The 55271-nt window shown below is 69.8% G+C and carries 56 protein-coding genes and 1 tRNA gene (1 of these 57 running past the window's edge); 28 read left to right on the top strand and 29 right to left on the bottom strand.

Features of this window, described 5'->3' with window-relative positions:
* Positions 1-281, bottom strand: partial view of an acyltransferase family protein gene (locus tag ACFU7D_RS02730; protein WP_378862968.1) — the 5' end (the start) only. The gene continues 1765 nt to the left of window position 1, outside the view; the window shows 281 of its 2046 coding nt (coding positions 1-281); its start codon is at positions 279-281; its stop codon lies beyond the left edge, outside the window.
* 147 nt (positions 282-428) lie between these two features.
* Positions 429-1736, bottom strand: a complete 1308-nt coding sequence (locus tag ACFU7D_RS02725) for a D-arabinono-1,4-lactone oxidase (RefSeq protein WP_378862965.1) — start codon at positions 1734-1736, stop codon at positions 429-431.
* 135 nt (positions 1737-1871) lie between these two features.
* On the opposite strand from ACFU7D_RS02725, the gene ACFU7D_RS02720 reads away from it, so the two are divergent.
* Positions 1872-3080 carry an amino acid deaminase/aldolase gene (locus ACFU7D_RS02720; RefSeq protein WP_378862962.1) on the top strand — a complete coding sequence of 403 codons (1209 nt, stop codon included), beginning with the start codon at positions 1872-1874 and terminating at the stop codon, positions 3078-3080.
* 29 nt (positions 3081-3109) lie between these two features.
* Here ACFU7D_RS02720 and ACFU7D_RS02715 read toward each other — a convergent pair whose 3' ends face one another.
* Entirely contained in the window at positions 3110-3721 is a 612-nt protein-coding gene (locus tag ACFU7D_RS02715) for a TetR/AcrR family transcriptional regulator (RefSeq protein WP_378862959.1), read from the bottom strand.
* 98 nt (positions 3722-3819) lie between these two features.
* On the opposite strand from ACFU7D_RS02715, the gene ACFU7D_RS02710 reads away from it, so the two are divergent.
* Entirely contained in the window at positions 3820-5043 is a 1224-nt protein-coding gene (locus tag ACFU7D_RS02710) for an alanine racemase (protein ID WP_378862956.1), read from the top strand.
* 4 nt (positions 5044-5047) lie between these two features.
* On the opposite strand, the gene ACFU7D_RS02705 is transcribed toward ACFU7D_RS02710, so the two are convergent.
* The 3 genes from ACFU7D_RS02705 to ACFU7D_RS02695 all read right to left on the bottom strand — a co-directional run bounded on the left by ACFU7D_RS02705 (position 5048) and on the right by ACFU7D_RS02695 (position 7563).
* The gene (locus tag ACFU7D_RS02705; protein ID WP_378862953.1) at positions 5048-5950 is read right to left on the bottom strand and encodes an endonuclease/exonuclease/phosphatase family protein; all 903 of its coding nucleotides are present in this window, start codon (positions 5948-5950) and stop codon (positions 5048-5050) included.
* 85 nt (positions 5951-6035) lie between these two features.
* Positions 6036-7088 carry a serine hydrolase domain-containing protein gene (locus tag ACFU7D_RS02700; protein WP_378862950.1) on the bottom strand — a complete coding sequence of 351 codons (1053 nt, stop codon included), beginning with the start codon at positions 7086-7088 and terminating at the stop codon, positions 6036-6038.
* Between the two features lie 7 nt (positions 7089-7095).
* Complete coding sequence (locus ACFU7D_RS02695; protein ID WP_378862947.1) at positions 7096-7563, bottom strand: hypothetical protein; 468 nt, start codon at positions 7561-7563, stop codon at positions 7096-7098.
* Between the two features lie 571 nt (positions 7564-8134).
* Between ACFU7D_RS02695 and ACFU7D_RS02690 the strand changes: the two genes are divergently transcribed.
* A complete protein-coding gene (locus ACFU7D_RS02690; RefSeq protein ID WP_378862944.1) occupies positions 8135-8317 on the top strand; it encodes a hypothetical protein in 183 nt (60 codons plus the stop codon).
* Positions 8318-8400: 83 nt separating this feature from the next.
* Here the strand turns inward: ACFU7D_RS02690 and ACFU7D_RS02685 are convergent, their stop codons facing one another.
* Positions 8401-8853 carry a carboxymuconolactone decarboxylase family protein gene (locus tag ACFU7D_RS02685; RefSeq protein WP_378862941.1) on the bottom strand — a complete coding sequence of 151 codons (453 nt, stop codon included), beginning with the start codon at positions 8851-8853 and terminating at the stop codon, positions 8401-8403.
* Positions 8854-8993: 140 nt separating this feature from the next.
* On the opposite strand from ACFU7D_RS02685, the gene sigJ reads away from it, so the two are divergent.
* The gene (sigJ, locus tag ACFU7D_RS02680) at positions 8994-9875 is read left to right on the top strand and encodes an RNA polymerase sigma factor SigJ (protein ID WP_378862938.1); all 882 of its coding nucleotides are present in this window, start codon (positions 8994-8996) and stop codon (positions 9873-9875) included.
* 13 nt (positions 9876-9888) lie between these two features.
* On the opposite strand, the gene ACFU7D_RS02675 is transcribed toward sigJ, so the two are convergent.
* Genes ACFU7D_RS02675 through ACFU7D_RS02660 form a run of 4 tightly spaced genes read right to left on the bottom strand, consistent with a single transcriptional unit; the run spans position 9889 to position 13782 of the window.
* Positions 9889-11148, bottom strand: a complete 1260-nt coding sequence (locus tag ACFU7D_RS02675; protein WP_378862935.1) for an FAD-dependent oxidoreductase — start codon at positions 11146-11148, stop codon at positions 9889-9891.
* Positions 11139-11798, bottom strand: coding sequence for a maleylpyruvate isomerase family mycothiol-dependent enzyme (locus ACFU7D_RS02670; protein ID WP_378862932.1), 660 nt, complete (start codon positions 11796-11798; stop codon positions 11139-11141). The genes ACFU7D_RS02675 and ACFU7D_RS02670 overlap by 10 nt, the downstream gene beginning before the upstream one ends.
* 5 nt (positions 11799-11803) lie before the next feature.
* Positions 11804-12628 (bottom strand): fumarylacetoacetate hydrolase family protein, encoded by an 825-nt coding sequence (locus ACFU7D_RS02665; protein ID WP_378728146.1) that lies wholly within the window; start codon positions 12626-12628, stop codon positions 11804-11806.
* Positions 12628-13782: a cupin domain-containing protein gene (locus ACFU7D_RS02660; RefSeq protein WP_378862929.1), complete on the bottom strand. Its 1155-nt coding sequence runs from the start codon at positions 13780-13782 to the stop codon at positions 12628-12630. Before ACFU7D_RS02660 ends, ACFU7D_RS02665 begins: the two co-directional genes overlap by 1 nt.
* Before the next feature lie 127 nt (positions 13783-13909).
* Here ACFU7D_RS02660 and ACFU7D_RS02655 point away from each other — a divergent pair, with 127 nt between their 5' ends.
* Both ACFU7D_RS02655 and ACFU7D_RS02650 read left to right on the top strand, forming a co-directional pair.
* A complete protein-coding gene (locus ACFU7D_RS02655) occupies positions 13910-14683 on the top strand; it encodes an IclR family transcriptional regulator (protein ID WP_378728148.1) in 774 nt (257 codons plus the stop codon).
* A 52-nt stretch (positions 14684-14735) separates the two neighbouring features.
* Positions 14736-15530 carry a hypothetical protein gene (locus tag ACFU7D_RS02650; RefSeq protein WP_378862926.1) on the top strand — a complete coding sequence of 265 codons (795 nt, stop codon included), beginning with the start codon at positions 14736-14738 and terminating at the stop codon, positions 15528-15530.
* 31 nt (positions 15531-15561) lie between these two features.
* Here ACFU7D_RS02650 and ACFU7D_RS02645 read toward each other — a convergent pair whose 3' ends face one another.
* Positions 15562-16470, bottom strand: a complete 909-nt coding sequence (locus ACFU7D_RS02645; protein ID WP_378862923.1) for a hypothetical protein — start codon at positions 16468-16470, stop codon at positions 15562-15564.
* 383 nt (positions 16471-16853) lie between these two features.
* Here ACFU7D_RS02645 and ACFU7D_RS02640 point away from each other — a divergent pair, with 383 nt between their 5' ends.
* Together ACFU7D_RS02640 and ACFU7D_RS02635 are read left to right on the top strand one after the other, a co-directional pair.
* Positions 16854-17726, top strand: coding sequence for a S1 family peptidase (locus ACFU7D_RS02640; RefSeq protein ID WP_378728151.1), 873 nt, complete (start codon positions 16854-16856; stop codon positions 17724-17726).
* A 213-nt stretch (positions 17727-17939) separates the two neighbouring features.
* The gene (locus ACFU7D_RS02635) at positions 17940-18812 is read left to right on the top strand and encodes a S1 family peptidase (RefSeq protein ID WP_378862920.1); all 873 of its coding nucleotides are present in this window, start codon (positions 17940-17942) and stop codon (positions 18810-18812) included.
* Positions 18813-18865: 53 nt separating this feature from the next.
* On the opposite strand, the gene ACFU7D_RS02630 is transcribed toward ACFU7D_RS02635, so the two are convergent.
* On the bottom strand, positions 18866-20065 hold the full coding sequence (locus ACFU7D_RS02630) for a glycosyltransferase (protein WP_378728153.1): 1200 nt from the start codon (positions 20063-20065) through the stop codon (positions 18866-18868).
* A 350-nt stretch (positions 20066-20415) separates the two neighbouring features.
* On the opposite strand from ACFU7D_RS02630, the gene ACFU7D_RS02625 reads away from it, so the two are divergent.
* The gene (locus ACFU7D_RS02625) at positions 20416-21249 is read left to right on the top strand and encodes a hypothetical protein (RefSeq protein WP_378862918.1); all 834 of its coding nucleotides are present in this window, start codon (positions 20416-20418) and stop codon (positions 21247-21249) included.
* Positions 21250-21255: 6 nt separating this feature from the next.
* Here ACFU7D_RS02625 and ACFU7D_RS02620 read toward each other — a convergent pair whose 3' ends face one another.
* Positions 21256-22155 (bottom strand): class I SAM-dependent methyltransferase, encoded by a 900-nt coding sequence (locus tag ACFU7D_RS02620; protein WP_378862917.1) that lies wholly within the window; start codon positions 22153-22155, stop codon positions 21256-21258.
* A 34-nt stretch (positions 22156-22189) separates the two neighbouring features.
* Between ACFU7D_RS02620 and ACFU7D_RS02615 the strand changes: the two genes are divergently transcribed.
* Positions 22190-22921: an oxidoreductase gene (locus ACFU7D_RS02615; protein WP_378728156.1), complete on the top strand. Its 732-nt coding sequence runs from the start codon at positions 22190-22192 to the stop codon at positions 22919-22921.
* Between the two features lie 284 nt (positions 22922-23205).
* Here ACFU7D_RS02615 and ACFU7D_RS02610 read toward each other — a convergent pair whose 3' ends face one another.
* Complete coding sequence (locus ACFU7D_RS02610; RefSeq protein ID WP_378817543.1) at positions 23206-24000, bottom strand: HAD family hydrolase; 795 nt, start codon at positions 23998-24000, stop codon at positions 23206-23208.
* Positions 24001-24124: 124 nt separating this feature from the next.
* Here ACFU7D_RS02610 and ssd point away from each other — a divergent pair, with 124 nt between their 5' ends.
* The 7 genes from ssd to ACFU7D_RS02575 all read left to right on the top strand — a co-directional run bounded on the left by ssd (position 24125) and on the right by ACFU7D_RS02575 (position 29201).
* The gene (gene ssd, locus ACFU7D_RS02605; RefSeq protein ID WP_378728158.1) at positions 24125-25174 is read left to right on the top strand and encodes a septum site-determining protein Ssd; all 1050 of its coding nucleotides are present in this window, start codon (positions 24125-24127) and stop codon (positions 25172-25174) included.
* Complete coding sequence (locus ACFU7D_RS02600; protein ID WP_378862914.1) at positions 25171-26337, top strand: TadA family conjugal transfer-associated ATPase; 1167 nt, start codon at positions 25171-25173, stop codon at positions 26335-26337. Before ssd ends, ACFU7D_RS02600 begins: the two co-directional genes overlap by 4 nt.
* Positions 26334-27110 carry a type II secretion system F family protein gene (locus ACFU7D_RS02595; RefSeq protein ID WP_378862912.1) on the top strand — a complete coding sequence of 259 codons (777 nt, stop codon included), beginning with the start codon at positions 26334-26336 and terminating at the stop codon, positions 27108-27110. The genes ACFU7D_RS02600 and ACFU7D_RS02595 overlap by 4 nt, the downstream gene beginning before the upstream one ends.
* Entirely contained in the window at positions 27107-27832 is a 726-nt protein-coding gene (locus ACFU7D_RS02590; protein ID WP_378862910.1) for a type II secretion system F family protein, read from the top strand. Before ACFU7D_RS02595 ends, ACFU7D_RS02590 begins: the two co-directional genes overlap by 4 nt.
* 284 nt (positions 27833-28116) lie before the next feature.
* A complete protein-coding gene (locus ACFU7D_RS02585) occupies positions 28117-28293 on the top strand; it encodes a DUF4244 domain-containing protein (RefSeq protein WP_378862908.1) in 177 nt (58 codons plus the stop codon).
* Between the two features lie 3 nt (positions 28294-28296).
* Entirely contained in the window at positions 28297-28833 is a 537-nt protein-coding gene (locus ACFU7D_RS02580; protein WP_378862906.1) for a TadE family type IV pilus minor pilin, read from the top strand.
* Positions 28830-29201 carry an Rv3654c family TadE-like protein gene (locus tag ACFU7D_RS02575; protein ID WP_378862904.1) on the top strand — a complete coding sequence of 124 codons (372 nt, stop codon included), beginning with the start codon at positions 28830-28832 and terminating at the stop codon, positions 29199-29201. The genes ACFU7D_RS02580 and ACFU7D_RS02575 overlap by 4 nt, the downstream gene beginning before the upstream one ends.
* On the opposite strand, the gene ACFU7D_RS02570 is transcribed toward ACFU7D_RS02575, so the two are convergent.
* The gene (locus ACFU7D_RS02570) at positions 29198-29563 is read right to left on the bottom strand and encodes a hypothetical protein (protein WP_378862902.1); all 366 of its coding nucleotides are present in this window, start codon (positions 29561-29563) and stop codon (positions 29198-29200) included. The genes ACFU7D_RS02575 and ACFU7D_RS02570 overlap by 4 nt on opposite strands.
* A gap of 15 nt (positions 29564-29578) precedes the next feature.
* A complete protein-coding gene (locus tag ACFU7D_RS02565) occupies positions 29579-31891 on the bottom strand; it encodes a DEAD/DEAH box helicase (protein WP_378863011.1) in 2313 nt (770 codons plus the stop codon).
* A gap of 181 nt (positions 31892-32072) precedes the next feature.
* Here ACFU7D_RS02565 and ACFU7D_RS02560 point away from each other — a divergent pair, with 181 nt between their 5' ends.
* Together ACFU7D_RS02560 and ACFU7D_RS02555 are read left to right on the top strand one after the other, a co-directional pair.
* Positions 32073-32408, top strand: a complete 336-nt coding sequence (locus ACFU7D_RS02560) for an anti-sigma factor antagonist (RefSeq protein WP_091044749.1) — start codon at positions 32073-32075, stop codon at positions 32406-32408.
* A 25-nt stretch (positions 32409-32433) separates the two neighbouring features.
* A complete protein-coding gene (locus ACFU7D_RS02555; RefSeq protein WP_378862900.1) occupies positions 32434-33912 on the top strand; it encodes a methyltransferase in 1479 nt (492 codons plus the stop codon).
* Here the strand turns inward: ACFU7D_RS02555 and ACFU7D_RS02550 are convergent.
* A complete protein-coding gene (locus ACFU7D_RS02550; RefSeq protein WP_378862897.1) occupies positions 33860-34615 on the bottom strand; it encodes a hypothetical protein in 756 nt (251 codons plus the stop codon). The two genes, ACFU7D_RS02555 and ACFU7D_RS02550, sit on opposite strands and share 53 nt — an antisense overlap.
* 293 nt (positions 34616-34908) lie before the next feature.
* Here ACFU7D_RS02550 and topA point away from each other — a divergent pair, with 293 nt between their 5' ends.
* On the top strand, positions 34909-37602 hold the full coding sequence (gene topA, locus ACFU7D_RS02545) for a type I DNA topoisomerase (RefSeq protein ID WP_378862894.1): 2694 nt from the start codon (positions 34909-34911) through the stop codon (positions 37600-37602).
* Between the two features lie 154 nt (positions 37603-37756).
* On the opposite strand, the gene ACFU7D_RS02540 is transcribed toward topA, so the two are convergent.
* From ACFU7D_RS02540 to ACFU7D_RS02510, 7 genes are read right to left on the bottom strand one after another with little or no spacing between them, the layout of a single operon-like run.
* Positions 37757-38194, bottom strand: a complete 438-nt coding sequence (locus ACFU7D_RS02540; protein ID WP_378862891.1) for an HIT family protein — start codon at positions 38192-38194, stop codon at positions 37757-37759.
* Positions 38195-38209: 15 nt separating this feature from the next.
* A complete protein-coding gene (locus ACFU7D_RS02535) occupies positions 38210-39235 on the bottom strand; it encodes an ion channel (RefSeq protein WP_378862888.1) in 1026 nt (341 codons plus the stop codon).
* On the bottom strand, positions 39235-40806 hold the full coding sequence (locus tag ACFU7D_RS02530; RefSeq protein WP_378862885.1) for a polyamine aminopropyltransferase: 1572 nt from the start codon (positions 40804-40806) through the stop codon (positions 39235-39237). The genes ACFU7D_RS02535 and ACFU7D_RS02530 overlap by 1 nt, the downstream gene beginning before the upstream one ends.
* A complete protein-coding gene (locus ACFU7D_RS02525; RefSeq protein WP_378728172.1) occupies positions 40803-41225 on the bottom strand; it encodes a DUF350 domain-containing protein in 423 nt (140 codons plus the stop codon). Before ACFU7D_RS02525 ends, ACFU7D_RS02530 begins: the two co-directional genes overlap by 4 nt.
* A gap of 25 nt (positions 41226-41250) precedes the next feature.
* Positions 41251-41742, bottom strand: a complete 492-nt coding sequence (locus ACFU7D_RS02520) for a DUF4247 domain-containing protein (RefSeq protein WP_378728173.1) — start codon at positions 41740-41742, stop codon at positions 41251-41253.
* A complete protein-coding gene (locus ACFU7D_RS02515) occupies positions 41735-42253 on the bottom strand; it encodes a DUF2617 family protein (RefSeq protein ID WP_378862882.1) in 519 nt (172 codons plus the stop codon). Before ACFU7D_RS02515 ends, ACFU7D_RS02520 begins: the two co-directional genes overlap by 8 nt.
* A complete protein-coding gene (locus ACFU7D_RS02510) occupies positions 42250-42867 on the bottom strand; it encodes a DUF4178 domain-containing protein (protein WP_378728175.1) in 618 nt (205 codons plus the stop codon). The genes ACFU7D_RS02515 and ACFU7D_RS02510 overlap by 4 nt, the downstream gene beginning before the upstream one ends.
* 132 nt (positions 42868-42999) lie before the next feature.
* On the opposite strand from ACFU7D_RS02510, the gene tmk reads away from it, so the two are divergent.
* The 4 genes from tmk to ACFU7D_RS02490 all read left to right on the top strand — a co-directional run bounded on the left by tmk (position 43000) and on the right by ACFU7D_RS02490 (position 47706).
* The gene (gene tmk / locus ACFU7D_RS02505; protein WP_378862879.1) at positions 43000-43650 is read left to right on the top strand and encodes a dTMP kinase; all 651 of its coding nucleotides are present in this window, start codon (positions 43000-43002) and stop codon (positions 43648-43650) included.
* Positions 43647-44807, top strand: coding sequence for a DNA polymerase III subunit delta' (locus ACFU7D_RS02500; protein ID WP_378862876.1), 1161 nt, complete (start codon positions 43647-43649; stop codon positions 44805-44807). The genes tmk and ACFU7D_RS02500 overlap by 4 nt, the downstream gene beginning before the upstream one ends.
* Positions 44804-46324 (top strand): alpha/beta hydrolase, encoded by a 1521-nt coding sequence (locus tag ACFU7D_RS02495; RefSeq protein WP_378862873.1) that lies wholly within the window; start codon positions 44804-44806, stop codon positions 46322-46324. The genes ACFU7D_RS02500 and ACFU7D_RS02495 overlap by 4 nt, the downstream gene beginning before the upstream one ends.
* Positions 46325-46668: 344 nt before the next feature.
* Positions 46669-47706 carry an excalibur calcium-binding domain-containing protein gene (locus ACFU7D_RS02490; protein WP_378862870.1) on the top strand — a complete coding sequence of 346 codons (1038 nt, stop codon included), beginning with the start codon at positions 46669-46671 and terminating at the stop codon, positions 47704-47706.
* Positions 47707-47831: 125 nt separating this feature from the next.
* Here ACFU7D_RS02490 and ACFU7D_RS02485 read toward each other — a convergent pair whose 3' ends face one another.
* Positions 47832-48758, bottom strand: a complete 927-nt coding sequence (locus tag ACFU7D_RS02485; RefSeq protein WP_091044781.1) for a LysR family transcriptional regulator — start codon at positions 48756-48758, stop codon at positions 47832-47834.
* A gap of 300 nt (positions 48759-49058) precedes the next feature.
* Here ACFU7D_RS02485 and ACFU7D_RS02480 point away from each other — a divergent pair.
* A tRNA-Thr gene (locus tag ACFU7D_RS02480) sits at positions 49059-49131 on the top strand.
* A gap of 267 nt (positions 49132-49398) precedes the next feature.
* Here the strand turns inward: ACFU7D_RS02480 and ACFU7D_RS02475 are convergent.
* Positions 49399-49707, bottom strand: a complete 309-nt coding sequence (locus tag ACFU7D_RS02475; protein WP_378862867.1) for a hypothetical protein — start codon at positions 49705-49707, stop codon at positions 49399-49401.
* Positions 49708-49968: 261 nt separating this feature from the next.
* Here ACFU7D_RS02475 and ACFU7D_RS02470 point away from each other — a divergent pair, with 261 nt between their 5' ends.
* Entirely contained in the window at positions 49969-50199 is a 231-nt protein-coding gene (locus tag ACFU7D_RS02470; RefSeq protein ID WP_378862864.1) for a hypothetical protein, read from the top strand.
* A 423-nt stretch (positions 50200-50622) separates the two neighbouring features.
* On the opposite strand, the gene ACFU7D_RS02465 is transcribed toward ACFU7D_RS02470, so the two are convergent.
* Both ACFU7D_RS02465 and ACFU7D_RS02460 read right to left on the bottom strand, forming a co-directional pair.
* Entirely contained in the window at positions 50623-50793 is a 171-nt protein-coding gene (locus tag ACFU7D_RS02465; RefSeq protein WP_378862861.1) for a hypothetical protein, read from the bottom strand.
* A 242-nt stretch (positions 50794-51035) separates the two neighbouring features.
* Positions 51036-52337: an MFS transporter gene (locus ACFU7D_RS02460; protein WP_378862858.1), complete on the bottom strand. Its 1302-nt coding sequence runs from the start codon at positions 52335-52337 to the stop codon at positions 51036-51038.
* Between the two features lie 98 nt (positions 52338-52435).
* On the opposite strand from ACFU7D_RS02460, the gene ACFU7D_RS02455 reads away from it, so the two are divergent.
* Positions 52436-53041: a TetR/AcrR family transcriptional regulator gene (locus tag ACFU7D_RS02455; RefSeq protein ID WP_378862855.1), complete on the top strand. Its 606-nt coding sequence runs from the start codon at positions 52436-52438 to the stop codon at positions 53039-53041.
* Positions 53042-53179: 138 nt separating this feature from the next.
* The gene (locus ACFU7D_RS02450) at positions 53180-55231 is read left to right on the top strand and encodes a discoidin domain-containing protein (protein WP_378862852.1); all 2052 of its coding nucleotides are present in this window, start codon (positions 53180-53182) and stop codon (positions 55229-55231) included.
* Positions 55232-55271: the final 40 nt, after the last annotated feature.

Below are 55271 nucleotides of genomic sequence, written 5' to 3'. Positions count from 1 at the left end.
ACCGTCACCATCAGCACCGCCGTCCCGGCGAGCACGACCAGCGTGGGCGCCGAGAGCCGCAGGAACGTACGCCCGTAGTGGTCCGCCACGCGCAACTCGGAGGTCGCGACCCGGCGGACGAGCGATCGGGTCACCAGGAACCCGGTCAGCGCCAGGAAGACGTCGACGCCGCCGGAGACTCGGCCGTTGCCGAAGAGGTGGAAGACCACCACGAGCGCCAGTGCCAGCCCCCGCAGCCCGTGGATCTCGGCGATCCGCTGGGTGCTGCTGGCGCCTGGCATCGGGTCAGGCTAGGTCCGGCCGGTGACGCCCGGGAGACGCCCAGATGAAGCCGAGTCGGCGCATCCTGACCAAAAACCGTGTCGAGTCGGCTCGTTCTAACGAGCCGACTCGGCACGATTTTCGGTGAAGTTGCGCCGACTCGGCGGTCAGGAGCCGAGGATCTGCTCGAGGTGGGGGTTGCCGAAGGTGCGCGAGAGGTCGAGCTTGTCACGCAGCGCGACGAAGTCGCCGAACCGCGGATAGCGTTCGGCCAGGTCAGCGGCCGAGAGCGTGTGCATCTTGCCCCAGTGCGGCCGGCCGCCGACCTCGCCGGCGATGCGCTCGAAGGCCTCGAAATACGGCACCCGCCACGGCGAGGACGGCGCGGTGTGGATGGCGATGTAGACGTTCTCGCGCTCGAACCCCGTCGACAGCGGGATGTCGTCGGCGCCCGCGACCCGGACCTCGACCGGGAAGGAGATGTTCCACGACGAAGCCTCGACCGCACGCTGCAGCTCGGCGAGGACCTCCATGCCGACGGCACGCGGGACGGCGTACTCGCTCTCCACGAACCGCACCTTCCGCTGCGAGGTGAAGACGCGGTAGGAGATGTCGGTGAACTCGCGGGGCGAGAGGGCGGAGGCGGCGAAGCGGGCCAGCGGCTTCACCAGGCCGGGGACCCGGAGACCGAGTCCGACGGTCGCTCCGAACGCGGTGTTGGAGAGGAGCTCGTCGTCGAACCACCCGCGGGCCCGGCCCACCGGCGCCAACGGGGTCTCCGGCAGCGGCAGCCGGGTGTTGTGCTTGGTCAGCACGCGGGTCGTGTGCGGGAACCAGTAGAACTCGAAGTGGTCGGTCCCCGAGGCATGCTCCTCGAAGGCGTTCATCACGTCGGCGAGCTCACCGTTGCCCTCGCGCGCGTTGAGAGCGAACAGCGGCTCGGTCTGGAGCGTGACCTCGACGATGATCCCGAGCGCGCCCAGCCCGACGCGGGCGAGGTCGAAGGCCTCGGGGTTCTCCGACGCCGAGCAGGTGATCACGGAGCCGTCTGCGAGAAGCAGCCGGAGGCCGCGTACCTGGGTCGCCAGGCCGCCGAAGCGCGCTCCGGTGCCATGAGTGCCGGTCGAGATCGCGCCCGAGATCGACTGTTCCTCGATGTCGCCGAGGTTGGTCATCGAGAGCCCGAGCGCCTCCAGTGCGCGGTTGAGGACCTTGAGCCGGGTGCCGCCCCGCACGGTCACGAGGCCGGTCGTCGAGTCGGCCCGGACGATCCCGGAGAGACGGTCCAGGCTGACCTGGACGTCGACGGGCGACCCGATCGCGGTGAACGAGTGCCCCGCGCCGATCGGCCTGACCTTCCGCCCGGCCTCGGCCGCAGCCACGACGACGGCCGAGAGCTCCGCCTCGTCGCGCGGCGCCACGACCTCGATCGACCTCGTCTGCTGATTCCCCGCCCAGTTCTGCCACTCGCTCACGCGGAAAGGTTGGCTGGTCGAAGGCGTACGGTCAACGCCTGCGCCGATATCCGGGAGCCGACTTTCGCCGCGCGACGGCACAGTTGGTTACCTGCCGTTGACGTGAGCGCCTCCCGGGGCATAAACACTTGGGTCGTGGTCACGACTTCCCACCATCTCTCCGCCCAGCAGCACGAACGGCTCGACCGGGCGACCGCTCGTCTCGACGGACCCGTCGGGGCGGTGGACCTCGCGGCGTTCGACGCCAACGCCGACGATCTCGTGCGCCGTGCCGCCGGCACCCCGATCCGGGTCGCCAGCAAGTCCGTACGCTGCCGGGCGCTGATCGACCGGGTGCTCGCCCGCGAGGGATACGAGGGGATCCTGGCTTTCACGCTGTTCGAGGCGTTGTGGCTGGCCGAGACGCACTACGACGTCGTGGTCGGCTACCCGACCGTCGACCGAGCCGCGCTCGCCGCTCTCGCGAAGGACGAGGAGAAGCTCGCCCGGGTCACCCTGATGATCGACAGCGCCGAGGGGTTGTCGCTGGTCAAGGCCGCGATCGGCACGCCGGCCGCCCCCGTACGCGTGGCCATCGACCTCGACGCCGCGCTGGTCATCGCGCGCCGCATCTGGCTCGGCGCCCGCCGCTCCCCGGTCCGCACCCCCGAGGATGCCGTCGCCCTCGCCCGGATCGTCGCCGAGGACCCGGACTTCCAGCTGGTCGGACTGATGGCCTACGAGGGCCAGGTCGCCGGCACCGTCGACCGGCCGCTCGGCGGCAACCCGCCCGCGGCCGCCATCAGGAGGATGAAGAAGGCCTCGATCGCCGAGATCACCGAGCGCCGCGGGAAGATCGTCGCCGCCGTACGCTCCCTGACCGACCTCGAGTTCGTCAACGGCGGTGGCACCGGCTCGATCGAGTCCACCCACGCCGACCCCTCGGTGACCGAGATCGCGGCCGGGTCCGGCCTCTACGGCCCGACCCTCTTCGACCGCTACGACGGCTTCACTCCTCACCCCGCTGCCTACTTCGGGCTGAGCGTCGTCCGCCGCCCCGCGCCCGGCATCGTCACCGTCGCCGGTGGCGGCTGGATCGCGTCGGGCCCGCCCGGACTCGACCGCGTCCCGAGCCCGACCTACCCCTTCGGACTGGAGTACGTCGGCACCGAAGGCGCCGGGGAGGTCCAGACGCCGCTGCGTGGGCATGCCGCCGACGAGCTCGCGATCGGTGACAAGGTCTGGTTCCGGCACGCGAAGGCGGGTGAGGTCTGCGAGCGGCTCGACACGCTCCAGCTGATCGAGGGCGACTCGATCATCACGGTCGCGCCGACCTATCGGGGCGAGGGCCAGACGTTCCTGTGACCTGCTGGGTCAGGCCGGGTCAGGCTGGGTCAGGCTGACTCGCCCAGCAGCATGACCCAGCTCTCGGTGACCAGCTCGCACATGCGGTCGTGCTCGACACCCCAGAACCCGTCCGCCCAGCGCTGGAAGAGATAGTCGAGCTGGCCGACCGCCAGGGCGCCGCGCAGCCGCCGGCTGTCGGCATCGAACCGGTCCGCCTTGTCCAGGCCCGTGCTGACGTCCTCGATCGTCTCGTCCGTCCAGGCGTCGACGATGCGGGTGAGATCGGGATCGACGGCCTGGGCGGCCCGGGCGATCGTGACGATCGGGCGCACCTCCGGCCACCGGGCCACGGCCTGCCGGATCCAGGCACCGAGCTGCTCGCTGGTGCCGGCCGCCACCGCGTCGGCGAGGCCGCCGAGCGAGCTGCCCCGGGGGGAGCGGAGCTGGACAAGCTCGTCCTCGAGGCGCTCGGCGATCAGGGCCTTGATGACCTCGGACTTCGAGGGGAAGTAGGCATAGAACGTCACCCGGGTGGTGCCTGCCGCCGAGGCGATCTCGTCGATCGTCGTGGCCGCGTAGCCGCTCGCGACGAACCGATCCATCGCCGCGTCCAGCAGGAGCCGGCGAGTCATCGCCCTCTGAGCTGCACGGTTGGCCATGGCGTCACGATAAGCGACGCCGATACCTACCCGGGGATTTCCACGGTTTCTCGAAAACTCGATGTCTCGCAGCTGGGCCGTCGGTAGGTTCTGTCTCGATGGACGATCATGTGACTTGGGCGGACAAGGGCTTCTGGGAACCGGGGGAGGCCGTCGGTCTCGACGCGTACGCAGCCTCCGGCCGCAACCTCTTCGACGGCTCGTTCACCTGGCCGGCGATGGTGCTCAAGAAGGGCGCGCTGGAGCACAACATCGCGACCCTTGCGGGCTTCGCGGAGGAGCACGGTCTGCTGCTCGCTCCGCATGGCAAGACCACGATGGCGCCCTCGCTCTACCAGCGGCAGCTGGACGCCGGCGCGTGGGCGATCACCGTCGCCTCGCCCAGCCAGGCCCTGGTCGCTCGCCATGCCGGCGTACGCCGGGTCATGGTCGCCAACGAGATCCTCGACCACAGCGCTCTGAGCTGGGTGGCCTCCGAGCGTGCGGCCGACCCCGAGTTCCTCCACCTGCACTGGGTCGACTCGGTCGAGGGTGTCGAAGCGGCGGCCGAGGCGTCGGCACTGGTCGGTGTCGAGGACCGGCCCATGGCCGTGCTGATCGATCTGGGTTTCCCGGGCGGGCGCACGGGCTGTCGCACCGTCGAGGAGGCTGTCGAGCTCGCGCGGCTGGTCGACGCCACGTCGGGCGTGCTCCTGGCGGGGGTGGCCGGCTACGAGGGCGGGCTGCACACGGCGGAGGCGGTCGGTGACTACTTCGACCACCTCAAGGAGCTCGCCTCGACCCTTTTCACCAAGGGCCTGGTCGCCGCCGACGCCATCGTCTCCGCAGGTGGAAGCGCCTTCTTCGACGTCCTCGCCGAGCGCTGGTCCGCGGGCTGGCCGGACGGGATGACGCCTCGCCAGGTGCTGCGCAGCGGTGCGTACGTCTCCCACGACCACGGGCTCTACGCCGGCGAGACGCCCTACGGCCGCATCGAGGGCACCCTGGACCCGGCCATCGAGGTGTGGGCCCAGGTGATCTCAGCACCCGAGGAGGGGCTGGCCATCGTCGGCATGGGCAGGCGGGACGCGCCGTTCGATCACGGCCTTCCAATAGCGCTCGCGGTGCGGCGCAACGGCTTCGGTGGCGCTGATCCGCTCGAGGGCACCGTCGAGAAGCTGGCCGACCAGCACGCCTTCCTGCGCACCGACGCCGGACTGCGGCCGGGCGACCTGGTCAGCTTCGGGATCTCGCACCCGTGCACGGCGTTCGACAAGTGGCGGCTGATCCCGGTCGTCGATCTCGACTACACCGTGACCGACCTGGTCCGGACGTACTTCTGAGGGTTCAGGCGATGCCGGAGAGTCGCACCCTGACCTGGTAGAACGCGCCGTGGTCGGTGGCCCGGCGGGCCGACGGGCCGGAGTAGACCCGATAGCGGTCGGGCCGCAGCGACGGGCTGAGGAAGGCCTGGTCGATCGGCGCTCGGCGGGCGGTGGCGCACTTCTCGTGCGTCGCGAGCGGACTCGCCAGGCCGGTCCCGGGCGAGGTCAGGTCGCACAGGATGTCGTTGCGCTGGTTGAAGTCACCGGCCACGACCATCGGCACCTCGGCGCGCGCGACCACGTCCTTGACGATCCGCGCGTTCACGTCGCGCCACTGCTTCTGTCGAGGAGCCGACGGGATGCTTGCCGGGAAGTGCACGGGGAGGACTCCCACCCGCTGGCCCGAGGAACGCTCCTCCAGCACCACCACAGGTGCGGTGACGCGGGCTCCGTGGCGGTAGTACATGGTGACCGTGTCCTTGCTGACCAGCCGGAACACCGAGCGGCGGTAGAAGACCGCGTCGTCGGTGGCGTCGGGCGTGGAGACGAGCGCATACTCCCGGCCGTACGACTCGAAGGCCTCCCGCTGCCGCGCCTCCACCTCGGCGAGCACGCCGAAGTCGATGACCGTACGCCGCAGGTGGCCCACCACGATCCGCATCCGCGGCACGCCGTCGAGCCGTCCGGCGGCAGCACCCCCGGGCGCGGTGTGGTGGTCGGCCCAGGCGTTGAGCCAGGCGAAGCGCTGGAAGCCGGGCTGCACCGGCGCCGCCTGGGCGACCTTGACGGTCGGGCCGGCGGAGGCGGTCGTCGGGACGAGGAAGCTCAGGGCGACGCCGAGGACGCCGCAGAGCGCGACCGCGGGCGCGATCGCGCGCATCAGCTTGGCGCGATCCGGGCCCGAGGTGATCGGTGTGGGGGACACGCCTACCGACGGTATGAGTCCGCCGTGTGCGCCGAACCAAACGCTTTCGAATACTCGGAAACCTCGGGTGAACTCCGGCGACGGGTCAGGCCGGCGGCGCGATCTCGGTGGTCACCAGGTCGGCGAGGCGCTGCGCGGTGCTGAAGTCGGGGGTGAGGCGGTTCTTGGTGATCGCGAACGAGATCCCGGTGGCCGGGTCGGCGTAGGCATAGCTGCCTCCGCCGCCCGGCCAGCCGATGCGGCCCGCCGGGTAGCCCAGAGCCAGCTGGGCGGGGGTGCCGAAGACCTGGTCGGTGCCCTCGAAGGCCACCGCCGACAGCTCCTCGAGCTGCTCCGGGGAGATGAGCCTGCCGTCCAGCATCGCGGCGTACGCGGTCGTGATCCCTCGTGCCGTGAAGGTGCCCACCGACGGGACCTCGGCCCGGAGGAACCGCGGATCGTTGCCCATCGACGCCCTGGGTCGTCGCTCCCAGGGCGCCAGCACGCCATCCGGTTCCGCCGCTTCTGCTGGAGGTGGCTCGCCGTCCTCGAGCCGGGCGAGCCGGGCGAGGTCGCTCGGCGGGACGCCGAAGCGCAGTTCGCCGGTGACCTCCAGAGGAGCGGCGACCCAGTCCTCCAACAGCCGACCCATCGGCTTCCCGGTGATCCGGCGGGCGATCTCGCCGATCAGGAAGCCGAACGTGAACGAGTGGTAGCCCGTCCGGGTGCCTGGGGCCCACAGCGGCACCGCTTCGGCAAGCGCCGCGCAGACCCGGTTCCAGTCGGCCAGGTCGCCGGGGCCGAGCCCGCGGGGCATCGCGGGTACGCCGACCGTGTGGGTCAGGACATGGCGCAGCGTCGCGGACTCCTTGCCGTGCACCCCGAACTCCGGCCACACCTCCGCGACCGGCGTGTCGTAGCCGACCAGGCCTTTGCCGACCAGGAGATGGGCGACCAATGCCGCCATCCCCTTGCCGGTGGAGAAGCTGAAGAACAGCGTCTCCGCGGCGACCGGCCGCCCGGTCCCGCTGTCGGCGACGCCGGCCACGGCCTCCACGACCCGGCGGCCCCGGTGGTCGACGGCGACCTGCAGGCCGGTCTCGGCTCCGGTGGAGACGAGCTCGTCCAGGACGTACTGGACTCGGCGCTGGAGAGTCATCGCCGGCTTACAGGTCCATGAAGATCAGGGCGCCCGCGATGTCGGCGGTGCCGTAGTGGAGGTAGTCGTCGACGGTGTCCTCCGGGACGCCCTTCTGCGCGGTCACGAAGCCGACGACGACCGCCTTGGCGGAGTCCTTGGCGACCCACTTCCCGATCACGTCGTCCGCGACGAGGCTGCCGGTGGGCAGGTCGATGTCGGTCTCCTCGACCGACTCCGCGGCCGCCGTCGCCTCCGCCTCGCTGTCGAAGACGTAGATCACCCGGAGCATCCGCAGCTTGCCGCCCTCGGCGGCGTGGATCCCCATCGCGGCGTAGCGGCAGCCCTTCTTCTCCAGGGCCGCCGACGCGATCGGCCCGCAGTCCGGATAGTCCTGGGCGGCCACGTACGTCGCGTTCATGCTCACGTCGCCGAGCTTGAACCTCCAGTCGCCCTCGAAGAGCTCCGCGTCCAGCCACCCGGCCCCGCGCTTCACCCCCCCCCCCCCCCCCCCGCGCCCCGCGCCCCCCCCGCGGGGCGGGGGCGCCGCGCACGACGGGTCCGGCGAGGTGGTCGGCGTCGCGGTCACCGTCACCGGGCCGGGCCTGGTGGTCGGGTCCTCGTCGCCCTGGAGGACGACGATCGCCGCAGTGATGATCACGCCGATCACCAGCACCCCCGCGATCGCCGCGAGCCCGATCACGATCGGCCACGGGTTGTGCGGCTTCTCCGGCGGCGGTGGGCCTCCCGGGGCGAACGAATTTTCGTTCGCCTGCCAGCCGGCCTGGGCCCCGAGGTCCGGCGCAGGAGGCATCGCGCCGTACCCGTCCGGTTGCGACGGAGGCGGCGGTGGTGGTGTCGGTGTCGTCATCGGTCCCCTTGCCGAAGTGAAGATCCCGTTGGAGAAGCGTTCCCGCGGGGTTCCACAATTCTCGCGTACGTCCCCACCACCGCTGCTACTTTGCCGCGAGGCGCCGACGGCTGGGCGCCATCTCGACTCCCTGCATCAAGGATCCCCCATGCACTTTCGTCCTGTCATGCCCGCCGCCGACGAAATGAGTCAGTAGGTGGAGACCAAGTGGAAGGTCCTCATCGTCCTCGGCACCGTCGCGGTGATCTGGGTGGTCCTCGAGTTGCTCGGCTTCATGGCCGAGGTGATCTTCGGGCAGCTCCTGCAGAGCTATCCGGTGGCCCTGGCCATCGTCGCGCTGGCGGTCGGCTACCTGCTCGGCCGGGACAGCAACCGGTAGGTCCGAAAAGTAGTTCGGGACGTTCCGGCCCATCTACCCACGGGTAATGGGCCGAAACGTCCCGGACTAACTCGTTCACTCGGTCACGGTGCAACCGGGTAGTGGCTGGAGATCGCGATCCGGTTCCAGGCGTTGATCGCGATCGCGACCCAGGTGAGCGCGGCGATCTGCTTGGCGTCGAGGATGCTCTCGACGTCGACCTTGGGGGCGGCGGCGGTGTGCAGGTCGCCGATGCGGGTGATCTGCTCTGCGATGGTGAGGGCGGCCTGCTCCTCGGGCGTGAAGTATTGCGACTCCCACCAGGCGGCGACGACGGCGAGGCGGTCGGTCGTCTCACCGTTCTTGAGGGCGTCCTGGGTGTGCATCCGCAGGCAGAAGGCGCAGCCGTTGATCTGGGAGGCGCGGAGCTTGACGAGGTCGACGGCGAGCCGGTCGACGCCGGCGACGGTGATGGCCTCCTCGACCGCCTCCTCGACGGCCAGCTGGGCCTTGTACGCGGCGGGGAAGAGCTTGGTGACGTTGACGTTCGCGAGCATCGGGGTCCTTCGGGTCTGGCCCGCTACCGCGCGGGCACTCACCGGATTGACGAGGTGGCCGAGATGAATGTGAGGTCGCCACCTCACATTCGCGCTGTCTGCCTCGTCACAGTGAGCGAGCGCGAGAGAAAGGTGCCACGATGCCTGACATGGACGACCTGGGCGAGGTGATGGTCGAGCGCCGTCGCCTGATCGCGCTCGCCTACCGGCTTCTCGGCACGGTCGAGGAGGCCGAGGACGCCGTCCAGGAGACCTACCTGCGGTGGTATCGCCTCTCCGACGACGAACGGGCCGCGATCGACAACCCCGCCGGCTGGCTGAGCCGGGTCACCAGCAGGGTCTGCCTCGACGTACTCAAGTCGGCCCGCGCCCGCCGGGAGAGGTACGTCGGCCCGTGGCTGCCCGAGCCGGTCCGCCCGGGTTTCCTGGGGGCGCCCGAGGATCCCGCGGACCGGGCGACCCTCGACGACACGGTGAGCACCGCCCTGCTGGTGGTGCTCGACGCGATGACCCCGGCCGAGCGGGTCGCGTTCGTGCTCCACGACATCTTCGCCGTCCCGTTCGGCGACATCGCCGCGGTGGTCGGTCGCTCGCCGGCCGCGGTGCGGCAGCTCGCCGCGTCGGCGCGACGCCGGGTCGCCGAGCAGCGCGCCGACGTCGCCCCGCTGCCCGAGCACGACGACGTCGTCCGCGCCTTCGTCTCGGCGACCGCGGGTGGCGATCTCGGCCGGCTGGTGACGCTGCTGGACCCGTCGGTCGTCCTCCGGTCCGACGGTGGTGGCCGGGTCAGCGCGGCCCGCAACCCGATCAGCGGACCGGAGCGGGTCGGCCGGTTCCTGCTCGGCGTACTTGGGAAGCACCCGACCTGGACGATCAGCACCGAGCCCACCGCCGACGGCCTCGGGTTCACGCTCGTCGAGGACGGTGCTCACCGCGGGGTCGCCAACCTGCGGGTCGTCGACGGCCGGGTCACCGATGTCTGGATCGTGCTCAACCCGGAGAAGCTCGGCGCCTGGCGCTGACCTCGGACCGGGCTCAGACCAGAGACGCGTCCGCGGACTCGAGCGGGATCGGCCGGAACATCTCGGGCTCGTCCTCCGGCCACAGCGCCGTCGTGGAGTAGAGCCAGTCGATCATCGCGTAGTCGCCGGTCTCCCGTGCCCGGAGGAGCGCGTTGCGCTGCTCGCGGGGACGCCCGTCGAGATGCCAGAGCACACCCCACGCACGCGAGGTCTCCACGACGCGGCGGCAGTGCCCGGGACGTACGGCCTGGTAGGCGGCGAGGGCACGGTCCCAGTCGACCGAGCCGTCCTCGGCACGGAGGCGCCGGACGTGCTCGCCGAGCACCCAGCCGTCCTCGATGGCCATGATGGCGCCCTGGGCGATGTACTGCAGCGGGGGGTGCGCCGAGTCGCCCAGCAGAGCGACGCGGCCGTGGACCCACTGGTCGACCGGGTCGCGGTCGTACATCCGCCACCACTTGTCGCGCCACATGTGCGCCAGGCCGTCCTGGATGAACGGGGTGGTGGCGGCGAAGGCGGCGTCGAGCTCGTCGGGCGTGCCCCAGTCCTCCTCGCCCGCGAGCGCCTTGGGCGACTCGAAGACGGCGACCTGGTTGAGCAGCTCACCGCCGCGCAGGCCGTAGTGGACGAAGTGGCAGTCCGGGCCGATGTGCACGACGACCTCGGCGAGGTCGACCTCGGCCCCACGCCCGGAGTCGGTCGGCATGGTGCCGCGATAGGCGACGTACGCCGACGAGACCGGCTGGTCGCCGGCGAACTTGTAGCGGGCCGGGGAGTGCAGGCCGTCGGCCGCGATCACGAACGGCGCGGTCTGGGTCGAGCCGTCCTCGAGTTGGACGGTCGCCTCGTCCGAGCCGGCCGTGTAGTCGACGATCTTGGCGTTCGTGACGAGCTCGACGCCCGCGTGCGAGGCCGCCCGCAGGAACATCGCATGCAGGTCGGAGCGGTGGATCACCAGGTAGGGGTAGCCGTAACGCTCCTCCATGTCGCGCAGGTCGAGCCGGGTCAGCTCCTCGCCGGAGACCGCGTCGCGCATCACCATCGCGTCGGGGACGACACCGAGCGACCTGGCCTCCTCCAGCAGCCCGTAGTCGTCGAGGATGCGCGTGCAGTTGGGCGCGAGCTGGATGCCCGCCCCCACCTCGCCGAAGGCGGATGCCTGCTCCAGCACCCGGACCCGCAGGCCCTGACGGGCCAGGGAGTACGCCGCGGAGAGCCCGCCGATGCCACCCCCGACCACGATCACGTCGGTCCCTGAGTGCGTCACAGCCATGGTCCCAGCTCCGGTGCGTCGACGAGGCCGTGCGGCCGCCCGGCGAGCCAGGCGGCGACCTCGGGCAGCGAGCCCGTGACGCCGCGCAGGTCGTCGTCGGAGAGGCCCCGCTTCGTACGGATCTCGCCGGCGAGGGCGAGCAGGAAGTCGTCGGGCAGGTCCGCGAAAGTGATCCCGACCCCGAGGTCGACGGCGTGGACGAAGACCTCGCGGGCGCGCATCCACGGGACGTCGCTCGCCTGGCGGGTGACCAGCTGCGCGGTGATCACCTCGTGCTCCCACTGCTCGGGGGTCAGCCGGTCGATGGCCGCCTCGAGCTCCCCGACGCCGCGGAGATACCAGGCGCGCAGCTCGTCGGCCGGCCGGGTCGCGGCCGCCTCGATGTCGGCGTTGCGCTGCTCGGGGGAGGCGTACATCCGCTTCTCGACGCCGGTCTCGGCCCAGGAGAGGAGGTTGCCGAGGGCGTCGGCGTTGGCGGCGACGTGGCCGACCAGGTGCTTGCGGGTCCAGCCCGGCAGCTGGGAGTCGCCGTCGAAGTCGGCGACGGAGAGGCCGTCGATGCCGCCGGTCAGCAGCGCGGTGCCTTCGGTGACCCAGCGGCGGGCGTCGTCGAACGTACGCGTCGGGGTGGTGCCGATCAGGACGGACATCGCGATCAGCCCTTCACGATCGTGTTGGTGAGGGTGCCGATGCCCTCGACAGTGATCTCGACGGTCTCGCCGCCCCACAGGAACTCCTGCGGCGAGCGGGCGTGCCCGACCCCGCCGTTGGTGCCGGTGAGGATCAGGTCGCCGGGGCGCAGGGTGGTGATCGTGGAGACGTAGCGCACCAGCGCGACCGGGTCGAAGAGCAGGTCGGAGGTGTTCGCGCTCTGCTTCTCGACGCCGTCGACGGTCAGCCGCGTGGCCAGCTCCGGACGTACGCCGCCGGGCAGCTCGTCCGGGGTGACGACGTAGGGGCCGACGGGTGTGGTGGCCTCCCACATCTTGCCCTGCAGCCACTCGCGGGTGCGGAACTGCCAGTCGCGGACCGAATAGTCGTTGGCGGCGGTGAAGCCGGCGATCGCGGCGACGGCCTGCTCCTCGTCCGCATGGCGCACGGTGGAGCCGATGACGATGGTCAGCTCGCACTCCCAGTCGAGCTGCTCGGTCTCGGCCGGCTTGGTCACCGGGTCGTTCGCGCCGGTCAGCGTGTCGGCGAACTTCGCGAACAACACCGGGTATTCGGGCAGGTCACGGCCCATCTCCTCGATGTGGCTGCGGTAGTTGAGGCCGACGCAGACGACCTTGCTCGGGTTCGGAACCACGGGCGCGAAGTCCGCGCCCTCGACCGGGTAGTTGACCGATCCCAGAGGCAGGTCGGGCGAGCCGGCGGCCAGGTACGCGCCCACGTCGGGGTGGCCGAGGTCGACAAGCCGGTCGCCGTCGAGCCGGACCCCGCGGGTGCCGTCTGCAGTGCGGATGGTGGCGAGCTTGGGCATCAGGAGTCCTTCTGGGTGCGGTGGAGGTGGAGCGCCTCGAAGACGGGCGCGTCGGAGAAGCGGAAGAGGTCGAGTGCGCCGGAGTCCGAGTCTGTCGTGCCTGCCTCGGATCTGGCCGAGAACGGCTCCCACGAGGGAACCACGAACAGGTCGCCGCGAGCCACGGTCCAGGACTTCGTACCCACGGTGACGACGCCGGAGCCGTCGAAGACCTGGTAGACGCTGGACCCGGTCTCGCGCAGCGGCGCGGTCTCGGCGCCGGTGGCGATGCGGTGGAACTCGGCGCGCATCGTCGGCAGTACGTCCCCGCCGGTGGCCGGGTTGGTGTAGCGGACCGCGGCGTGGCCGGGCTCGACGGTGCCCCCGTAGCCCTCCTTCTCGAGCGTGAGCTGGTCGGCGAGCGCACGGTCGGTGAACTCCCACTTGTAGGAGAGCAGCGGGCTGCCGGGGGCGGTGTGCGTGACCGCGACGGGGGAGAGGCCGGGGTGGCCCCACAGCCGTTCGGAACGGGAGAGATCCGGGGTGACCCGCTCCGCCGAGGAGATCTCGTCGCGGCCGAACTCGAAGAACTGGGACTCGGTGGCGTACTGGAACGGGATGTCGAGCCCGTCGATCCAGGCCATCGGCTCGGAGGTCGCGTTGTGGTGGGCGTGCATGTTCCAGCCGGCCTGGGGGAGGAAGTCGCCGCGGTTCATCGCTACCGCATCGCCGCCGACGACCGTCCACACGCCCGAGCCCTCGACGACGAAGCGGAAGGCGTGCTGGGTGTGGCGGTGCTCGGGAGCGTCCTCGCCGGGCATGAGGTACTGGATCGCCGCCCACAGCGTCGGCGTCGCGAACGGGCGGCCGCCCAGGGAAGGGTTGGCGAGCGCGATCGCGCGGCGCTCGCCGCCGCGGCCGACGGGCACGATCTCGCCGGCCCGCCCGGCCAGGCGTAGGAGGTTCTCCCACTTCCACAGGTGGGGGACGGCGCGGCTGCGCGGGTGGGCAGGCATCAGGTCGCCGATCTCGGTCCACAGCGGGACCAGGAGCTCCTGCTCGAAGCCGCGATAGAGGGCTTCGAGCGCGGGCGAGACGGTGGGCTGGTCCTCGGCCTCGACGGCCTTCAGCCTCACCGGCGAGGCGGAGGTGGTGGGCGCGGGCGTGGTGTTCATGGTCACAGCCTGCTGGCTTCAGGCGTAACAGAACAAATAATTCTGCCCTAAAGAACATCTGGCTCGGTCAATCTCCTGCGGAGTCGAGCGATAGGTGCCAGGTTTGGTGTGATCAGGAAGAGGTGGGATGGACAAGCCGCTGAAGACACGGCCCCCGTACGCGATCACCAGCGTCGACCACGCACTCAAGCTGGCGGCGATCCTTCAGCTCGAAGGCCGCTTGACCGTCTCGGAGGCAGCGGCTCGGCTCGACGTGGCCCGCTCCACCGCCCACCGGCTGCTGGCGATGCTGGTCTACCGCGACTTCGCGGTCCAGGACGAGGACAAGGTCTACCGGGCCGGACCGGTGCTGGAGCTGGCCGCCCACTCCCGCTCGACAGCATCCCGGCTCCGCCAGGTCGCCCTGCCGCATCTGCAGCGCCTGGTCGACCTGCTGGGCGAGTCCGCCAACGTCGCCGTGCGCACCGGCGACACCTGCCGCTTCATCGCCTCGGTCGAGTCGCCCCAGTCGCTCAAGGTCGGCTCCCGCGAGGGCATGGTCTTCCCCGCCCACCGCACCACCGCGGGTCTCCTGCTCCTGGCCCAGATCTCCGGGGACGAGCTCGCCTCGATCTACTCCCGGGAGAGGTACGCCGACCACCTGGCCGACCGCCCGGACATCGAGGCGCTGCGTACCGAGCTCGAGCGCGTACGCCGCAACGGCTTCGCCTTCAACGACGGCCGCTCCGAGCGTGGCGTGGTCGCGGTCGGAGTCCCCGTCCGTGGTTCCGGGGGCGACGTCGTCGCCGGGATGTCGATCTCCATGCCCAGCGTCCGCTACGACAAGGAGTCCCTGCCGAGCGTCGTCGCCACCCTGATGTCCGGCGCAGCGGCTCTGGAGCGTGACCTGAGCCAGGGGTGATCTCCGTCAACTTGGTGCCGGTAGCGTCGGTTCGCGAGTTAATCTGGGCCCAATGAGCGACACCCCGCCCTCCAACGACACCCGAGGAACGAAACCGGCCCGCATCGACTGGCTCGCGACCGCCGCGGGTGCCCTCGCTGCCGTCACCTCCGCCGTGCTGCTCTCCACGCTCGGTGCCGTCGGCACCCTCGTCGGGGCGGCGCTCGGCAGTGTCGCGGCGACGGTTGGCGCCAACCTCTACTCCCAGTGGCTCGCGAAGGGCCACGAGAAGGTGGTCAGCGTCCACGCGCTGGCCCGGTGGCGGTCTGCCGGGCTCGCCGGCGCACGGGCGGGCTCGGAGCCTGGGTCCGAGCCGGCTTCGGACTCCGTGGCGGAGGCGCAGGAGGTGGCCGAGGGCGGCGACGCTGAGCCGATGCCGTCGTGGCGGGAGCGCTTGAAGGCTCTGCCCTGGAAGCGGATCGCCCTGCTCTCGCTGGCGATGTTCGTGGTCGTGATCGCCGCGATCACGATCTTCGAGCTGCTGGCCGGGCGCAGCGTCAGCGCGATCGTGGGCGATGGGGACAGCAGCACGACGATCTCCCGGGTGACCGGTGGCGGTTCCGACAAGCGCGACGAGAAGCAGGGTGAGGATCCGTCGCCGGGCGCCACCGCGACTCCCGAGGAGTCCGCGAGCACCGAGCCCTCGGAGTCGGCCGAGCCGTCCGAGACGTCCGAGCCGTCCGAGACGGCCACGACGGAGACGCCGAGCGCCGGGCCGTCGGCCTCGGCGAGCACCGAGCCGTCGGCACAGCCGAACGAGGGCGGCGTCTCGGCGGAGCCTTCGCCCACGGCCGAAGCCTCGCCCTGAGCAGGAGATCAGGCGGCGCCGTGAGCCGGGCTCACATCCGGAAGAGGATCTCCGCGCCGAGATCGGTGTTGCCGTAGGACGTGTATTCCTTGCCCTGGGCCTCGGTGATGCCGTCGGTGGCCGTGACCATGGTGTACACGACGTACTTCCCGTAGTCCTTCACCTTGAACCAGCCCTGGGTGTAGTCGGGCAGGGAGGCTTCCGCGGGCGGGATCACGTGCCGCGGCTCGATCTTCTTGGCGGCCTCGCCGGCGGCCTCGACGGTGCTGAAGTCGTAGATGAAGTGCGTCATCCGCAGGTTGCCCCGCTGAGCCTTGTAGGAGACCCGCACGGCGTAGTCGCAGCCGAGGGTGCGGATCGCCGGCTTGAGCGTCGCCTTGCAGCCGGAGTAGTCCTTGCCGCTCAGGTAGCGGGCCTTCAGGGTGACATCACCGTAGGTGAACTCCCAGGGACGAGGGACGTCGGCCTTGGCGAGGTGTTCGGGGCCGATGGTCGAACGCGAGGTGGTGGCGCCGTCGCCGGGGTCGGCCGGGGAGCTGGTCCCGGGCCAGTCGGGCTTGCCGCTGGACTCACCGCTGACGTCGGAGCTTCCGCCATCCTGGCTGGCCGACCCGCTCGGTGTCCTGTCGGCCGAGGCCGTGTCGCTCGCGGTCGGAGCTCCGGCGGTCGTGGCCGCGTCGTCGCCGCGGGTGAAGAGGGCGTAGACGACCACCCCGCACACGACCACGAGCGCGAGGGAGACGGCGATGGTCAGGACCTGGCGCAGCGGCCCGCCCTGGCCGGCGCGCTCCTTGCGGGCGTTGAACGCCGGTCGGTTGCCGCCCATCTCCTCGGAGAGCCCGATCAGGCGCTCGTTGTAGTCGAAAGGGGCAGGCTGCTTCTGCGGCTCCTCGTCAGGCGCGCCCGAACCGGGGGAGCCTGGGGGCGGCGGATACGGCATGGGGTTTGTCTACCATCTATCAACGGTCGCCACGCCGAAGGCTTGGAAGACGGACGAAATCCCGCCGATTCCCCGCTCGGGCAGCGAGATGAACACGGATACCCACCGTACGCGGCCCGGGACCCGGGCACCTACAAGTTGGCAATGCTTACCCAATCCTCTGCTGCCGGCGCGGCGCCGAAAACCCTGCGGAATCGCGTGTTGCTGCATTGCAAGGATTCGATGAACGAGTCTTTGCAATGCAGATTCTTGGGGAATCGAATGTGGTGCGCCCCAAAGGAAAGAACACGAAACTCAGTTACCTGCCCCCGGTAAACAGCGAAACCCGTGGTTTCGGGGGCGGAAGCCCGCAACACGTGGGCCTTTCCCCCAGGAGGAGACGTATGAGGTTCGAACGCACCACCTTCCGTCCCCGCACGATCGCCGCGCTCGCCGCGGGTGTGGGTCTCGCGGCCTCCGCCGCCGTCGCCGTCCCGGCAGCTGCCGCGGACGCCGAGTTCAGCAAGGCCGAGGTCGCGTCGGTCAAGTCGGCCGTCGCCGAGTCCGCCCCGGTCGGCTCGTCGTGGTACACCGACCCGGCCACCAACAAGGTCGTCGTCACCGTCGACTCGACCGTCTCCAAGGCGGAGATCGCCGAGGTCAAGGAGGCCGCGGCCGAGAAGACCAGCCAGGGCGACCAGGCGGTCACGGTCAAGCACACCAAGGGCGAGTTCACCCCGCTCATCGGTGCCGGTGACGCCATCTACGGGGGCGGCTACCGCTGCTCGCTCGGCTTCAACGTCAAGGTCGGCGGAGCCGACTACTTCCTGACCGCCGGCCACTGCACCAACGACGTCTCGACCTGGTACGCCAACTCGTCCCAGAGCACGCTGCTCGGCTCGACCGCGGGCTCGAGCTTCCCGGGCAACGACTACGGCATCGTCCGCTACAACTCGACCATCTCGAAGTCGGGCGGCTTCACCGCGGGCACTGCTCGGGTCGGCCAGAGCGTCACCCGCGACGGCTCGACCACCGGCGTGCACACCGGCACGGTGACGGCGGTCAACGCCAGCGTCCGCTACGCCGAGGGAACCGTCAGCGGCCTGATCCAGACCAACGTGTGCGCCGAGCCCGGTGACTCCGGCGGCGCGCTCTACTCCGGTTCGACCGCGCTGGGTCTGACCTCCGGCGGCAGCGGCAACTGCAGCAGCGGTGGAACGACCTTCTTCCAGCCGGTGACCGAGGCGCTCAGCGTGTACGGCGCCACCATCTACTGATCAATCACAGGTACGCCGCGGGGCGAGGTGGTTTGCGCCACTTTGCTCCGCGGCGTACGAATTTTGATCGAACTGCGAAAGTTTTTTGCCGACGACTGGCCGTTGGGGTGTCGACAACGACATACTCACAGTGACGTGTTCGGGCACATCGCGGTGGTCGTGCACGTGGCGCGCGCTACCGGGGCGGGCGCTTGGTCGTCCCAGGAGGAACGCATGAGGTTCACCAGGTCACGCAGTCGTCTGCTCGCGGCAGCGGTCGGTCTAGGGCTGGCGGCTACGGCCATGGCCACGCCCGCGGTCGCCGAGCCCGCGGAGACCGGGGTGGGCGCCAAGAGGCTGGCGGCCGCCTACGCCGCCGTCGACGACGCGGTCAACAGGTCCGCGCTGTCCGGCATCGCCTGGTACACCGACGAGACCACCGGCAAGGTGGTCGTGACCGCGGACTCCACCGTCCCCGGGTCCGCACTGAGCAGGTTGACCGAGACCGTCGGCGCCGCTGCCGACGCGATCACCATCAAGCGCGCCGAGGGCGAGTTCAAGCCGTTCCTCGGCGCCGGCGACGCGATCTACGGGTCGGGCTTCCGGTGCTCGGTCGGGTTCAACGTACGCAGCGGCGGCACCTACTACTTCCTCACCGCCGGCCACTGCGCCGAAGAGGTGGGCACGTGGTACACCAACTCCGGCCGGACCACCCGGATCGGGCCGACGGTGAAGTCGAGCTTCCCGGGCAACGACTACGCGCTGGTGCGTTACGACAACACCTCGCTCACCCATCGGGGCGGCTACTCCGTCGGTGATGCCCGCGTCGGCCAGCGGGTCACCCGCGACGGTTCGTCCACCGGCGTGCACTCCGGCCGGGTCGAGGCGCTCGACGTCTCGGTCCGCTACCGCGACTCAGGCACGGTCCGCGGCATGATCCAGACCGACATCTGTGCCGAGTCGGGCGACTCCGGAGGCCCCCTCTACGCCGGCTCGACCGCACTCGGGATCACCTCGGGCGGCTCCGGCGACTGCGACTCGGGCGGCACCACCTTCTTCCAGCCCGTCCGCGAGGCCGTCAACGCCTACGACGTACGCCTCTACTGATCACACTCCGCTGGTCGAGCACGGCTCGCCGGGCTCGACCAGCGGTGGTGAACTCAGACTGCGACCGGGATCAGTGCTGCGTCGGCGGAGACCTTGATGAGCCGGGCGTACGCATCGAAGAGCCGCTGCTCGGAGAGGCGCTGCCGGTTGCGGAAGATGCGCTCGAAGTGCTCCTCGCGCTGGGCGAAGGCGGCCTTCCAGGACTCGGCCATCTCGGCCGGGTCGAAGCTCGCGACCAGGCGGATGTCGCCGACCATCGCGGGAGCGTCGCCGACCGGCGTGGTCACCGGGACCGCGCCGCAGGCCATCCCCTCGAGCAGGCACAGCGGGGCGGCCTCGCCGAACGCCGAGGTGAGCGTGATCAGGTCGGCGGCGTTGTAGAGCGGCGCCATCTGGCTCTGGATCCCGAGGGCGTGGAGGTTGGTCTCCAGCGCCGACCACGCGCCTAGCTCCTCGGCGATGAGCTGGGCGAAGGCCGGGTTGTCCGCAGTCATCCCGGCGCCGCACATGACGAGATGGGCGTCGGGGTGCTCCTGGACGAACCGGCGCGCGGCCCGGACGAAGAGCGGGATGTTCTTCATCTCGTCGAAGCGGGCGGCGATCATCACGACCGGTTCCTCGCCGCTCACACCGAGCTCGGCGCGCTTGCTCGCCCGCAGCTCGGCGTCGGTGCGGAACTTGTGGAGGTCCACGCCGTTGGGGAAGACCGGAAGTCGTTCGAGGGGGATCCCGGTCGCGTCGTGGTAGGCCCGCTGGGTCGACTCCGCGCAGCACACCGCCGCGGTCAGCAGCCCGGCGCGGTCGAGGTCGATGAGCTCCTGCACGCCTGCCCCCTGGTGCTCCGGGTCGGAGCGATGCAGCGCGGTGATCAGCGGGGTGCCCGAGGTGCCGACCCTGCCCAGCACCGTGAGCGGCTGCTCCTTGAGGGAGAGCACGACGTCGGCCTTCGCCACCGACTGGGCCACGCGCCTCAGCTGGCTGGTGGTGATCGGGCCCGTCGGCGTACGTCTCAGTGCCCGCACCGGCACGCCGGCCGAGGTCAGGCGGCGGTAGGAGTTGTCGGAGGAGATCCGCTGGGCGGTGAACTCGCGCTGTACCCGGTCGCTGAGGCTCAGCACGCTGTGTCGCTGAGGCGTGGTGGCGTCGAGCGCGCGGACGACTGCGGTGTGCAGGATCCGGGCTCCACCGGCGAAGAAACCTTCGTACAGGGAGAGGACGGAAGGGCCGTCCTCGAGATACGTCACGGTGGACATGTCGACCTCACTTTTTCCGCAGGAGGCATCGCCCGAGCGGTGATGGTGGTGGGGCTACGGCAGAGATATGCGGCTTCGTCCGGACGCTAACGCGTCCGTGGGCGCATCCCAAGGCGTCATCGGCTCGGGGCGAAGGATTTCACTTGATCGTCATCTTCACGCGCGCATCGTAGGGAGCGACGGAGGATTTCTCGAAACCGGCGGGGATCCGGACTCGATTTACGTTATCCGATGTGGCGTACGTCACGCTATGCGTTGACCGACATTGCTCGGTGAACGATTGGAGCGGGTCTCGGACGTGCTGCCGAATAGGGCCGCGAGGCTGGCCGGATCCCGCTACCTTCGGGCGTATGACCACCGAGGTGACGACGTACCGCTATGTCCGTTTCGCTCTGTGCTGTCTGCTCGCGGGACTCGCGATCTCCGTGGGTGCCGAGACGATCGCGAGCGGGGAGTGGCAGACCTCCATCTCGTCCTACTACTACACCCCGGCGGGCCCGGTCTTCACCGCGGTGCTGTGCGCTCTGGGCGTGTGCCTGGTGGTGCTGCGGGGCTATACCGACGCGGAGGACACCGCCCTCAACCTCGCCGGGCTCTCGGCGCCGATGGTCGGCTTCGTGCCGACGCCCGAGATCGGGCAGCAGATCGACAAGGCCGCCATCGTCAACAACGCCTGGAGCTATCTGGCGGTGATGGCGATCGGCTGGGTGGTCGTGCTGATCTTCGGGCTCCGCAAGCGCGCCGCGGCCGGGGCCTGGCCCTCGCGCTGGGGTGCCGTCGGGCTGGTCTCCGTCGCGGGGGCATGGGCCGTCGGGGTGGGCTGGCTGCTGATCGACCAGGAGAGCTTCGCGACGAAGGCGCACGGGCTGGCCGCGATCTTCACCTTCACGCCGTTCGCGCTGGCGGTCGTGCTCAACACCGACTGGGGCGTGCGGAAGATCGCCCAGGAGGCCGACAAGGCGCGTACGCGGCTGGACAAGACCTACTGGGCGCTGGTCGTGGCGATGGTGGTGCTGCTCGTGGCCGGCATCGTGCTCGGCCTGACCGGCTGGACGTACTGGCTGCTGGCGACCGAGGTCTCGCTGCTGGTCTGCTTCACGATCTTCTGGGTCATCCAGAGCTTCGATCTGATGGACCCGAGGCGCGACGCGCTCACGACGCGGCCGGACGCTGCGCTGGAATGACGGGGCTCACCGGAAGTCGATGAGCAGGTCGTCGTCGCCGTTCTCGGGGTCGGTGATGACGCGCGGGAGGCGTACGGCGGTGTCGGTGCGCTTGGCCAGCGGCACCTTCGGCTCCGGCTCCTCGTCGGTCTCGACGGTGTGCTTCAGATGCGCGTGCGGGAGCACCTGCGCGCGCCAGGCGTGGCAGTTGTAGGGCAGCTGCATGCCATCCATGCCGCGGCCGTAGCCGTCGTAGAAGGCCAGCACCTCGCGCCGCTTCTGCTCCTGGGCCTCCGGCTCGAGGGTGGCGACGTTGGAGCGCGACTGGACCAGGTCCTGGATCGAGTGGCGGTCGACGACCTGCCAGTGCCGGAAGGCCTGGGCCTCGACCGCGGAGAAGAGCCCGGAGTCGTCGAGGATCGAGGTCGGGTCGAAGCCGCCCTCGTCCGTACGCCCGGGCTGCTTGCCGATCAGCTTGCCCAGCTTGCGCACCCAGGGGATCCGCTCGTCACGCTCGTTCTGGACCACGGCGAGGCGTCCGTCGGTCCGCAGGACGCGGCCGATCTCCGCCAGCGCCTTCGCGTGGTCGAACCAGTGGAACGCCTGGCCGACCACGACCACGTCGTAGAGGCTGTCGCCGATCGGGATCTGCTCGGCGGTGCCGCTGGTGGCGCGTACGTCCGGGAGCTTCTCGGAGAGGATGTCGAGCATCGCGTCGTCCGGGTCGGTCGCGAAGACGTCGTGGCCGAGGCCGACCAGCACCTCGGTGAGCTTGCCGGTGCCGGCCCCGAGCTCGAGGACCGAGCACGGCTCCTCGCCGACCAGCCACTTCACCGCATCCACCGGGTAGGACGGCCGCCCGCGGTCATAGCTGTCCGCCACGCCGCCGAAGGAGCGTGCCGGATCGGGGTTGGCTGGGTCCGTCATCTCGGTCAGGGTAACGCGCGCTTAAGGTTGACGCGTGAAGGACGATCCGCTTGCCCGGTTGGTGTCGCTCGAAGGTGTGGCCTCGGGCTTCGCCGCAGCTCGTGACGGTATCGACGTGATGCTGCGTGACCGGGGACTGCGGCGTACGTCTCCGGAGACCACCGCCGAGTCGCTGCTGCGCGGTGCGCACGCCTCGGCCGTGCTGGAGGGTTCCGGGTCGACGCTGGGTGACGTGCGGGCCTCCGGTGGGGACGCGATCGCGCAGGATGCGGTGCGGCTCTCGACCGAGCTGCTCTCGCTGGTGCCGGTGGTGAAGCACGCGCCGTTGCAGGCGTTCGCGCGTCTGCACGCGCTGGCGGCCGGGGCCGCACTGGAGGCTGAGGAGCTGGGCCGTCCGCGCTCGGCAGACTCGGCCGAGCGGTTGCGTCGTCTCTCCGATCTGCTGCTCGCCCCGACGTCCGCGCCGGCGCTGGTCGTGGCGGCGTTCGTGCACGCCGATCTGGCTTCCTCTGCGCCGTTTGCGTCGCACAACGGCTTGGTCGCGCGTGCCGCAGAGCGGCTCATCCTGGTCGCGCGCGGCGTGGACGAGAAGTCGCTGGTCGTGCCGGAGGCCGGCCATCTGGCCCTGCGGGCCGCCTATGAGTCGAACCTGCGCGGCTTCCGCGAGGGTGGTCAGGCGGGGGCGCACTCGTGGCTGCTCTACGCAGCCGAGGCGTTCGCCGCCGGAGCCGAAGCCTCACCGCTGCGCCTGGACGCGGCCGAGTAGGAGACACAAAGCAGGTGGCACCCGGTGGGTTGTGAGCACCGGGTGCCACCGCTGACACGAGTGTTTCTGGTTACCAAGCGTGCAAGGTCTGGTCACTGCGTCGGGATTTCTCCCCGGCTACAGCACCCCATCAGATGGGTGGATCGCCGCGTGGGTGCCTGTCACTCGTGTTCGTCTTGTTACACCTCTGTTTCTACGCTGATCGGCGGTCAGATTCAAGGCTGGAAATTCTGCAGGATGAGGAGGATGATGCCGCTTCTGCAGAACTCGGAATTCGGGGCGCGTCAGGCGCCGAGGCGGCGGCGCTTCGTGCCCGCCCAGATGACCCCGCCGGCGATCGCGACGGCGCCCCCGACGGCCAGCGCGGCCAGGGTCGGCGTGGACGGGGTCAGCACCCGGCTGCGCAGCGCGACCGGCTTGTTGAAGACCAGGATGTCCCAGCCGCGCTCCTTGGCGGCCTTGCGGAGGTCCTTGTCGGGATTGACCGCGAACGCGTGACCGACCTCCTCCAGCATGGGGAGGTCGGTGACGGAGTCGGAGTAGGCGTACGACTGCTCGAGGTCGTAGCCGAAGCGCTCGGCCAGCTGCTGGACCGCGCGGGCCTTCTCCTCGCGGTAGGCGTAGAGCGCGATCTCGCCGGTGTAGCGGCCGTCCTCGATCTCCATCTGGGTGGCGACCACGTGGTCGGCGCCGAGCATCGCGCCGATCGGCTCGACCAGCTCGGTGCCGGAGGCGGAGACGATGATGACATCGTGGCCCTGGGCGTGGTGCTGCTCGATGAGCTGCACGGCCTCCTCGTAGACGAGCGGATCGACCACGTTGTGGAGGGTGTCGGCGACGATCTCCTTGACGGTCGCGACGTCCCATCCGGTGACCATCTCGGAGAGAGCCTTGCGCATCTTCTCCATCTGGTCGTGGTCGGCACCGCCGACGACGTAGACGAACTGCGTATAGGCCGAGCGGATCATGGCCGCACGGGTGATCAGGCCGCCGGCCTGGAAGTGCTTGGAGAACGCAAGCGTGCTCGACCTCGCGATGATCGTCTTGTCGAGGTCGAAGAACGCAGCGATGCGTGTCATGGGCACATCGTAGACGGCCGCTGGGCGGGCCGATCACCATCCACAGGGCGGGTTCGGTCCGGGGTTCTCCACAGGCGGTGGATTTTCGGGTGGAAAGGTCGGTGTCCCGGCGGATCCTGCTGCCATGGAACCTCTCGTCATCACCTCGGACTCGTTGCTGGCCGCCGAGGCGGCTCGTCTGGCCGCCGCCTCCGGCGTCACCGTCGAGGAGTGCACCGACGCCGTCGGCGCCCTGCGCCGCTGGCAGCGACCACCCCTGATCCTCGTCGGCGCCGACCTCGTGGCGGAGGTGGCATCGATGCGTCCACCTCGAAGAGACGGGGTGTACGTCGTGGGGTGGGGCTCGACCGGCGAGCCCCTGCTCCGAGCCGCGCTGGAGGTCGGCGCCGAGACGATCCTCGAACTCCCGTCGGCCGAGACCGTGGTCGCCGGCCTCCTCGCCGACGTCAGCGACGGTGAGAGCGGCGACGGCATGGTCGTCGGGGTGCTGGCCGGATCGGGCGGAGCCGGTGCGACGACGTACGCCGCGGCCCTGGCCAGCCTCGGAGCCGACCGTGGGTCGACGCTGCTGATCGACGCCGACCGGCTCGGTCCCGGAGCCGGGCGGGTGCTCGGCCTCGACGAGATCCCCGGTGTGACCTGGGGCGATCTCGGGCAGACCGCCGGGCGGCTGGGGGCGCGGGCGCTGCGGGAGGCGGTGCCGCATGTGGGGTCGCTGGGCCTGCTGGGCTGGCCGGGCGGCGAGGTGGTGCCACCGAAGCCGGAGGTGGTGCGCGAGGTGCTCGCTGCCGCTCGTCGCGGCCACGATCTGGTCGTGGTCGATCTGCCACGCGAGTCCGACGCCGGGACCGAGGCGCTGCTGACCGGATGCGACATCGTGCTCGTCGTGGTGCGGGCGAACGTCACCGGCACCGCGTCCGCCGCCCGGCTGGTCGCCCGTCTTCCCGAGCGCGATCGAGTGCGGGTCGTCGTCCGCGGTCGCGCGGCCGAACCGGAGGCGGTCGGGCGTGCGCTCGGGCTCCCGGTGATCGCGTCGATGTCCGACCAGCGCGGGCTCTCGGAGGCCATCGACCTGGGTCTGGGGCCGATCCGTTCGAAGCGGGCGCCGTTGGCCCGTGCCGCCGCCGAGGTGCTGATGCGCTGTCGGGTCCGTGTGGGGGTGATGGCCGCATGATCGGCGCTGTCGACATCGCGCCCCAGGTCGTGGACCTCGTCCGCGACCACCTGGCGCGTACGCCTGGAGAGCTCACCCCGCACCGGGTCCAGGAGGCGCTCCGTGCGGAGGGGCGGATCGTCGGTGACGCGACCGTGCTGGCCGTCTTCGAGATGCTGCGCCGCGACGTGGTCGGTGCGGGGCCGTTGGAGCCGCTGCTGCGGTTGCCGGGGGTGACCGACGTCCTCGTCAACGGACCCGATCAGGTCTTCATCGACCGCGGATCCGGCCTGGAGCCCGCTCCGGTCGCGTTCCCTGACGACGACGCGGTTCGACGGCTGGCGCAGCGGTTGGCTGCCGGAGCGGGCCGTCGCCTGGACGACGCCTCGCCCTATGTCGATCTGAGGCTGGGCGACGGCAGCCGGTTCCATGCGGTGCTCGCGCCGCTGGCGCGACCGGGCACGGTGATCTCGCTGCGGGTGCCTTCGGAGCGCGCGTTCACCCTCGCTGAGCTGGAGTCTTCGGGGATGGTCGTTCCCTACGTGGCCGATCTGTTGCGGCGCCTGGTGCTGGCTCGGTCCGCCTTTCTCGTCTCCGGAGGCACCGGCACCGGGAAGACCACCCTGCTGGCGTCGCTGTTGTCCTTGGTGCCGCCGGAGGAGCGGCTGGTACTGGTGGAGGACGCCTCCGAGCTGCGTCCGGACCATCCGCATGTGGTCGGCCTCGAGGCGCGCCCGGCCAACATCGAGGCCGCCGGAGCCGTCGAGCTCCATACGCTGGTCCGCCAGGCCCTGAGGATGCGGCCGGACCGGCTGGTCGTGGGGGAGGTGCGCGGCGCCGAGGTCGTCGACCTCCTCGCCGCGTTGAACACCGGCCACGAGGGTGGCTGCGGCACGTTGCACGCCAACTCCGCCGCCGACGTGCCGGCGCGCGTGGAGGCGCTGGCGCTGGCCGCCGGCCTCGGCAGGGAGGCGGCGCACAGCCAGTTCGCCTCCGGGGTGGACGTCGTCGTGCACCTGCGCCGACGTGACGGCCGCCGGGTGCTGACCGAGATCGCGGTCCCCTGTCGCGGAGCCGATGGGCTGGTCCGGATGGAGACGGCCTGCTCGGTCGACGCCGGCGGTGACGTTCTCGCCGGGCCGGCCTCGGATCGGCTCGAGGGGCTGTTGGGAGCGGATCGGTGAGCGGGCTCGGCCTCGGGCTGGTCGCCTGCCTGCTCGGCGTCGCCGCGGCGCTGCTCGTCCGTCCGCGGGCTGTGCTCGGATCAGGTCCGGCGCCTGTGTGGCGGGTGCCGCGGTGGTCGTTCCTCCTGGTCGCTCTGATCCCCATCGTCTTCCCGGGCAGGGCGGTCGTCGCGGCTGTCCTGCTCGGGATCGCCACCTTCGGCGGGGTCGCGCTGTGGCGGCGCCGCTGCGAGCGGATCGAGGCAGGGCGTACGGCTGACCGTGTGGTCGAGGCCTGCGAGCAGATGGCCGCCGAGCTCGCCGCCGGGCACCCGCCTGGTCCGGCGCTGACGCAGCTCGCCACGGAGTGGCCGATGATCGAGCCGGTCGCGGAGGCACAGCGGATGGGCTCCGACGTCCCAGCCGCCTGGCGGCAGGTCGCCGAGGTTCCCGGGGCGGGAGCGCTCCGTGTGGTCGCCGCGGCCTGGCAGATCGCCCACCAGACCGGGAGCGGTCTCGCGGACGCTCTGGACCGGGTGGCTCTCGATCTGCGGGCGGCGGCCGCCACTCAACGCGTGGTCGATGGTGAGCTCGGATCGGCCCGATCCACCGCCCGCCTGATCGCGGGCCTGCCGGTGGCGGCCCTGGCGATGGGCAGCGGGGTCGGCGGCGACCCACTGGCGTTCCTCCTCGGGTCGCCGGTGGGGCTGGCCTGCCTCGGTCTGGGACTGCTCCTCGGCTGGTTGGGGCTGTGGTGGATCGAGGGCATCGCGCGTGGGGTGGAGGCGAGATGAGCATCTGGGGCATCTGGCTCGCGGCGATCGCGCTCGGGGCGGCAGCAGCATTGCTGCCGGCCCCGGCCGCGACTCTTCCCGGCCCGGTCTCGGTCATTGCGGATCGGGGTGATCCTGGTGGCTGGATGATGCGCTGGCGCGCGCTGCTGGCTCTGCTCGCGGCTGGTGCGGTCTACTCCTTCGTCGGGGGCACGGCGGGTGCCGTGCTCGCCGCGCCCGCGGGCGTCGTCTGCTGGCTGGTCATCGGCCGGGTCGAGCCCGCCGAGGTCCGGCGTGAGCGGGAGGCTGCGAAGGCCGAGCTGCCGGCCTTGGTTCGCCTGCTCTCCGCCGCTCTCTCCTCCGGCGCGGCGCCTGCCGAGGCGCTGGTGGCGGTCGCGGCAGCGCTGCCCGGGCCGGCGGCCGCCCGACTCCTGCCGGCAGCCTCTCGGCTTCGCCTGGGAGCCGATCCGGAGAAGACGTGGCGCACCCTGGTCGACGATCCAGCGCTGGCACCGTTGGGTCGGGCGCTGGCGCGCGCTCCGGCGCGGGGTGCCCCGGCCCCCACGACGGTCGAGCGCCTTGCCGACGACCTGACCAGAAATGCCCGCGCCGAGGTCGAGGACCGCGCCCGCGCGGTGGGCGTCAAGGCCGCCGTCCCACTCGGCATCTGCCTACTCCCCGCGTTCCTGCTGTTGGGTGTCGTCCCGGTCGTCGGCGGCCTTCTCACCAACCTCGGCATCTGACCCCGCCCGTCGAGGCGTCAGCCCGGTCGGTCGAGGCGTCAGCACCGTCGGCCGAGGCGTCAGCACCGTCGGCCGAGTTGGCAGATCGGTGCCCACTCGACCGACGTACGTGACGTCTCGGCGGGGGTGTTCGCCCTGGTCAACGGGCCGTTTGTCATCCACAGGGCGGGTTCGGGATCGGGTTGTCCACAGCCGGCGATATGGAGGTCGCGAATGTCGGTGGAGCAGTCCATCGTCGTCCTTGAACGGCCGTACCGACGGCCATCGATCAGAGAGGACCAACCATGGCCAAGGCACATTTTCGGAAGGACGAGAAGGGGATCACGACGGCTGAATACGCCGTCGGCACGGCAGCCGGTGCGGGGCTTGCCGGGCTGCTCTACAAGCTGCTCACCGGTGGCTTCGGCAACGACCTGCTCAACAGGCTGTTCCAGCACGTCCTCAGCCTGCTGGGGATCTGACCGATGGTCGAGCCCAGATCCACCGATCGCCGCCTGCTGCGCGCCACCACACGGGCGCGCTGGCGGCGTTGCCGCCGCTCAACAGACGCCCGGTATGCCATCGCGGACGGCGCCTTGCCATCACACCCGTCTGGTGACGCTCGCGACGTCGGCCATCGGCAGATCTGGGCTCGCGGGCAGCGGGACGAGCGGGGCGCGGCCACCGCGGAGCTGGTGATGGTGATCCCGCTCCTGGTGGCCGTGACCATCGGGCTGGTGTGGTTGCTGTCGGTGGGAGCGGCGCAGATCCAGGTGGTCGACGCGGCCCGGGAGACAGCCAGGGCCGTCGCCCGAGGGGACGACAGCGGCTCTGCCGCCGCCCGCGGACGTCGGGTCGGGCCTGCGGGCACGCAGGTGAGGGTCAGTGCCGGTGCCGAGGAGGTCGTGGCCTCAGCCCGAGCCCGGGTGACCGGGCCCGGTGGGATCTTCAGTTGGATGCCGGGTGTGACCGTGCGCGGCGAGGCGGTCGCCGCGACCGAGGCCACCCAGGGGGAGCAGTGAGCACGCGCCGGTCCGGCAAGGACGAACGCGGATCGGCAGCCCCGTTCGCGGTCGGCGCCATCGGGCTGCTGCTCCTCCTCGGTGCGGCGCTGGGTGTGGTGGGCGCGGTCTTCGTCGCCCACCGCACCGCGCAGTCGGCGGCCGATCTGGCGGCGTTGGCGGGGGCCAACGCGCTCCAGGTCTCCGAGGACGCGTGTGCGGCGGCGAGGACGATCAGCGACCGCAACGGCGCCACGGTGGAGTCGTGCGAGATCGCCGGGGAGGACGTCACCGTCACCGTGCGGGTCGAGGGACCGCGCTGGCTCGGCCAGCCGGGGGACCCAGTCGCCGAGGCGAGGGCCGGCCCGACGGGATCACGGTCGGACTAGGCGTCCTCGGACTTGGGCAACGGCTTTGTCTCCGGCGTGGTCTCCGGCTCGGGCTCAGGCTTGGTCTCGGACTTGGTCTCGGACTTGGCCTCGGCTTCCTGCAGCGTCTTGGCCATGCTCCGCATCTGGCGCTTGTCCTTCATGTACTTCATCTGGTGCTTGCCGCCCCACTTGGTGAGCGAGAGACCGAAGAGGAGAAGGAGGCCGGCGACGAGGCCGATCACGAAGATCGTGGTCGAGCCGACCGGGAGGCCGAGCAGCGTGGCGGTCGGGTCGTCGAGATCACCGTTACCGGTGGTGAAGATACCCAGCACGATGAGGACTGCGGCAACGACGATCAGCACAAGGCCCAGGATCAGCATCTCCCCAGGGTAGGGCTATTCGTGCAGCAGCAGCCGCAACAACACGATCGCGCCTTGCTTGTCGAGCGGATTGTTCTGGTTGCCGCACTTGGGCGACTGCACACAGGAGGGGCAGCCGTCGTCGCACTCGCACGCCTCGATGGTCTCCAGCGTGGCGCCGAGCCACTCCCGGGCGGCACGGAACCCTCGCTCGGAGAATCCGGCTCCGCCGGGATGTCCGTCATAGACGAAGACGGTGAGCATGCCGGTGTCCGGGTGCGACGCGGTGCTGACGCCACCGATGTCCCAGCGATCACAGGTCGCGATCAGCGGTAGCAGCCCGATCGAGCAGTGCTCGGCGGCGTGGGCGGATCCCGGGATGTCCGCCTGCTCGAGGCCGGCCGCCTCGAGGGCCGAGGCGGGCACGGTCCACCAGACGGCGGAGGTGCGCAGCGTACGTTCGGGAAGATCGAGTAGCTCCTCACCCAGCACCTCGCCGCTCGGCTGGCGCCGCCGCAGGAAGGAGACGACCTGGTGGGTGACGTCGACGTCGCCGTACGCCAGGCGGCACTCGCCCCAGGCGACCTGCTCCCGCTCGGCGACGATCGAGATCTCGGTGATCTCCCGGGCGAAGGTGGAGTAGCCGGGGTCGTCGCGGGAGATGACCGCGACGTTCTCCTCAAGGTCGAGCTCGTGCACGAGATAGGTCTCGCCGCGGTGGACGTAGACGGCTCCGGCATGCGCGCTCGCGTGCGAGCTCGCCGCGTCGACCGTGCCGACGACCCGGCCGGTCTCGGCCTCGATCAGCTGCACCTGGGACCCACCCGAGGAGCGGATGTCGGCGAGGTCGGCCGCGCGGCGGCGGTCGGTCCAGAACCAGCCTCGTGGCCGCTTGCGCAGCAGCCCCGAGGCCACCAGGTTGTCCAGGATCTCCCGGGCGCCCGGTCCGAAGAGCGGCAGGTCCGGCTCGGTCAGCGGCAGCTCCTGCGCCGCGGCGCACAGGTGGGGGCCGACGATGTACGGGTTCGCGGGGTCGAAGACGGTGGCTTCGACCGGCTGGCCGAGCAGCGCATCGGGATGGGTGACGAGGTAGGTGTCCAGCGGGTCGTCGCGCGCGACCAGGATGCCGAGCGCGTCGCCCGCGCCCCGCCCTGCCCGGCCGATCTGCTGCCAGAAGGCCGAGCGCCGACCGGGGTAGCCGGCCAGCACCACCGCGTCCAGGCCGCTGATGTCGATGCCGAGCTCGAGCGCGTTCGTCGCCGCCAGCCCCAGCAGCTCGCCCGACCGCAGCGACGCCTCGATCGCCCGGCGCTCCTCGGGCAGGTAGCCACCCCGATAGGACGCCACCCGCCCCGGCAGCGAGGGATCGACCTCGGCCAGCTCGTCGGCCGCGGTCAGCGCGACCTGCTCGGCGCCTACCCGGGAGCGTACGAAGGCCAGGGTGCGTACGTCCGAGGAGACCAGGTCGGCGAGGAGGTCGGCGGTCTCGGCGGAGGCCGCGCGGCGCACGGGAGCGCCGTTCTCACCGGCGTGCGTCGTCAGCGGTGGCTGCCACAGGGCGATCGAGAGCTCCCCGCGCGGTGACGCGTCGGCGGTCACCGGAAGCACCGGAAGGCCGGTGAGCCGCTCGCCCGCGATCGACGGCTCGGCGACGGTCGCCGAGGCGAGGATGAACGTCGGCGAGGAGCCGTAGAGCGCACAGATACGCCGTAGCCGCCGCAGCACGTGCGAGACGTGCGCCCCGAAGACCCCTCGGTAGTGGTGGCACTCGTCGATGACGACGTAGCGCAGCGAGCGGAAGTACGCCGTCCAGCGCTGATGACCGGGGAGCAGCGATCGATGCAGCATGTCGGGGTTGGTCAGGATGTACTCGCCGAAGTCGCGTGCCCAGTCCCGCTGCTCCCGGGTGCTGTCACCGTCGTGGGTCACCGCGCGCACATCGACGTCGAGCTCGCGCAGCCCGGTCAGCTGATCCTGGGCGAGCGCCTTGGTGGGGGCGAGGTAGAGAACGCCCGCGCCGCGCTCACCACGTGGGCCACGTCCATCTCGGATCGCGGTCAGTGCGGGAAGTTGATAGGCCAGCGACTTGCCGGAGGCGGTGCCGGTCGAGACGATCACATGAGTGCCGTCGTGGGCGGCCTCGGCCGCTACCGCCTGATGCTGCCAAGGACGCTCGATCCCGCGAGCGGCGAACGCGGCGACCACATCGGCCGAGGCCCATGTCGGCCAGTCGGCGAAGACGGCCTCGCGCGGCGGGACCTGCTCGAGGTGGGCGAGCCGGTCCTCGCGGCCCGGGACGGCAGCCAGCCGGCGTACGAGATCACCGGTCGCCGTCGTCAACACCCTGATGATTCTCCCAGAATCCTGGTGGCCGCCACGCTCGAGGCCCCGCATCGTGGCCATGACGTTGCGAGTTTCTTGCGCGCATCCTGGTGAGCCGTGGTTACATTACGATCGACTCCGGCTATCGGACACCAGGCATGCCGACCGGAGCTGGTTGTCTCACGTTCCTTGGCAGGAGAACTTCGAAGTGGATCTGACGCTTGCGACTCGCGAGCTCGACTCGGCCACCATCGTGGCCGTGGGCGGCGAGATCGACGTCTATACCGCGCCGAAGCTGAGGGACAAGATCACCGAGCTCGTCGCCCGGGGTCACTACGACATCGTGGTCGACCTCGAAGCCGTGGAGTTCCTCGACTCGACCGGCCTCGGCGTCCTGGTGGGTGGCCTGAAGAAGGTGCGCCAGCACAACGGCATGCTCCGCCTGGTCTGCACGCAGGAGCGGCTGCTCAAGATCTTCCGGATCACCGGTCTCGCCAAGGTCTTCGACATCCACGCCAGCGCCGAGGGCGCGGCAGCAGGCTGACTCGCCCAGGCCATAGGCTCCAGGTGTGAGTGACCTCCCGCACCGGCTCCGTGACGCCCTCCAGCAGGCCGACTTCTCCTACGACTCCGTCGCCGAGCTGCTCGGCCCGATCGCCCACGGCGCGCTGAGTCGCAACGAGACGCTGCCGGGCCGGCGGCGCACTCATGGAGGCTCGCCGCTGGAGACCCTCATCCGGCTCTTCCTGCTGCAGACGACCGTGTCCTTGGACCACGCCGAGGCAGCCCTCCCCGGGCTCGTCGACCGGCTCGCCGTCGAAGGGATCCTGGAGCAGTCGGTCGGAGAGGTCGCGGCCCGCCTCGACGTGCGTCCGTACGCCACCGATGACACCGCCCTCTGGGTCGTCTCCGACCTCACCCCGGGGCTCGACGGCGGCCCGCAGCGCGTCGGCCCCGAGCACGTGCTCGGGATCAGCCCCGCCTCGACCTCCCTGGCGCAGCTGACCATCCGCGACCAGGTCGGCACCGCCCTCGATCTCGGCACCGGCTGCGGCGTCCAGGCCCTCCACCTCGCGACTCACAGCGACCGGGTGGTCGCGACCGACGTCAATCAGCGAGCCCTGTGGATCACCACGTTCAACGCCGCCCTCAACGATGTGGCGGACCGGATCGACGTACGCAACGGGTCGTTCTTCGAGCCCGTCGCCGGTGAGCGCTTCGACCTGATCGCCACCAACCCGCCGTTCGTGATCAGCCCGGCAACCGGCGAGCGCCTCGTCTACCGCGACTCCGGGCTCCCCGGCGACCAAGTGGTCGAGGACATCGTCAAGGCGGCCCCCGGCATGCTCACCGAGGGCGGCTGGTGTCAGATCCTGGGCAACTGGATCATCTCCGAGGACCAGCCCTGGGACGACCGCCTCGAGGGATGGCTCGCGGACGAGGTCGACGCGTTCGTGGTCCAGCGTGAGGTGCTCGACCCCGCGGCGTACGTCGAGCTGTGGCTCAAGGACTCCGGCCACCACGGCGCGCAGGACTACCTGACCCGCTACGACACCTGGCTGTCCTGGTTCGAGGAGCACAAGATCGAGGGGGTCGGGTTCGGCTGGATCAATCTGCACCGCACGGGCACCGGTAACCCGAAGCGTGAGCTCCTCGAGTGGCCCTACGACGTCGAGCAGCCGATCGCCCCGGCGCTCGCGGCGTGGGGCAAGGCAGCCCGCGTCGAGGTCACCGAAGACTCCACGCTGGTGCTCGTCGAGGACGTCCAGCAGGAGACCCTCGGGCAGCCCGGCGCCGAGGACCCCAGCACCGTCATCCTGCGCCAACAGCGTGGCCTGCGCCGCGCGCGCCAGGCGGACACGATCGAGGCAGCTTTCGCGGGTGCGTGCGACGGTGACCTGACCGTCGGTCAGATCCTCGACGCGCTCGCGCAGATCCTCGACCGCGACCCCGCGGTCGTGCGCAGCAGCTATCTGCCGATCGCCCAGGAGCTGGTCAGCGAGGGCTTCCTCCGTCCCGCGCCAGGCACGCCTGGTCCCGCAGCCTGATCAGGCGTCTGCGCACGCTCGAGACCAGCAGGTCCGGGTAGCCCAGCGGCTCGAGGTCGGGAAGGTCGCGCATGCCCCATGGCCGCTGTGTCTGCCACGGCCAGAAGCCACGGAGCGCGGCCGCCAGCTGCTTGCCGTAGGCCGAGGGCATCTTCGTGATGCCCAGCCGCTCCTTGAGCTCGGTCGCGGTGACGAGGCCGCCCGGCCCGGCGAGCCCGTTGGCGCCCAGGACCGTCCAGACGATCCCGGCGGCGACCTGAGCCGGCTTGGTGGGCCGGTCGACGACCAGCGGGTCGATCTCCCACAGCCGCAGCAGCGCCCGCCGCAATGCGTTGCCCACCTCTGCGACCGGGAAGTCGGCCGCGACCTCGTCGAGCAGCGCGGCGACCGCCTCCAGCTGCGTACGTCCCGCCGTATCCTCCACGACCGGCAGGTCCAGGCCGTCCTCGGTCAGCGGCGCGGTCTCCAGCGCGGTGACCGCCTCGTGGCCGCCGCACAGCGCGGCCAGCCAGTCCAGGGCCACCTCGTGGTCGGGTCGTGGCGGCGTATCCGGCTCCGACCAGCGGGGCCGGGTGAGCTCGGCCTCCAGGCGCTCCAGGATCACGTTGGTCCGGGTGAGCAGCTGGGCGCACTCGGAGCAGACGAGATGCTCCGGGGGCGTGGCCAGGCCTTCCATGTAGTCGATGTATTCGGCGTCGATCATCAGCAGAGACCTCTCGAGTTGTGATGGGTCTCGCCGTCCTCGAAAGCCACCTTAGGGACGAGCACCGACAGTTTTCGGACAGGTCCGGATGAGACACCGATTTCACGCTCTCGCCGCAGAGCGTGCTAGGTATTGTCTCCGCGGCGCCCAAGGCAACACGCCATGTTGTCCGAGAGCTCAGTGCCGCATGAACCGCGGTGACTGGACCCATGCCGGCTGTAGACACGCGTTAACGTGTATCGCCAGAGCTTGTCAGTGGTGCCAGGCTCTGCTGCAGTGAGATAAGGACGTCAGTGGCACACAAGTTGGTGATCGTCGAGTCCCCGGCGAAGGCTCAGAAGATCGGCGGATACCTCGGACAGGGGTATGTCGTCGAGGCATCCGTCGGGCACATCCGCGACCTTCCGCAGAGCGCGGCAGACACCCCCGCCAAGATCAAGGACAAGCCGTGGGGACGCTTCGGCGTCGATGTCGACAACGGCTTCACCCCTTACTACGTCGTGCCCAGCGACAAGAAGAAGCAGATCACCAAGCTCAAGTCGCTCCTCAAGGACGCCGACGAGCTCTACCTCGCCACCGATGAGGACCGCGAGGGTGAGGCGATCGCCTGGCACCTTCTCGACGAGCTGAAGCCGAAGAAGGGCATCCCCGTCAAGCGGATGGTCTTCCACGAGATCACCAAGGCCGCGATCCTGGCCGCCGCCGAGAACCCGCGCGAGCTCGACATGGACCTCGTCGAGGCCCAGGAGTCGCGCCGCATCCTCGACCGTCTCTACGGCTACGAGATCTCCCCGGTGCTGTGGAAGAAGGTCATGCCCCGGTTGAGCGCCGGGCGCGTGCAGTCCGTCGCGACAAGGCTCGTCGTCGACCGCGAGCGAGAGCGGATCGCCTTCCGGACCGCCTCCTACTGGGATCTGGCCGGCACCTTCGACGCCGGCTCCGACCACGACCCGCGGATGTTCCCCGCCAAGATCACCTCCGTCGACGGCAACCGCGTCGCCCGCGGCACCGACTTCGGTCCCGACGGCCTGCTGAAGAGCGACAAGGTCGTCCACCTCGACCGCACCCGCGCCGAGTCCCTCGTCGCCGGCCTCGAGGGCCAGACCTACGAGGTCCGCTCGGTCGAGTCCAAGCCCTACAAGCGCAGCCCGTACGCCCCCTTCCGCACCACCACGATGCAGCAGGAGGCCAGTCGCAAGCTCGGGATGAGCGCGTCGACCACGATGTCGGTCGCCCAGCGTCTCTACGAGAACGGCTTCATCACCTACATGCGTACCGACTCCACGACCCTGAGCGGAGACGCCGTCAGCGCGGCCCGCGCTCAGGTCCGGGAGCTCTACGGTGCCGAATACCTGCCCGATGCCCCCCGGACGTACGCCTCCAAGGTCAAGAACGCCCAGGAGGCCCACGAGGCGATCCGCCCCGCCGGTGACTCGTTCCGCACCCCGGCGCAGACCGGTCTGACCGGCGACCAGTTCCGCCTCTACGAGCTCATCTGGATGCGCACCGTCGCCTCCCAGATGAAGGACGCCGTCGGCAACTCGGTCGCGATCCGCCTCGGCGCCACGGCGGCCACGGGCGAGGACGTGGTCTTCTCCGCGACCGGGCGCGTGATCACCTTCCACGGCTTCCTGAAGGCGTACGTCGAGGGCACCGACTCCGCCGACCAGACCTCCGACGACCAGCAGACGAGGCTCCCGAACCTCACCGAGGGCGAGCGGGTGAACGCCGCGAGCCTCACGGCGGACGGCCACGAGACCAAGCCGCCTGCTCGTTACACCGAGGCGACCCTGGTCCGTGAGCTCGAAGAGCGCGAGATCGGCCGTCCGTCGACCTACGCGAGCATCATCCAGACCATCATCAACCGCGGCTACGTCTTCAAGAAGGGCACCGCGCTGGTCCCCGCCTGGGTCGCGTTCTCGGTGGTCCGCCTCCTCGAGGAGCACTTCCCGCGCCAGATCGACTACCGGTTCACGGCGAGCATGGAGGAGACCCTCGACGAGATCGCCAACGGCCGCAAGGACATGACCACCGAGCTCGGGGAGTTCTACTTCGGCTCCGAGCGGGTCAAGGGCATCAAGCCGCTGGTCGACGGTCTCGGCGACATCGACGCTCGTGAGCTGGCGACCTTCCCGGTCGGCGACCCGGAGTCCGGGGTCAACCTCCGCGTCGGTCGCTACGGCCCCTACATCGAGGGCCCCGGCGATGACGGCACCCCGTTTGCGGTGCGTGCCAACGTCCCCGACGACCTTCCGCCTGACGAGCTCACCCTGGAGAAGGCGAAGGAGCTCTTCGCCAACCCGGCCGGCGAGGAGCTGAACCTCGGTGTCCACCCCGACACCGGGCTCACGGTCGTGGCCAAGAGCGGCCGCTTCGGTCCCTATGTCACCGAGCAGCTCCCCGAAGACGCGAAGAAGGGCGCCAAGCCCCGCACCGCGAGCCTGTTCAAGTCGATGTCGTTGCAGACGATCTCGCTCGAGGACGCGGTCAAGCTGCTGACCCTGCCCCGGGTTGTCGGCACCGGCGCCGACGGCGAGGAGATCACCGCTCAGAACGGCCGCTACGGGCCCTACCTGAAGAAGGGCACCGACTCCCGCACGCTGGGCTCCGAGGACCAGCTGCTCACGATCACCCTCGAAGAGGCCGAGCAGATCTACGCCCAGCCGAAGCAGCGCGGCCGGGCCGCCGCCAAGCCGCCGCTCAAGGAGCTCGGCCCCGACCCGGTCTCCGGGCAGCCGATGGTCGTCAAGGACGGTCGCTTCGGTCCCTACGTCACCGACGGTGAATACAACGCCACCCTCCGGGCCGCCGACGACCTGGAGACCCTGACCGCCGAGCGCGCCGCCGAGCTGCTCGCCGACAAGCGCGCCAAGGGCCCGGCGAAGAAGACCACCAAGCGGACGACGAAGAAGACCGCGAAGAAGTCCACGGCGAAGAAGTCGACAGCCAAGAAGACGACCAAGAAGGCCGCGACGAAGAAGTCCTGACCGGGTTGTGAAGCTGAGCGTGGCCTATAGGTCACTCTCAGCTTCACAACCGGCGGCGGCGCAGCCGTGCAGGTGGCAGAACCCCGCCATGGTGGGGTTCTGCCGCTTTCCAGGTCGGAACGGTCGCGCAAATTCCCGCCATGGCGGGAATTTGTCAGCCGAGGGCTCCCCGCAGCTCTCGCGCGAGCCGGTCGCGCTCACCCTCGGGCAGCCACCGGGTCTCGTCGTCGGTGAGGTAGCCGAACACGTTCGGCCCCTTCAGACGAGCCGGCTGATCGGCCATCCGCGGCACCAGGTGGACGTGCAGATGCTCGAAGCCCTCGGCTTCGGAGAACTGCATGACGTACGTCTTCACACACCCGGTCACGTCCCGCAGCGCCGCCGCCAGCGACCCGAGCAGCGTCCCGAGCTCGGCGTGCGCCTCGACGGGCAGCTCGTCGAGCGCGGTGACATGCGGGATCGGCGCGATCACCAGCCAGCCGGCGAGGGTCGAGTTGAAGGCGTGGCCGACCCGCCAGTGCTGCGTGCGGACGATCGACTCGCGTGGAGGCAAGGACGGGAGAGCGCTGTTGTGGCAGTTGAAGCAGTCCATTGCACGACCCACTCGTCAGCCGAGCGACCCGACGACCTCGTCGTAGTCCAGCCGGTCGGCCGCGATGTAGAACAGCCGCGCGCCGGGTGCGACGGGCAGGTCCCACGAGGGGCTGACCTGGATGCCGTCGTCGGCACGGACGGCGAGCAGAGTCGCACCGTGGGATCGGCCGAGCGCGCCCTGCCAGTCGCCCACGCTCACCGTCGCGGCCGAAGCCGGCACGGTGAGCGAGTAGGTGCCCTTGCCGCCGGCGGTGGCGAGCTCCTGGTAGACCTCCGCGATACCGGGGTCGCTGAGCTCCTCGGCGATCAGCTGGGTGTTGTGCCACTGGACGCAGTGGACGGTGGTGTCGACGCGGAAGATGGTGCGCTGCACCCGCAGGTCGCGCAGCGCGACGATGGTGTGCACGGACGGGGCAGCCGCGTTGGCCGCGACGGTGAGCGTGACCGCCTCGTTGTCGTCACGCGCGTCTATCAGCACGCTGTGTGCGCAGGACAGCCCGGCGCGAGCGAGCACGTCGAGATCGGTGATGTCGCCGCGTACGAAATGAAGGCGGTCCTCCCCGGGCAGCGGGTGCTCGGAGAGCTGGTCCTCCCAGGTCGCGAGCACGACCTCGCGGTCGGGCTCGGAGAGCAGCTCGACCAAGATCCGCTCGGTGCGCCCGGCGGTGTAGCCGAGCATCACGATGTGGTTCTGTCCGCTGAAGCTGATCTCTCCACGCATGCGGCGTCCTTTGGCGTTCTCGATGATTGCCGAGATCCGGCTGAACAAGATGGCGAGGGTGGTGATGGAGCCGAAGACGACGTACGCCCCGACGAACCGGCCACCGGTGGTCTCCGGGAAGAGGTCGCCGTAGCCGACCGTGGTCGCGGTGACCAGGAACCACCACCAGTAGTTGGCGGGGCGCACGATGTCGCTCTCCGGCTGGGCCAGAGCCATCGCGATCCAGCCGGTGACGAAGACGAAGCCGATGATCGCGAGCGGGAGCACCCAGGCGTAGTGCCGTGAGGTGCGCCGGACCAGTCGGAGCAGGAAGAACATCAGTAGCCCACCCAGCCCTTGCGGGCGTAGTCCAGGATCGCCGGATCCAGCAGCGTGGTGACCGAGGTCGGCCGCTCGGCGCGGTCGGGCGGGAACGACGCGGCGGCCGCGAGCACGGCGTCGCTGGCGTAGCGGAGTCCGCCCGGCACCTCGTCGTCGAGACCGAGCTCAGGGGCGGAGCCCTCGCGGGAGGCGAGCACGTAGCCCCAGTTCCCGAAGGAAGGTACGTCGGCCTGGTAGGGGGTGGTCCGGTAGCCGGCCTCGGTGAGGGTGTGCCGCACCGACCAGAACGCGTCCGGCGCGAAGAACGGGCTGCCCGACTGCACGACCATCCGTCCGGAGGGGGCGAGCAGCCGCGCGATCATGCTGTAGCTCTCGACGGAGTAGAGCTTGGCCAGCGCGGTCGAGTCGGGGTCGGGGAAGTCGGCGATGACCACGTCGAACGCCGCTCCCGAGTAGTCGCGCACCCAGGAGAACGCGTCGTCGGCGACGTACGTCAGCCGGGGGTCCTCGAGGGACCCCGACGTCAGCGACGAGACCGGATCGAAGGAGCGCGCCAGCGACACGACCGCCGGGTCGAGATCGACCAGCGTCACCGACGAGACGGACTGATAGCGCAGCACCTCCCGCGCCGCGAGCCCGTCGCCGCCACCCAGGATCAGCACCCGCGCATGCGGGCCGTTCATCGCCGGGTGGACGAGCATCTCGTGATACCGGTACTCGTCCAGCGAGGAGAACTGCAGGTCACCGTCGAGGAACAGGCGTACGTCGTCGAACTCAGGCCCCACCGGAGCGCCGCGAGTCACCACGATCTCCTGATAGGCCGAGCGCTCGGAGTGGATGATCGGGTCGCGGTAGAGCGCCTGGCGGGCGTTGAGCTCGAAGGAGTCGGCCGTCACCGCGGTCAGGCCGAGGGCGACCGCGAGCGCGCCACAGATCGCCGTGACCGTCCCGCGCTGCCGGCGTGAGCCGGCCAGCGCGACGCCGACCGTCCAGGCGGCGAGGACGTTCAGGGCAGCTGTTGCGACCGTCCCCACCAGCAGCCCCAGGGTCGGCAGCAGCACGAACGGGAACGCCAGCCCGCCGATGAGCGCCCCGACGTAGTCGACCGCGTTGATGTCGGCGACCGCGAGCGAGGCCTGCTGCCTCCGCAGCCGCTGCAGCAGCTCCATCAGCAGCGGGATCTCGGCGCCCACCAGCGCACCGATCAGGAACGTCACCAGCAGCATCATCGGGGTGTAGAGGTGCAGCCACGCGAACGCCGCGTAGAGCGCCGGCACCGAGGCGCCGCCGACCGCGGCGAGCGCGATCTCCACACCCACGAACGAGCGCAGCGGCCGCGCCGTCAGCGGCTTGGCAAGCACGGCGCCGATGCCCATCGCGAACATCGAGACCGCGATCACCAGTGACGTCTGCGCGATCGAGTTGCCGAGCAGATAGCTCCCCAGCGTCACCAGCGCGAGCTCGTACACCAGGCCGCACGCCGCGCAGACGAACACCGCCGCGAGGACGAGCAGCCGCGCCGCCCGTCCCTCGGGCAGCGCGGACAACGAGGGGAGGGTCAGGCTCACGTGATCGAGGCCGCCACGATCACGCCGACGGCGAGCTGCACCGCGACGGTGACCCAGATCGCCGGGTCGTCCTTGTCGTCGGTCATCAGCTCACCGAGCCGGCCCGGGGTGAGCAGGTCGAGGATCACGAACGCGAACGCGAGCAGGGCGATCCCGATGAGGCCGTACGCAGCGGTCTCGGCGAGCCCCTGGAGCGTGTCCTCCTCCGCGGTGTAGATCGAGGTGGCCACGATCGTCGCGATCGCGACGACCGAGGAGCCGAGCAGCAGCGCCGGGTCGCGCCGGTGCTCCACGAAGATCAGCTGCCCCAGCCGGCCGGGCGTGAGTAGGTCGATCACATAGAAGCCGATCACCAGCAGAACCAGCCCGAGGGCGGCGAAGGCAACGGTGGACAGCAGTCCGCTCACAAGGTCAGTCATCGGTTCATCTCCAGTCTGGGGGTGGTCACTTGCCGAATCCGCTGCCGCCGCCGCGGAAGGAATCACCGCTGCTGCCGCCACCGCTGTTGCGGCCGTAGAAGCTGTTCCAGCCCCACAGTCCGATCACCGTTGCGTGGCTGCGGTAGCCGCGGTCGTACTCGTAGAGCGTGATCGTCGAGCCCGAGGGCGTACGCGGCTCCACGACGACCAGCCAGTCGTCGTCGTAGCGCAGGTAGTGGCTCGATCCCTCGGCCCGGTTCTCGTCGGCGTCGGTGTCGCTCGCGATCTTGTTGGCGACCGAGCTCACCGTGCCGTCGTCCTCGAAGACGATCCCGGCATCGCTGTCGGGGTCGGAGCCGCTGACGTGGTCGAAGTTCTTGCGCAAGTATTTCTCGGGGCTGTTCCCGTCGCCGGACACGGCGATGACGATGATGACGACGAGCGCGACGCACGCCGCGACGATCGCCCAGCCGATCAGCTTGCGGTTCGAGCCCCCGGAGCCGGTGGGTTCAGACACTTGTGACCTCCTCGGGCCGGTAGCTGGTGGTGGTGGCGACGATCTCGCCGGTCTGTGGGTAGGTGTGCCAGGTGTTCCAGGTGATCTGCCCGGCCGCGTCGTCCGACCGGTCCAGGGCCAGCGCGGTCACCGCGTGCGGGTCGCCCGGGAAGTGCGCGACGACGGCATCCGTACGCCCGCCCAACCGCTCCACGAGGCGCGATGCCCGCGCGGCCAGCTCCTCGGGTCCCACCTCGTCCACGTGCGAGGCGAGGCGGTAGCCGCCCGTCGTGTGCGCCTCGGGTAGGGGCGCGGCCTCGGCGATCCCGCACGCGATCGTCTCGTGCAGGAGCGGGTGGCCGTGGCGGCGTACGACGACCTGGTGGCTGGCGCCCAGGACGCTCAGCGTCACCGTGAGACCGGTGCCGAGATCGACGGTCCGGGAGGCCAGCGGGGTGCAGGGGATCGGGGTGAGGGTCCAGCGCAGGGTGTCACCACGTACGTCCGCGAACGGGACGTCGAGAAGCGTCACGCGTCGTCCAGCGTGGCGGGCCGGTCGGAGGAGGGGTAGACGGTCAGCTCGAACGGCTGCAGCACCTCGCCGAGGGAGGGCTCCCAGTTGCTGCCCCACTTCTCGAAGCCGAGCAGCTTGCCGTCGACCGACTTGTAGTCGGCGTACTCGGCCGTGCCCGACGGCGCGGTGCCGGTCGCGCCGGTGGCGGTGAAGGCGGCGGCGCCCTTCTCCTGGAGGCGGTAGGCGACGCCGCCGACGATGATGTCGCGGTCACCGACGGTGCCCTGCTCGATGTCGCCGAGCGGGATCGCGTGCCACAGCGAGACCTCGAAGCTCTCGTCGTCCTCGATCGAGAGCCACTTCTTGCCCTCGGCGTCGTCGAGCATGTGCTCGGTCCAGCGGTAGCCGTGCTCGTCGAAGTCGATCCGCCCGCGGACGAACCAGTTGTGGCCCAGGTACTCGATGACGTCGCCGTTGCGCACCTGGCGCAGCTGGTCGGAGGCGTGCTTGTGCTGGTCGCCGATGAAGTCGTCGGGTTCCTTCTGCGCCGTCGGCTGCTGCCGGCTCTTCCAGAGCAGGTAGCCCGCGACCGCGAGGGCGGCCAGCAGCAGGACGATCAGGACGTAGATCACCGGGGGAACTCCTTGGGTCAGCGTGAGGTCGAGCCGAACCTTAACCTGTGGAGTGTCGTTCGGCAGCCGCAATCACCACTGCTGCGGGCGGCGTGCTCAGGGGTTGTCGGTCCTACCCCGTAGGTTTGGCTCGTGAGGTTTCCGGGTGTCTACGCAGAGCGCGGTGTCTTCGTCTGTTTCGAGGGCGGCGAGGGGTCGGGCAAGTCGACCCAGTCGCGCCTGCTCCACGAGGCCCTGACCGCCCGCGGCCACCGGGTCCTGCTGACCTTCGAGCCGGGCGACACGGCCGTCGGCAAGGACGTACGCCGCATCGTGCTGTCCCCGGAGACCGGTGATCTCGACGACCGGACCGAGGCGCTCCTGTTCGCCGCCGACAAGGCCGAGCACATCGAGTCGATGGTCCGCCCGGCGCTGGAGCGGGGCGAGGTGGTCATCACCGACCGCTATGTCGACTCGATGCTGGCCTACCAGGGCGCCGGCCGGGTGCTGGACGCCGCGCAGCTCGAGGAGGTCGCGCGCTGGGCGACCGCCGACCTGCGGCCCCACCTGACCGTGCTGCTCGACCTGGACCCGACGGCCGGCTTCACCCGGTTCGCCGAGCGTGACCGGATGGAGCAGGAGTCGGTCGAGTTCCATCAGCGGGTGCGGTCGGCATTCGTCGCGCTCGCGTCGCGCAACCCCGAGCACTACCTGGTGCTGGACGCGCGTGCGCCGGTCGAGGAGATCCACGCGGCGGTGCTCGCGCACCTCGAGCCGTTGCTCGCCCAGGCGGTGACGGCATGAACCTCGCCACCGCCTCGGTCTGGGACAACCTGGTCGGCCAGCGCCACATCATCTCCACGCTGCGGACCGCGGCCTCGGGGCACGGCATGACCCAGAGCTGGCTCTTCACGGGTCCTCCCGGCTCGGGTCGGTCCAACGCCGCGATCGCCTTCGCCGCGGCCCTCCAGTGCCCCAACGGTGGCTGCGGGCAGTGCCACGAGTGCCACACCGTGCTCGCCGGAAGCCATGCCGACGTCAACCTGGTCCGCACCGAGAAGCTGACCCTCGGGGTCGACGAGATCCGCGACCTCGTCCGCCAGGCTGCCCTCACCCCCGCCGGACGCCGCTGGCAGATCCTGATCATCGAGGACGCAGACCGGCTCACCGAGCAGGCCAACAACGCGCTGCTCAAGGCGGTCGAGGAGCCCGGCGCCCGCACGGTATGGATGCTCTGCGCGCCGACGGTCGAGGACGTCCTCCCGACCATCCGGTCCCGGTGCCGGCTGGTCACGCTGACCACCCCGACAGTGCCCGACGTGACCGCCTTCCTCCAGCGCACGCTCGGTGTCGACGAGGCGCGCGCCGCCTATGCGGCGCGGGCGAGCCAGAGCCACATCGGCCGGGCCAAGGCGCTGGCCCGCGACGACGACACCCGGCGCCGGCGCGAGCAGGTGGTGGCCTACCCGGCTCGGCTGACCACCCTCGCCGACGCCCTCCGGGCCGCCGGCGAGCTCGCCGCGGTCTCGAAGGAGGAGGCCGACGCGGTCACCGCCGACCTCGACGCCCGGGAGAAGGCCGACCTCGACACCGGCTACGGCGTGGTCGAGCGAGGCCGCCGACCGCGTGAATACGGTCCGGCGCTGTCCGCGCTCGAGAAGGACCAGAAGCGCCGCGCCACCCGCCGCCACCGCGACGTGATCGACCGCGGGCTGATGGACCTGGTCTCGGTCTACCGCGACGCGATCACGATGGCCGCCGGCGCTCCGGTGGCCCTGGTCAACGAGGAGCACCGGCGCGAGATCGAGCAGCTCGTCGCAGCCTCGACCCCCGAGCTCAACCTTCAGCGGATCGGAGCGATCTTCGAAGCCCGTGAGCAGTTGCTGGAGTTCAACGTGCAGCCCCAGTTGGTGCTGGAGGCGATGATGGTGGCGCTGTTGCCGCCCGGAGGAGACCAGTGAAACTCAACGCAGTGACCGGCGCCGTCGCGCTGACCGCTCTGACCGTGATCACCGCAGGCTGTGGTGCCGGCGGCGGCACCCCCGACGCCGACCAGGTGAGCCCGAGCGCGGAGGCGACCGCGGCCCCGACCGAGGGGCTGCAGACCTTCTACAGCCAGAAGCTCGACTGGGAGGACTGCAACGGCGCCTTCGAGTGCGCGACCCTCGAGGTCCCGCTCGACTACTCCGACCCCACCGGTCGCACCATCGAGGTCTCGGTCATCAAGGACCCGGCCAACGAGAAGAAGATCGGCTCGCTGGCCATCAACCCGGGTGGCCCGGGCGGGTCGGGCATCGAATACGCGCTCTACAACAACCAGTCCTTCAGCTCCACCGTCCGCGACTCCTACGACATCGTCGGGTTCGACCCGCGCGGGGTCGGGCAGAGCACTCCGGTCGACTGTCTCGAGGACGACGCTCTGGACGCCTACGTCGCGGTCGACCCCGACCCCGACACCCCCGCCGAGACGCAGGCCTACGTCGACACCGGCGTCCAGATGGCCAACGGCTGCGCGGGCCAGAAGGACGGCATCTCCGCCCACGTCAGCACCGTCGAGGCGGCCCGGGACATGGACGTACTGCGGGCTGCGCTCGGTGAGGACCAGCTCGACTACTTCGGCGCCTCCTACGGCACCCAGCTCGGCTCGACCTACGCCGAGCTCTACCCCGACCGGGTCGGTCGGTTCGTGCTCGACGGCGCGATCGAGCCCGGGCTGAGCGTCCTCGACGCCAACCTGGCCCAGGCGAAGGGCTTCGAGGTCGCACTCCGCTCCTACGTCGAGAACTGCGTCGACGCGGGCAGCTGCTTCCTCGGTGACACCGTCGACGAGGGCGTCGAGAGCGTCCAGAAGCTGATGGCCGACATCGATGCCGAGCCGCTGCCCGCCGGCGACCGTGAGCTGACCGCCGGCAACGCCCTCTACGGCCTGATCACCCCGCTCTACGTCGAGTCCTACTGGCCCTACCTCACCGACGCCCTCCAGGCGGCGCTGAAGGGCGACGGCACCCAGCTGATGAGCCTCTCGGACAACTACGCGGGCCGTGACCCCGAGGGTGGCTACATCAACAACACGATGGAGGCCAACTGGGCGATCAACTGTCTCGACGACTCCTCCGGGCTCAGTCCGGAGGAGGTGCGCGAGCAGCTGCCCGCCTTCGAGAAGGCCGCTCCCACCTTCGGTGCCGCCCTGGCCTGGATGCTCAACGGCTGCGCCGCGGAGAAGTTCAAGGCCACCGAGCCCGAGCCCGAGATCGACGCGGAGGGCTCCAACCCGATCGTCGTCGTCGGCACCACCCGCGACCCGGCGACTCCCTACGAGTGGGCCGAAGCCCTCGCCAAGGCGCTGGACAACGGCGTACTCGTCTCCCGCGACGGAGACGGCCACACCGGCTACATGCAGGGCAACGGCTGCGTCGACGACGCCATCGATGACTACCTGGTCGATGGCAAGGTCCCCGACGACGGACTGGAGTGCTGACGCCGAGACGTCACTGACGTCGACCGAGTGGGCACTTGCACGGACATCTCGGTCGACGTAGTTGAACTCTCACATATACCCGATGTGGGTTAGTTAACCGCGGAGCCCGACCCGCGGATCGCTCCGCCTCAGAGGATCACTTCTCGGAAATTTAACTTCGAGAAGAAGGGTCACGACAAGTGATCATCAGTCGGCGAATCCGTTCAATGACGAGGGCCTTCGCTGCCACCGCGGTCGCCTCCCTGGCCGTCGCGGTCGCGCCTGTGATCGGTAGTCAGCCAGCGCACGCTGACACCGTCCCACTGTCATACATCGGTGGCTCCGCCACCCTTACCGTCAACAACGTGACGAAGGCCCAGAACTGTGACCTCTACGGGGTCAAGGGCACGAACATCCCGGTCGCTGTGGATGTCTCGTTCGGCGAGAACTACAGCGACGAGTTCACCAACCCGACCGTGAGCTGGGAGGTCGCCGTCTTCGACTCCGATGGAGACGACGTGACCAACTACATCGAGGGTTTCGATTTCCCCGAGGGATCGGCTGATGGCGACCTCTGCTCCTTGCTTCCGGTCGGAAGCTATCGCGCGGTCGCCTACGTCTTCACCTCGGACGCGGAGGGTACGTGGACCGACTCGGCAGAGGTCACCGATGCGTTCACCATCCGGGCCGCCCATAGCTACACCCTCTCGGCCAGCCGGTCGGGTACGACGATCAAGTCGCAGGTGAAGGACTACGGCAAGGCTGTCGTCGGCAAGTCGGTCGCGATCCAGCGGAAATCCGGCACCACCTGGAAGACGGTGGCGCACCGTACGACCAGCTCAACCGGCTGGGTCTCCACGGTCGGCACGCGCGGTGCGACGTACAGGTTCACCTACGGGGGCAAGTACAGCGCTGCCGTGTCCGTCCCGAAGCTCGCCAGCTCCGTCGTCAAGGTGTCCGTGAGCAAGTACGGATCGAAGTCGTATCGCGTCGTCGGCAAGCTGACCGCGGGCGGCAAGGCGCTCAAGGGCAAGCGGATCTACCTGCAGAAGAACAGCGGCGGCTGGGGCAACGTGACGTCTTGCGTGACGAACAAGTACGGGAAGTGTGCGGTCATCACGGCCCCGGCGGCCAGTCGCTACTACCGCTGGAAGTTCAGCGGGGACTCCATCCGGAAGGCCGATGTGTCCGCGTCGTTCTACCTGAAGAAGCGCGGCTCGTCCGGCAGCACCAGCTCGAGTCTGGACTACACCTACGCCAACGGTGAGAAGGTCTACACCGCCACCTCGGCCAACGACCGCGACTGCGGGGAGATCCCGGCCAGCAAGAAGCCGGTCCGGATCAACAACAGCTCGGACCCGTGGCGCCTCGACCGCGACAACGACGGCTACGGCTGCGAGTGACCTGAGGCCTTCGTCAAGGCATGCAGGTCAGGGCTCACATCCCCAGCGGAACTCCGCACGGGATGTGAGCTTTCGCCTACATACCCTTCGACAAGCTCAGGACACCGCCTTGACGAAGGAACGGGCTAACGCCGGTGGACCGGGTCTGCGATGGCCTGGATCCGCTTGGTGGCCAGCTCGATCATCAGCGTGGCGGCGGGGGAGAGGGTGGCGTCGGTGCGGTGGACGACGGCGAACGTGTCGTACGTCCGGGGCCGCAATGACACCCAGCCGGCCTTCGGTGCCAGCCGAGGGAGCAGCTGCTCGGCTGCTCCCTTGGCGATGACGCTGTCGGCGTACCCCATCCCGACCAGCTCGACGGCCGTCTCGATGTCCTCGACCTCGATCCGGCTGGGTGGGTTGCGCCCGGTCTCGTGGAGCAGGTTGCGGATGGTGACCCGGGTGGGGTCTTCGGAGCTCCAGCTCGTGTCGGACATGACCAGTGAGGCCAGCGAGAGTCGGTGGGCGGTGACCGGTGTGGCCAGGTGGGCCGGGTCGGCCGAGATGTAGACGAGCTCGTCGCGAGCAACCGGCGTGACCTTCAGGCCCGGACCGGAGACGCTGCCGACCAGCAGCATCGCCGCCTCGAGCCGTCCGCGGCGCAGGTCGTCCTGGACCTCAGTGGAGTTCTGCCCGATCAGCTCGACGCGTACGCCCGGGTATCGGTCGAGCACATCGGCCACCAGCCCGGCCCCGCCGTAGAGCCGAGCGATCCCGAACATCCCGAACCGGATCGTTCCGGTCTCGAACTGCTTCACCGCCTGCACGGCCTTGCGCGCGTCCTCGGCGGCCGCGACCGTACGCTCCGCGTGCGGCCTCAGCTCGTCGGCCACCCCGGTCGGCACCACACCGCGTCCGACGCGGCGGAAGAGCTGGACCCCGAGCGTACGCTCCAGGCTCCGGACCTGCTCCGAGATCGACGGCTGCGCATACCCGAGCTCCTCGGCCGCCGCGGTCAGCGAGCCATGCTCGTAGACCGCGAGGAACACGCGGAGCTGGTGCAGCGACAACATAGCGACATCCTATGACTTTCCAAGGAAAGATCGTCTACCTCTATGAATCGCCGGCGGTCATCATTGAATCACCACCGCTGCGTCCGCAGTCGGTGGTTGATCCATGTTCATAGGGGAGTAGAGCAGTAATGAAGCACGGCGTACGCCGCTTGGGCCGCCTCATCGGCAAGGGCAAGCCCACCCGCATCACCATCGACGAGCACGTCGAAGCGCACCGTTTTAGTGTCGAGCGCGCAGTCTCGGTACACTCGTCCGGTCCGCTCAGCCAGAGCCGCTTCATGCGGTAACGGATGACGGTACGCCGCCTTAGCTCAGTCGGTAGAGCGTCTCACTCGTAATGAGAAGGTCGTCGGTTCGATTCCGACAGGCGGCTCCGCCAGAAACCCGGTCCTGAACAGCCACAACACGGCTGCGAGGGCCGGGTTCGTTGTTTGTCATTCGCCCTCACCGGCCGCGTGTGGCCCCCGGTGGCCCCCGGACCCTCCTCAGAGCCCGTTCCGGACCCCTTCTTGCGGCCCTTCTTGGGGCGTGGCTTCCGCTCCTCGTTGAGCCGGTCGAGCCCGTACTCATGGGTGCCGTTGCCGGAAGAGGCAGCGCGAGGGATAGATCGAGTCGTCCGGACCGTGTGATCCAGACTCGGTCAGTGTTCCGGCTCCCAGCGAAGGAACACCCAGTGCTCGCCGGGCAGCAGATCGCGGGTCGCGTGAGGGATTGCCTGGAACCGGACGGACACCTCGGGCGGGAAGTCAGCGATGCAGTAGGTCTCCGCCAGGGAAACGCACTCTGTTTGCACCTCGCCAACGTCGCCTTCGTACAGGAAGCGGCCCTTGATCGTGCCTTGCTCTGAGGCGCCTTGGTGCTGCACGGCGACGCCACGGAGATCGGCAGTGACCTGCTCCCAGAGGGCGCGCATCATCGACAGCATCACGTCTGACCGCATGTTCGTCACGGGGTCGAGTATCGCCTCTTCTCAGGCGACCTGAGTCAGAAGGTCAGCTGCCCTGGTTTCGTAAGAACTTTCTCTACTGACTCAAGGCGGCCTCCGGCCGCGAGCGCGGCCTCCGGGGGCGTGCGGCCTGGCGGCCGGTCCCCCTACGTGCCGCGCGAATGAAGAAGAGCGCCCAGTCCGTAGACCAAGCGCTCACTCTCCAGACGCAGCAGCTCGAAACTCTCAGCCGCGACCAGCTCTCATGCCGATACCCTGCCGCCCGTGGCCACCGCCCTCGACGAGATCGTCAACTCCCTCCCGATCGTCCTCCCCATCGTCGCTCTCGTCGGGCTCGTCTTCGTCGCCTGGCTCATGTGGCACTACTGGCGCGAGGCCGAGGCGATGGACCGCGCTCGCATGGTGTGCGTCGTCGCATTCGTCATCTTCCTCATCCTCTACTGGGGTCTCGAGACACTCGACAGGCTCGGGATCTCGCTTCCACCACCGCCGTGACCGAGTTCTTTGGCTGATGACGAGGGCGGGGGCAGCCGTAGCGGCGTACGCTCTCCAGCCCTCGACGAGTCGACCAGGCGCAGGCCTTCGTACGTCAGGGGCAAGCCCCCGAACCCCCGCCAAGGGGGCCAGGTGCCGGAATGGGTGACGATCCGCCCCCGCGATACAGGCTAGAAATGTGATCCAGATACGCGCCCCCCGGGCGCCCCCCGCCATCGAAATTTGGGTTTGGGTATGCAACGCATGCACTCGGCTCCTACGCGGCACGAACTTGGCGGACGAGGCCCGACACGCCCTCGTAATGAGAAGGTCGTCGGTTCGATTCCGACAGGCGGCTCCGCCAGAACCCCCGTCCGACTAGCCAGAACACGGCAGGTACGGCGGGGGTTCTTCGTTGTCGTCGCCGCGATGGCCGACGCTCCGTCAGCTCGCTCCCCGCCATCCGCTCGCCTCGCCGAACGGCAGCACGAGCACGTCGTCGTATGCCTCGTCGTCCAGATCACAGGGAGTCATCGGCAGCTCCGCCAGGTCCGGCAGAGGCGAGGTGGGATCGTCGGGCAGTCCCGCCGGATGGTCGGCAACGAGCTCTCTCATGACTGCTCTCATACCCCGCCCGGCTCGTTCTAAACCGATCCCGGGAACTTTCTCGAACGCGGCTGTCGGCCGTGGTCTCAGCTGCCCTCGGAGGGTGGGGCTGAGAACATTTGTTACCAGATATCGATGTTTGGCGGGCGTCGATGCGGGAAGGCTGCTATCTCTTCCGTGTGCGGTCCGGGCGTCCACGCTGCTGGAGTACCCCCCACTCGGCATCGAGGGCGTCCGGGGCCGCACGCCAATCAGGCGCGATCCGCGGACACGGTCTCGAGCGCCGGCTCGGTGTGAGGCCCGGCCCACCAGACGAGGGTGGTGACCACGCCGATCACGAGCAGTGCGCTGGTCAGCCAGAACGGATAGGTGCGGTCGATCCCCGAGAGCCAGCCGGAGATCCAGCCGAACGGGGCGGCGGCGAGCATCACCGCGGTGCGCTGCAGCGCCATCACGCGTGAGCGCTCGGCCTCGTCGACGTGGAAGGCGACGAGCGACTCCGAGAGCATGAAGAGCATCCCGGCGCCGAAGCTGTCGAGGAGGAGGCACACCCCGAGAAGGGCGTACGTCATCAGGTCGGCGTCGCCCTCGGAGGCCGGGATCGCGACGAGCGCCAGCTGGCCGGCCAGATAGATGCCGAAGCCCCACAGGGTCGCCTGCTTGAGGTCGTGGCCCGAGGTCAGCCGGCGGATCAGGGTGAAGAGGAAGAGCACCGACAGCAGCGAGCGCACCATCGGGAAGAACGGCAGCAGCGGGTCGGGCACGTGCAGGCGATGGCTCACCAGGACCTGCCAGAAGGTGCCGTTGACGAGGGTGACCGCCGCGACGACGGCGGCGATGGCCAGCGCGAGCAGTGAGCCGCGGGAGCGGCCCAGCAGCCGCGCGGCGCCGCGGTAGCCGGCGAAGAGCCGCCAGAGGCTCTCGTGCCGGGTCTCCGCCATCCGGATCCGCCCCTGGCGGGTCTCGGTGGAGGCGGCGTACAGCAGGATGATCTTGGCCAGCATCACGACAGCGGCGTTGATGAAGAGCACCCGCACCGCGGGCTCCAGGCCGAACTGCGCGACCATGAAGGCGGCGATCGGGGCGAAGAGCGCCGAGCAGTCGGCGGCGACCCGCACCAGGGAGTAGATGCCGGTGAGCTGGTCGCGCTCCGCGTCCTCGACCATCAGGCAGTCCCAGGCGTTCGCGGTCACCTGCAGCGCGCCGTTGAGCAGCGACGCGGCGAGGAAGGCCCAGAAGTCCTGTGCGAATGCCCAGATCAGACACGGGATCACGAACGCGATCACGTCGAAGACTGCGTTCGTCAGCCGGCGCCCCATCCGGTCGGTGATGATGCCGCCGGCGAGTCCGAAGAAGACCTGGGAGATCATCCCGGCCGTCGCGAGCAGGCCGATCTGCGCGTCGTGCAGCCCGAGGGTGAGCATGAAGACGGAGAGGTACGGCAGCACCAGCGCCATCGACAGACCCCACATCGGCTCGGTCCACACGCAGGCGCGCGGGTTGCCGCGGAGATGGATCAGGGTGTGCCACAGGGAGCCGGGGGAGGATGCCACCGGGTCAGTGAACCAGGTGCGACGTCACGCCGAAAAACGTTTTCGCCGGGAAGGGTATGGTGTCGGGGGCGTCTGACTTGGACGTTAGTCTTGGTCGCATGGCGAGGGTATCGGCGGATGAGCGGCGACGGTTGCTGGTGCAGGCTGCGATCCGGGTGATGGCGCGTGATGGGGTGGCGCAGGCGACGACGCGGTCGATCGTGGCCGAGGCGGACATGTCGCTCGGCACCTTCCACTACTGCTTCCGCTCCAAGGAGGAGCTGCTGGAGCAGGTGATCACCACCATCACGAGCCACACGCTGGCGCCGGCGCTCGAGGTCATCGAGAGCTCGGGGACGCTGGAGGAGAAGCTGCGGGGCGGGCTGGCCTCCTACTGGCAGCACGTGCTGGACAACCCCGACGAGCACCGGCTGACGTACGAGCTGACGCAGTACGCGACGCGCAACCCGGCGTTGGCGGAGTTCGCGCGGAAGCAGTACCGCTCCTATCTGGACGCGCACACCGAGGTGATCGAGGCCCTGGGGGCGAGCGCCGGGGTGACCTGGACGGTGGACGAGGCGGTACTGGCGCGCTACGTGACCGCGATCGTGGACGGGCTGACCCTGCTCTATCTGAACGAGGGCGATACCGAGATGGCGGGGGCTGCGATCGAGCTGGCGGCTGCCCAGATCCTCGCGCTCGCCGGTACGTCGCCAACGGCCTGAGCGCTCGCACCTGCATCCCAGCCAGATTCAGGACGAACGTCCTGGACATTTGTACAAGTCTGTTGTCCGAACTCGTTGACCGGGACGCTTGACCTACTTAGGGTGTGAACGACTTCACACTGCTGTCTGGGAGGGCGCATGCAGAGAATCAGTCGTATCTCGTGGTTTGTCGCGGTCATCGTGGCCGCACTGTCCAGTTCGCTCTGGCTCACGGGCGCTTCGGCCGCCCCGCCGGCGGAGAGCAACTGGTGGGACCCGCCGAACCGGCCGGCTGCCGACTCGGAGATCAACGTCACCGGCGAACCGTTCCGCGGGACCGCGCCGAACGGCGACGTACGCGGCTTCGCGGACATCCACAACCATCTGATGACCAACGAGGGGTTCGGTGGCCGGATGATCTGTGGGAAGCCGTTCGACGAGGCCGGGATCGAGGAGGCGTTGAAGGACTGTCCGGAGCACTACCCGGACGGCGCCGGAGCGCTGTTCGAGAACCTCACGTCCGACCCGGACTGGCGCCACGACCCGGTCGGCTGGCCGACGTTCAAGGAGTGGCCGCGACACAACTCGCTGTCCCACCAGCAGAACTACTACGCGTGGCTCGAGCGCGCGTGGCGGGCCGGGCAGCGGGTGCTGGTCACCGACCTGACCAGCAACGGCCTGATCTGCTCGATCCTGCCGCGAGACCGCGGCTGCGACGAGATGGAGTCGATCCGGCTGCAGGCCGAGAAGACCTATGACATGCAGGACTACATCGACAAGGTCTACGGCGGCGAGGGCAAGGGCTTCTTCCGGATCGTCACCACGCCCGAGCAGGCGCGCACGGTGATCGAGAGCGGTCGGCTCGCGGTCGTGCTCGGCGTCGAGACCTCCGAGCCGTTCGGCTGCAAGCAGGTCCTCGACGTCGCCCAGTGCTCCAAGGCCGACATCGACCGCGGGCTCGACGAGCTGCACGGTCTCGGCGTAAGCAGCATGTTCCTGTGCCACAAGTTCGACAACGCCCTGTGCGGCGTACGTTTCGACCCGGGCACCCTGGGCACGATCATCAACGTCGGCCAGTTCCTCTCCACCGGCACGTTCTGGCAGACCCAGCAGTGCCCCGGCCCCGAGCACGACAACCCGATCAACGGCGCGTCGGTGCCGAAGATCGAGGAGAAGCTGCCGGCGGGCGTCGAGGTGCCGTCCTATCCCGACGGGGCGCAGTGCAACGTACGCGGCCTGACCAGGCTGGGAGAGTACGCCCTGAAGGGCATGATGCGGCGCAACATGATGGTCGAGCTCGACCACATGAGCACGAAGGCCACCGGTCGCACGCTGGAGATCCTGGAGTCCGTCGACTACCCCGGCGCGCTGTCCAGCCACAGCTGGATGGACCTCGGCTGGAGCGAGCGGGTCTACCGCCTGGGCGGCTTCATCGGGAGCTACGACAGCGCGAGCAAGGGCTTCGTCGCGGAGACCGACCGCAGCCGGCCGCTCCGGGAGAAGTACGACGTCGGGCTGGGTTTCGGCTCGGACATGAACGGTGTCGGCGGCTGGCCGGCGCCGCGCGGCGAGGACGCGCCGGACAAGGTGGTCTACCCCTATCGCACCGTCGACGGCGGATCGCTGGTCGACCGCCAGGTCACGGGCGAGCGGGTGTGGGACGTCAACGTCGACGGCGGCGCGCACTACGGCCTGATCCCGGACTGGATCGAGGACATCCGGCGGGTCGGCGGCGAGAAGACGGTCAAGGAGATGTTCCGCGGCGCCCAGTCCTATCTGGACACCTGGGGCGCCACGACCTCCTACGTCGATCCGACCGACCTCGCCGCGGGGTCACGAGCGAGCGCCAGCAGCGTGGAGTGGCACCCGTGGACCAGCTATGCCGCGGGCCAGGCCATCGACGGTGACACCAGCACGCGCTGGGCGAGCAACTGGAGCGATGACCAGTGGCTGCAGCTGGACCTGCGGTCGACGCAGACGGTCGGCCGAGTGGTGCTCGAGTGGGAGCGGGCGTACGCCTCGGCGTACCGCATCGAGGTGTCCACCGACGGCAGCACCTGGCGCCAGGTCTGGAGCACCGATGCCGGCAACGGCACCATCGACACCGCGCAGTTCACGCCGACGTCGGCGCGCTACGTGCGGGTCCATGGGGTGCGGCGCGCGACCAGCTACGGCTATTCGGTGAGGGAGGTCGCCGTCTACGCTCGCTGATCACGCGCCTCGGCGCCGGGTCGACCAAAGGGTCGAACCC

It is taken from the genome of Nocardioides sp. NPDC057577 (assembly GCF_042801335.1).
Lineage (GTDB): Bacteria > Actinomycetota > Actinomycetes > Propionibacteriales > Nocardioidaceae > Nocardioides.
This window is presented reverse-complemented; position numbering and strand designations above follow the sequence as displayed.

What these genes read in the sequence shown, in the direction of transcription:
- ACFU7D_RS02715 (WP_378862959.1), bottom strand. Translation starts at nt 3,721, where the DNA reads ATGGCCAACCGTGCAGCTCAGAGGGCGATGACTCGCCGGCTCCTGCTG.
- ACFU7D_RS02710 (WP_378862956.1), top strand. Translation starts at nt 3,820, where the DNA reads ATGGACGATCATGTGACTTGGGCGGACAAGGGCTTCTGGGAACCGGGG.
- ACFU7D_RS02700 (WP_378862950.1), bottom strand. Translation starts at nt 7,088, where the DNA reads ATGACTCTCCAGCGCCGAGTCCAGTACGTCCTGGACGAGCTCGTCTCC.
- ACFU7D_RS02685 (WP_378862941.1), bottom strand. Translation starts at nt 8,853, where the DNA reads ATGCTCGCGAACGTCAACGTCACCAAGCTCTTCCCCGCCGCGTACAAG.
- sigJ (WP_378862938.1), top strand. Translation starts at nt 8,994, where the DNA reads ATGCCTGACATGGACGACCTGGGCGAGGTGATGGTCGAGCGCCGTCGC.
- ACFU7D_RS02675 (WP_378862935.1), bottom strand. Translation starts at nt 11,148, where the DNA reads ATGGCTGTGACGCACTCAGGGACCGACGTGATCGTGGTCGGGGGTGGC.
- ACFU7D_RS02670 (WP_378862932.1), bottom strand. Translation starts at nt 11,798, where the DNA reads ATGTCCGTCCTGATCGGCACCACCCCGACGCGTACGTTCGACGACGCC.
- ACFU7D_RS02665 (WP_378728146.1), bottom strand. Translation starts at nt 12,628, where the DNA reads ATGCCCAAGCTCGCCACCATCCGCACTGCAGACGGCACCCGCGGGGTC.
- ACFU7D_RS02660 (WP_378862929.1), bottom strand. Translation starts at nt 13,782, where the DNA reads ATGAACACCACGCCCGCGCCCACCACCTCCGCCTCGCCGGTGAGGCTG.
- ACFU7D_RS02655 (WP_378728148.1), top strand. Translation starts at nt 13,910, where the DNA reads ATGGACAAGCCGCTGAAGACACGGCCCCCGTACGCGATCACCAGCGTC.
- ACFU7D_RS02650 (WP_378862926.1), top strand. Translation starts at nt 14,736, where the DNA reads ATGAGCGACACCCCGCCCTCCAACGACACCCGAGGAACGAAACCGGCC.
- ACFU7D_RS02645 (WP_378862923.1), bottom strand. Translation starts at nt 16,470, where the DNA reads ATGCCGTATCCGCCGCCCCCAGGCTCCCCCGGTTCGGGCGCGCCTGAC.
- ACFU7D_RS02640 (WP_378728151.1), top strand. Translation starts at nt 16,854, where the DNA reads ATGAGGTTCGAACGCACCACCTTCCGTCCCCGCACGATCGCCGCGCTC.
- ACFU7D_RS02635 (WP_378862920.1), top strand. Translation starts at nt 17,940, where the DNA reads ATGAGGTTCACCAGGTCACGCAGTCGTCTGCTCGCGGCAGCGGTCGGT.
- ACFU7D_RS02630 (WP_378728153.1), bottom strand. Translation starts at nt 20,065, where the DNA reads ATGTCCACCGTGACGTATCTCGAGGACGGCCCTTCCGTCCTCTCCCTG.
- ACFU7D_RS02625 (WP_378862918.1), top strand. Translation starts at nt 20,416, where the DNA reads ATGACCACCGAGGTGACGACGTACCGCTATGTCCGTTTCGCTCTGTGC.
- ACFU7D_RS02620 (WP_378862917.1), bottom strand. Translation starts at nt 22,155, where the DNA reads ATGACGGACCCAGCCAACCCCGATCCGGCACGCTCCTTCGGCGGCGTG.
- ACFU7D_RS02610 (WP_378817543.1), bottom strand. Translation starts at nt 24,000, where the DNA reads ATGACACGCATCGCTGCGTTCTTCGACCTCGACAAGACGATCATCGCG.
- ssd (WP_378728158.1), top strand. Translation starts at nt 24,125, where the DNA reads ATGGAACCTCTCGTCATCACCTCGGACTCGTTGCTGGCCGCCGAGGCG.
- ACFU7D_RS02600 (WP_378862914.1), top strand. Translation starts at nt 25,171, where the DNA reads ATGATCGGCGCTGTCGACATCGCGCCCCAGGTCGTGGACCTCGTCCGC.
- ACFU7D_RS02590 (WP_378862910.1), top strand. Translation starts at nt 27,107, where the DNA reads ATGAGCATCTGGGGCATCTGGCTCGCGGCGATCGCGCTCGGGGCGGCA.
- ACFU7D_RS02585 (WP_378862908.1), top strand. Translation starts at nt 28,117, where the DNA reads ATGGCCAAGGCACATTTTCGGAAGGACGAGAAGGGGATCACGACGGCT.
- ACFU7D_RS02580 (WP_378862906.1), top strand. Translation starts at nt 28,297, where the DNA reads ATGGTCGAGCCCAGATCCACCGATCGCCGCCTGCTGCGCGCCACCACA.
- ACFU7D_RS02570 (WP_378862902.1), bottom strand. Translation starts at nt 29,563, where the DNA reads ATGCTGATCCTGGGCCTTGTGCTGATCGTCGTTGCCGCAGTCCTCATC.
- ACFU7D_RS02550 (WP_378862897.1), bottom strand. Translation starts at nt 34,615, where the DNA reads ATGATCGACGCCGAATACATCGACTACATGGAAGGCCTGGCCACGCCC.
- ACFU7D_RS02540 (WP_378862891.1), bottom strand. Translation starts at nt 38,194, where the DNA reads ATGGACTGCTTCAACTGCCACAACAGCGCTCTCCCGTCCTTGCCTCCA.
- ACFU7D_RS02535 (WP_378862888.1), bottom strand. Translation starts at nt 39,235, where the DNA reads ATGTTCTTCCTGCTCCGACTGGTCCGGCGCACCTCACGGCACTACGCC.
- ACFU7D_RS02525 (WP_378728172.1), bottom strand. Translation starts at nt 41,225, where the DNA reads ATGACTGACCTTGTGAGCGGACTGCTGTCCACCGTTGCCTTCGCCGCC.
- ACFU7D_RS02500 (WP_378862876.1), top strand. Translation starts at nt 43,647, where the DNA reads ATGAACCTCGCCACCGCCTCGGTCTGGGACAACCTGGTCGGCCAGCGC.
- ACFU7D_RS02485 (WP_091044781.1), bottom strand. Translation starts at nt 48,758, where the DNA reads ATGTTGTCGCTGCACCAGCTCCGCGTGTTCCTCGCGGTCTACGAGCAT.
- ACFU7D_RS02465 (WP_378862861.1), bottom strand. Translation starts at nt 50,793, where the DNA reads ATGAGAGAGCTCGTTGCCGACCATCCGGCGGGACTGCCCGACGATCCC.
- ACFU7D_RS02455 (WP_378862855.1), top strand. Translation starts at nt 52,436, where the DNA reads ATGGCGAGGGTATCGGCGGATGAGCGGCGACGGTTGCTGGTGCAGGCT.
- ACFU7D_RS02450 (WP_378862852.1), top strand. Translation starts at nt 53,180, where the DNA reads ATGCAGAGAATCAGTCGTATCTCGTGGTTTGTCGCGGTCATCGTGGCC.